Source organism: Nonomuraea sp. NPDC054003, from assembly GCF_055585125.1.
In genome coordinates this window covers 280728-335421 of sequence record NZ_JBVJKR010000010.1, presented here as the reverse complement: position 1 = coordinate 335421, position 54694 = coordinate 280728, and the positions used below count along the sequence as shown (strand labels likewise).

Below are 54694 nucleotides of genomic sequence, written 5' to 3'. Positions count from 1 at the left end.
ACTGCTCGGGCCCGAGCTGGTAGCCGAACAGCGTCGCGGGCGGGATGCCGGAGAGGCCGTGCGCGCCGCCGGTGTGCTCCTCCAGGATCGTCACCACGTCGGGCACCAGCAGCACCAGGAAGAACGAGGTCATGGCCAGCGACCAGGAGCCCAGCCGGAGCCCGGGGATGCCGGTGAGGATGCCGACGACCAGCGCCGCCAGCCCCGCCACGAGCAGGTGGACCAGCAGGTCGGTGGTCCCGGCCTTGGAGATGATCGCCGCCGTGTAGGCGCCGGCCGCGTACATGGCCACCTGACCGATGGCGAGCTGGCCCGCGTACCCGAGCGACAGGTTCAGGCCGCTGACGATGAGCGCCATGATGAGCGTCAGCTCCACCTGCCGGGTGAGCCCGTAGTCCGCGCCCAGGAACGGCAGCGCCAGCAGCAGAGCGCCCAGCAGCGCCGGGTACACCCACGACGGCACCGCCCGGAGGGCTGCCCACGCCTTCATCTCGTCACCACGCACTCACAGCGTGGACGCCCCATCCCGCAGGGCGGGGAGGAAACGCGGAACGGTCGGACACTTCTGTCTCCGGAATTCTGTCGGTGCTGATCGGTAGTTTGATCGGCGTGTCCCGCTACCGGCTCACGCCCTCGCCCGCCCAGGAGCAGGCGCTGCTGGAGCACTGCGGGCACGCCCGGTATGTGTGGAATCTCGCAGTCGAGCAGCACGCTCACTGGAAGCCGGGACGCAGATCCGCGCCGGGGTTCGCCGAGCAGTGCCGTCAGTTGACCGAGGCGCGGACGGAGTCCGCGTGGTTGCGGGCGGGGTCGATCATCGTCTAGCAGCAGGCGCTCAAGGACTTCGCGCAAGCCATGGCGGCCTTCTTCGGAGGAACCCATCGGCGCCCGGCGTGGCGCAGGCAGGGGCGGGGTGAGGGATTCCGGATCGTCGCCGTCAAAGCGGGTGACGTGCGCCGCCTGTCCCGGCACGTGGGCGAGGTGAAGGTCCCGAAGGTGGGCTGGATCCGTTTCCGCTGGTCCCGCGCCGTCCCCGAGGGGGTGAAGTCGTACCGCGTCACCCGCGACCGAGCCGGGCGCTGGCATGTCGCGTTCGCCGCGATACCCGAACCCGTCCCCGCGCCGGACCTGGGCGAGGTGGTCGGTGTCGACCGTGGCGTCGCGGTCTCGGCGGCCCTGTCCACCGGCGAGATGCTGCACGCCCCCGGGCTGCACGACACGGAGAAGGCGCGACTGCGGCGGCTGTTGCGCAAGCTCGCCAGGGCCACGCGCGGATCGAACCGGCGCGCCGAGGTCAAGGCCGCCGTCGCCCGGCTGAAGGCGCGCGAGAGCGACCGGCGCAAGGACTGGGTCGAGAAGATCAGTACTGACCTCGCCCAGCGGTTCGACGTGATCGCCGTCGAAGACCTGCAGATCCGCGCCATGACCCGGTCGGCACGTGGCACCGTCGAGGCGCCGGGCCGGAAGGTGCGTGCCAAGGCGGGGCTGAACCGGGGCATTCTCGCCGCCGGATGGGGCGGTCTCGTCCGACGCCTGGAGGACAAGGCGCCCGGGCGGGTGGTGAAGGTCAGCCCCGTGTACACGAGTCAGCGGTGCTCGGCGTGCGGGATCGTGGACCGGGTAGCGCGTGAGAGCCAAGCGCGTTACCGGTGCCGGTCGTGTGGATACGCCTGCAACGCTGATGTGAACGCGGCCAGGAACATCGCACACGCGGCAGGGCATGCCGTGTCTGCGCGGGAAGGGCCACGGGATGCCGGGCCGGAGCACCGCGAACCTCAACCTGTCCTCCTCTCCGTGTGAGACGCGTTGGAATCCCCTGCCTTCGCAGGGGAGGATGTCAAACCACCCGTTCCTGGACCTTGCCGAACAGACCCGTGGGCCGGATCATCAGCACCAGCAGGAGGATCGCGAAGACGCTCAGGTTGCTGAACTCCGAGCCGAGGTAGCGGGCCGCGTGCTCCTCCACCAGCCCGACGGTGAAGCCGCCGGCCAGCCCGCCGTAGAAGCTGCCGAAGCCGCCGATCGCCAGCGCCACGAAGCCCTTCAGGGCCAGCGCCGAGCCGAGCGTCGCGACGGCGAACGTCTTGGGGCCGATGAAGAAGCCCATCAGCCCGGCGAGCAGCCCGGTGACGGCGAACGCGGCGAAGGCCAGCGTGCGCACGTTGACCCCGCGCAGCACGGCCGCCTCGGCGTCCTGCGACATGGCCACCACGGCGAGGCCGTTGAGCCGCCTGCGGGTGTAGAGGTGGATGCCCACCACGAGCAGCACGGCCATGGCGATCAGGCCGAGCTCGAAGGTGTACACCCGGCCGCCGGCGAGCGTGATCGCCTCCTTGGAGCCGATGAACGGCACCTCCAGCGGCTGGGTGCCCCAGATGAGCTGGGCCAGGCCCGTCAGGACCGTGCCGAACCCGAGCGTGGTGATCAGCTGGGTCTGGTGGTCCGCGACGGGCCGGACGGCGACGCGCTCCAGGATGGCGGCGATGAGCATGACCACGGCCATCGTCAGGAGGATGACGGCCGGCGCCGGGAGCCCGAACGTGACGTGGCCGGCGTAGGCGACGAAGGCGCCGATCATCATCAGCTGGGCCTGCGCGAAGTTGAACGACCGCGAGGCCACGTAGACGATGTTGTAACCGATGGCCACGAGCGCGTACACGGCTCCCAGCGACAGCCCTGCGTAGACGAGCGTCACTTGGACGCGCCCATCTGGCCGTTGACGATCGGGGCGGGGTCCACGAACGTGTGGGTGCCGCGCGCCAGCTTCGGCTCGTGCGACTCCGCCGAGTACGGGTAGCTCGTGTAGACCGCGGTGCCCGCGTTGCCGTTGACCTCCGGCTTCTCCAGCGACTTGGCGATGGCCGCGGCGTCGGTGCTGCCGGCGTCCTTGGCCCCGGCGGCGATGAGCAGGACGCCGTCGTAGCCGAGGACGTTGACCATCGCGCCCTTGATGCCGCCGAGCTCCTTCATCTTTGCGACGGCCTTGTTCGTGGCCTCCGCCGCCGGGTCGTAGACCGTGGCCGCGTTCACCTCGATCTTGAGGTTCTTCACCTCGGCCGAGCCCAGCAGGCCCTCGGGGGGCTCCTGGGTGACCAGCGGGGTCGAGGCGACCGACGTCTCACCGAGCAGCGGGACGTCCCAGCCCAGCTTGGTGATGCCCTTGAGCACGTACCCGGTGGGGGCGCCGTAGGCGTTGAAGACGACCACGTCGGGGTCGGCGTCGCGGAGCGCGGAGATCTGGGCGGTCATGTCGAGCGCGGCGGAGTCGTACTCGACCTTGCCCACGACCTCGTAGCCGTTCTCCTTGAACACGGTCTCGGACAGTTCGCCGAAGTTCTTGGCGTACGGGGAGTTGCCGTGCAGGATGCCGATCTTCTTGTAGCCGTTGGACTCGAACACCGGCAGGTAGTCCTCGACCACCACGCGGGGGGAGGCGGCCAGGTTGAAGGCCAGCGGGTGCTGCTTGGGGTCGGCCGTGTCGTCGATGTTGGCCGAGTTCATGAACAGGATCTTGTTCTGGTTCAGGATCGGCGCGACCGCCGAGCTGACCTGGGTGCCGGCCGTCACGATGTAGGCGTCGGGCTTCTCCTTGGCGAGCTGCGCGCGCAGGCCGGACACCGCCTTGGTGGGGTTGGCGTTGTCCGGCGACTCGATGAGCTTGATCTGCCGCCCGTTGACGCCACCGGACTCGTTGACCGTCGCGACGCCGGCCTTGACCGAGTTCACGCCGGTGATGAGCTGGTCGGTGACGGGCCCGGCATCGCTGCCGGCGCTCACCATGATCACATAGGGGGCGTCGTCCGCGCCCGCTGTCCCGGCTTCCTCTGCGGCGGCGCCGCATGCCGGGAGCGCGAGCAGGGCGGCCGCCAGAACCGCCCACCTCGCCCGGTGGCCCTTCATTGAATCAATCCAATCTTATCTATGATTGAATCCTAGTAAGAGAAGGCTGGCACAAGGGCCTCTCCTTGGCAATGGGGCGACGGTGAAAAGGTCAGAGCGCCGCGCGCAGGTCGCGCCTCAGCACCTTGCCGCTGGCGTTGCGGGGCAGCTCCTCGACGAACTCGACCGTACGGGGGACCTTGAAGTTGGCCAGCCGCTCCCGCGCCCAGGAGATGATCTCCTCGCCGGTGGCCTCGGCGTCGCGCCGGCGCACCACGTACGCCCTGGCCACCTCGCCGAGCCGGGCGTCCGGCACGCCGACCACCGCCACCTCGGAGACCGCCGGGTGGCGCGCGAGCGCCTGCTCGACCTCGGCGGGCGAGACGTTGAACCCACCCACGAAGAAGAGGTCCTTGATCCGGTCGGTGATCTTGAGGTTGCCGTCGGCGTCGAGCGTGCCGACGTCGCCCGAGTGCAGCCAGCCCTCCGCGTCGATCGCCTCCGCCGTGGCGGCGGGGTCCTCCCAGTAGCCGGGGGTGACGTTGGCGCCGCGGATCAGCACCTCGCCCGGCTCGCCCGGCGGCAGGTCGCGGCCCTCGGCGTCCACGACCCGCAGCTCGACGCCCGGCAGCGCGCGCCCGTTGGTGCGGGCGATCACGTCGGCGGAGTCGCCCGCGCGGCACATCGTCGCGGTGCCGAAGCACTCGCTCATCCCGTACGCGGTGATGAAGTGCTCGAACGGCAGCTCGGAGCGGGCCCGCTCGACCAGCGCCACCGGCACGACGGCCGCACCGGTGGCGGCCACGCGCAGCGACCCGAGGTCGAAGGACTCCCGGCCGGGGCTCTCCAGCAGCGAGTAGTAGATGGTGGGCGGCCCGTTCATCACCGAGATCCGGGCGGACTCGATGATCCGCATGACCTCCACCGGGTCGAACACGGCGAGCGGCACGATCGTCAGCCCGTTCATCAGGCTCGTGATGATGCCCGCCTTGTTGCCGCCGGTGTGGAAGAACGGCAGCGACACCAGGTAGCGGTCGCCGGGCCGCAGCCCCCAGATCCGGCCGTACGCCGCGTACAGGTCCAGGCAGGTGCCGTGCGGGATCGTCACGCCCTTGGCCCGGCCGGTGGTGCCGGAGGTGAAGATGACCTCGCTCAGGTCGGCGGGGTCCACGGCCAGCGCCGTCTCCCTCGCGGTCTCCTGGCTCACCGCCGCGCCGCCCGCCAGGAAGTCGCCCCAGCTCCCGCCGTCGAGCATGTCGACCACGGCGAGCTCGCCGAGCGCGGGCTCGTCCCCGTCGCGCTCCCGCAGCGCCGCCGCGTAGTCGTAGCCGAGGAAGCCGTTGTCCAGGAAGACCGCCTTCGCCCGGACCCGGCCCAGGATCTCCCGGGCCTCGCGGCCGCGGTAGCGGGTGTTGAGCGGGACCACGGTGGCGCCGGCGCAGTGCAGGCCCAGCGAGGCGACGATCCAGCGGTGGGTGTTGGGCGCCCAGATGCCCACCCGGTCGCCCGGCCGGACGCCGAGCGCGATGGCGCCGCGCGTCACCTCCAGCGCGGCGGCCAGCAGCTCCCGGTACGTCAGCTCAGTCTCGCCGTCGATGACCGCCGGCCGGTCGCCGAACCGTTCGACCCCGGCCATCAGCATGCGCGGAACGGTCCGCTCCGTGTCCATCAAGGCCTCCTATTTCCCGGTGAACTTCGGCTCGCGCTTCTCCACGAAGGCGCTCAGGCCCTCGCGGAAGTCCTGGGCGCGGGAGGAGACCTCCAGCGCGAACGCCTCGGCCGGCAACTGCTCGCGGAGCGCGGCGTCGGCGGCCTGGTTGATCAGGGCCTTGGTGAGGCCGAGCGCCACCGTCGGCCCGGCCGCCAGCCGGGCGGCGAGCGCGCCCGCCGCCTCGTCCGCCCGGCCCGGCTCGACGACCTCGTGCACGACGCCCCACGCGCTCGCGGTGTCGGCGTCGAGGCGTTCGCCGAGCATGAGCAGGCGGCGGGCGCGCAGCGGGCCGACCGCGCGGGCGGTCAGCCAGGTGGCGCCGCTGTCCGGCGTCATGCCCCGGGTGATGAACGGCTGCCAGAAGGTCGCCGTGGTGTCGGCGACCACGAAGTCCGAGGCCAGGGCGAGCTGGAACCCGATCCCGACCGCGTACCCCGTGACGGCGCACACCACCGGCACCTGCAGCTCGCACAGCTGGGGGATCAGCCGGTGGGCCTGCGACGGCAGCCGCCGCTGGATCGCGCCCGGCCTGGGCCGGCCGCCGGAGCCCGCGTTGCGCGCCACGATGTCGAAGCCGCTGCAGAAGTCGCCGCCCTCGCCCGACAGGAGTACGGCGCGTACCCGTTCGTCGTTCTGGGCCAGCTCCAGGGCGTCGATGACGGCGCGCAGGGAGCGGTCGTTGAGCGCGTTGCGCCGGCGCGGGTCGGCCAGGCGCAGGGAGAGCACGCCTTCGGAAAGCCCTGTGACCAGGCCTTCCACAGCGGGATACTCGCTATACATGCAAGCATTATAAAGATGCACTCTTTGATCCCGTCACTCCTACGTGTAGATGTTACTATCTTTGTAATGATTGTGTTTCATGGAGAGGACGCGGATGAGCACGAGCGTTCCACGGGGGGACGGGCAGGCCACCGGGCCGGCCGGGCGATCGCTGACGGAGCTCCTCGACGAGCTGCCCGCGCTCGACGAGGCCACCGTCGTGCATTCGACCAGCAGCACCCTGACCCTGGCAGAGCTGCGCGCCGCCGTGTCCCGGGTGGCCGGCGAGCTGACAAAGGCGGGGGTCCGGCCGGGTCATCCGGTCGGGGCGCTGGTCGGGTCCGGCGCCTCCGGCGTGGTGGCGATGTTCGCGGCCTGGCGGGCCGGGGCCGTCTACATGCCGGTCAACCACCGCATGACGGGCCACGAGGTGGCGGCGCTCATCGACGACACCCCCGTGTGCCTGCTCCTGGGCACCACCGGGGACCTTGAGGGGCGGGACGCCGGCATCGGCGTCGTGGAGCTCGACGAGACCACCTGGAGCGCCCGCACCCGCAGGCCCGTGCCGGCGGACGCGACCACGTACGACGACGACATCGCCCTGGTGCTGCGCACGTCGGGGACGACCGGCAAGCCCAAGGCGGTCCTGCTGCGCCACGACGGCACGCTGGACGCGCTGGACGCGAGCCTGCGCAAGCTGCGCCGGCGGAGCTCGGGGCCGCGCGAGCCCCGGGCGGAGCTGCGGGCCAACCTGATCCCCCTGTCCCTGGCGCTGTGGGCGGGGATCTTCAACACGCTCTTCTCGTTCCGCGCCGGGTTCGGCGTGGTGCTGCTCGACCGGTTCACGCCGGAGGAGTTCGCCAGGGCGGTGCGCGAGCACGAGCTGACCTCGACGGTGCTCGCGCCCGCCATGATCACCATGCTCAGCGAGGCGGACGGGGTCGACACCCTGGAGCCGCTGCAGATCGTGCGCTCCATCACCGCGCCGCTCTCCCCCGCCGTCGCCCAGCGCTTCCACGACCGGTACGGCGTGCTCGTGCTCAACTCGTACGGGCAGACCGAGCTCGGCGGCGAGGTCGTCGGCTGGACGATCGAGGACATCCGCACCTACGGCACGGAGAAGCTCGGCGCGGTCGGCCGCCCCTACGACGACGTGGACGTCCGGATACTCGACGAGCACGACCAGGACCTGCCGGCGGGCGAGCCGGGCCACATCCACGTCCGCTCCCCCTACCGCATGCGCGGGTACGCGGTCGCGGGCGACGAGGACGCCGACCGGATGCTCGACGGGTTCCTGCGCACCGGCGACGTCGGCCGGCTCGACGCCGACGGGTTCCTGTGGATCGAGGGCAGGGTCAGCGACATGATCAACCGGGGCGGCCTCAAGGTCTTCCCCGACGAGGTGGAGGAGGTGCTGCGGCGCCACCCCTCGGTGCGCGACGCGGCCGTCGCGGGCGTGCCCGACCGCCGGCTCGGCGAGGTGCCCTGCGCGTGGATCGTGCCGGTCGACGGCGAGGTGGACGAAGGGCAGCTGACCGCGTGGTGCCGGGAGCACCTGGCGCCCTACAAGGTGCCGGTGTCCTTCGTCGCCGTCGACGCCATGCCGCGCAACGACGTGGGCAAGGTGCTGCGCCGCCAGTTGCGGACAAGCGCCCCGCCCAAGGAAGTTATGCTGTAGTCATAAAGATTGTAAGATTGACAGCGGTGTCGCGAGCGCCTGTCCGGCGCCTCGCCCGCTCCCGGAAACCATAGGAGAGAAGAGGCACGCGTGCGACAGCTACGACAGCCGCGTCTCGCCGAGATCGTCGCCGCGAAGCTGCGCGACGACATCCTCTCGGGCCGGCTCACCGAAGGAGACAGCCTGCCCAGGCAGGAGCATCTCTTCACGGAGTTCCGGGTCAGCCTGCCGGCCGTGCGCGAGGCGATGCGCATCCTGGAGACCGAAGGGCTGGTGTCGGTGCGCCGCGGCAACGTCGGCGGCGCCGTCGTCCACCTGCCCACTCCGCAGCGCATCGCCCGCACGATCAGCATGGTGCTGCAGACCCGCCGCACCACGATGTCCGACGTGAGCGGGGCGCTGCTGAGCCTGGAGCCGACCTGTGTCGCGCTCTGCGCCGCCCGCCCCGACCGGGCCGAGACCACCGTGCCCGAGCTCCGCAAGGTCATCGCGGAGCAGCAGGCGGCGTTCGACGACGCGGAGCAGTTCCCGCTGCTGGCCCGGCGCTTCCACGAGAAGATCGTCGAGACGTGCGGCAACGAGACGATGATCGTCATCATCGGCTCGCTGGAGCTCATCTGGACCGCCCACGAGTCCACGGTGTGGGGTGACGTCCCGGCGGGCGACGACACCGACTCCCCCATGGCGCGCAAGTCGCTCAGGGCGGCGCTGCGCGACCACGAGAAGATCGTCGACGCGATCGAGGCCGGCGACGGCGCCCGCGCCGTCAAGCTGGCCACCGCCCACCTGGACGCGACGCGGAGCTCCAGCCTGGGCGCCTCGCAGAACGACCTGGTCAACACCGACCTGCTCGACAACATCGACTACGGCACGCGCTGACCTCACACGGAAACGGCCGCCGGTCTCCCGGCGGCCGTTTCTCGTCCGTACGGGTCAGGCCGCGCCCACGGCCTCGGCCCTGAGCGTGTCGTCCACGAGCTTGTCGGCCGGGAGCAGGTCGGTGTAGGTGAGGATGCCCTCGACCTTCACGAACATCTCCTGCATCTCGGTCAGCGTGCCCTCGTTGATGGCCAGGCTGCTGTCGAAGGCGTAGAGACCGCCGCCGCTGATGGTGTTCTCCGGCACCTTCATGAAGTCGGCCAGCATCTTGACGATCTCGGCGTCCTTGCGCCAGTCACCCTCGAACCGCTTGGCCGCGCAGGCGTTGGCCTTCAGGAAGCTCACCCCGGTGGCCCGCTCGGTCTTCAGCAGCTTGGTGCCGAAGATGATGCCGGCCGTGGTGCTCGATCCGTACGCCTTCTTCGAGTCGACCAGGGCGTGCGCCACGTCCTGGTCGATGGCCTTCTGGGTCTCGGGCGCGAACAGCAGCGCGGCCTCCACGCCGCCGTTCTTGAGCGCGGGCACCATGTCGGAGCTGCCGAGGGTGACCAGCTCGACGTCGCCGAAGCTCAGCCCGCCGGCTTCGAGCGACTTGCCCAGCAGGTAGGAGGTGGCCGAGCCGACGGAGCCGAGCAGGGCCACCCGCTTGCCTTTGAGCTCCTCCACCGACTTGATCGACTTGGCGCCGAACAGGCCGCTCGGCGCGGCCTCGCCCTCCGGCGTGTTCACCGAGCCGAGCGAGGCGACCATCTTGAGCTCGGCGCCCTTCGCGACCTGGTTGAACATGCCGGCCGACGGCGAGCCGACGTAGGCGTCGAGCTTGTCGGTGGCGAGGAAGGCGATCGCGTCGGCCGGGTTCTTGATGGGCTCGAACTCGATGGTCAGGCCCTCGTCGCGGTAGCACCCGAGGGCGTCGGCGACGAAGGCCGGGCCCAGCGAGGTGCCGGAGATGTAGCCGACTTTGAGCGTGCGGGTGGTGTCACTGGCGGGCGTGCCGGTCTCCTCCTCGGCGCCGCAGGCGGTCAGCGCGCCGAGGGCGAGGATGGGGAGGGCGAGCGCGGCCATGACGCGCCTGCTCAACGAGAGCCGTGCGGTCACGGGTCGTTCCTTTCGATCGGCCGGTGGGGGGAAGTCACCGGTTCCAGGGGGTGAGCAGCCATTCGACGCCCCGGAGCACCAGGCCGACGATCACGCCGATCAGCGAGATCGAGACGATGCCCACGTACATGTGCTCGGGGACGCCGAGGTTCCACGAGTTCCACACGAGGAATCCCAGGCCGGCGTCGGCGGCGACGAACTCGGCGCCGACGATGACGATGACGGCGAGGCCGGAGGCGATGCGCATCCCGGTGAGGGTCTGCGGCAGCGCCGCCGGCAGCGTGATGTGCACGAGCGTGGACCAGCGCGAGGCGCCGCACGAGCGCCCCACGTCGTGGTAGCGGGGGGAGACGCTGCTGACCGCGTCGATCGTGTTGATGAGCACGACGAAGAAGCAGGTCAGCGCGACCAGGAGGATCTTGCTGGTCTCGCCGAGGCCGAAGATGAGCAGCAGCAGCGGCAGGATCGCCAGCTTCGGCACCGTGTAGAGCGCCGAGATCGTGGGTTCGAGCGCCACCCTGAGCAGCCGTACGGAGCCGATCACCATGCCGAGCGCGACCGCGCAGGACGTGCCGAGCAGGTAGCCGGAGACGATGCGGCTCAGGCTGGCCAGCACCGACTCCTGGTAGACGCCGCTGGCCAGGAGGTCGGCCCAGGAGGCCGCGATGTCGCTGGGCGGGGGGAAGTAGTTGCTCTCCAGCACCCCGGCCCCGGCCAGCAGCTGCCACAGGCTGATGAGCGCGACCGGCACGAGGATCGCCAGGCCGCGCTCCATGAGCGTGCGGCGGCGGGCGTAGCCGCGCGGGTCGAGCTCGGCCGGTCCTGGGGCGATCGTCCGCCAGGTGCCGGTGCTCTCGACGGCCTCCTGGTCGCGGGTGACGGGGCTCATGCGGGCTGGAGTTCCCTTCGCAGTCGGTGCCAGATCTCGTCGCGCAGGGCGGCGAAGTCGGGCGAGGCGCGGATCTCGTCAGGGTGCCGCGGCCGGTCGAAGGGCACGTCGATCACCGTGGCGATCCGGCCGGGCCGCGCGCTCATCACCGCGATCCGGTCGCCGAGCAGCAGCGCCTCGTCGATCGAGTGGGTGACGAAGACGACCGTGTTCTGGTTGGCCTGCCACAGGTCCAGCAGCTTCTCCTGGAGCAGCAGGCGGAGCTGGGCGTCGAGCGCGGCCAGCGGCTCGTCCATGAGCAGCGTCTCGGGTTCCACGGCGAGCGCCCTGGCGATCGCGACCCGCTGCTTCATGCCGCCGGAGACGGTGTCCGGGTACGCGTTCTCGAAGCCGGACAGGTCGAGCTGGGCGAGCCAGTGATCGGCGATCTCCTTGGCCCGCGCCCTCCGGACTCCGGTCTGGAGCAGCGGGAAGATGACGTTCTCCCTGATCGTCTTCCACGGGAAGACGGAGTAGTCCTGGAAGACCACGGCCGACAGGGATCGGGACGGGTCGTCGTGCCGCATGTCGATCGTGCCGCTGGACGGCCGCTCCAGCCCGGCCATGACCCTGAGCAGGGTGGTCTTGCCGCAGCCCGAGGGGCCGAGCAGGCACAGGAACTCGCCGTCGTGGACGTCCAGCACGATCTCGTCCAGCGCGCGGACGGAGCCGGCGCCGCTGGAGAAGACCTTGCCGAGCTTGCGCACGGCGATCTTCACGGGCTGTGTGGGCGGCATGCGAACGCCTTTCTGAGCGCTGCCATCAGCACTGATCTAATACTCAATCATTGATAAGATACGCAAAGCATGGGTCAGCGACAAGGCCGTTGCCCCGGTTAAGGCCAACCCGTAACCTTCCGTCGCGCCCACCCGGTCTGTGGCCCCTCACCCGCCCAGCACCTCGTCCGACACCCGCGACTCGACGGCGTACGCGTCCGCGAGCGTGCCGCGCACCCCCTCGCCCACGGCGCGCTTGATCCCCCGCACGGCGGCGGCCGGGTGGCCGGCGATCAGCTCGGCCAGGTCGAGGGCGCGGCCGAGCGCGGCGCCGTCCGGCACCACCTCGCCGACGAACCCCCACGCGCGCATCCGCTCCGCGCCGAAGCGCTCGCCCGTGAGCATCACCTGCATCGCCGCCGGGTAGCCGATCTGCCGGGGCAGCCGGGCCACCGACCCGCCGCTCGCGATGAACCCGTGCCGCACCTCCGGCAACGAGAACAGCGCCGACTCCCCGGCGATCCGGATGTCGGTCGCGCCCGCCAGCTCCATCCCGGCGCCGAAGCAGATGCCCTCGATCGCGGCCACGACCGGGACCTCCAGCACCACGTCACGCAGCAACGCGTGATGCACATCGGCCCACACCGCCGCGGCGGGCCCGCCGGCGTCCGGCGCGGAGGCCCCAGCGGCGGGCCCGCCACCGCGGATCGCCGCGGCGACGTCGGCGGAGAACGTCGCGAGGTCGGCGCCGGAGGAGAAGTCGCTGCCGCCGGTCACCACGACGGCCCCCGCGCCGGAGGCCGCCACCTCCCGCCAGGCGGCGGCCAGGTTGCGGAAGCCCGCCAGGTCCAGCGCGTTGCGGCGGACGGGACGGTCGAGCGTGACGAGACGGACGCGCGGCCGGGGCTCGGACACCACGATCATGAGCACTCTCCTCTTATGATTTACATCATTAAAATGATAGATTGCGGCAATGGTCGACACCAGCCGCGCCGAGGACGAGGTCCTCATCCGCTCCCTCATCGGGCTCGCCGCCCACCTCGCCGACGAGGGCGAGCCGGACGACTACCGCGCGCTCTACACCCCCGACGCCACCTGGAGCTTCGGCGGCAGCACCCAGCACGGCGCGGACGAGATCGTCGCCGCCACGCGGCAGCGCCGCGCCGAAGGCGTCAGCGGGCCCGGCACGAACACCCGCCACCTGGTGGTCCCGCTGCACGTGACCGTGACCGGCGATACCGCCACCGCGGTCTCGTACTTCCTGTTCTTCGGCGACACCACCGGAACCCCGGCGGCGCGGGTCTTCGGGGTCTACACCGACGAACTCGTCCGTACGCCGGAGGGCTGGCGCATCAGCAGCCGGACGAGCCGGGCGGGATGACCTTTCGTGCGTGATTCGGCAATGATGTCCTCTACTCGGGAGGGCCACTCACCATGACGACGACGATCGAGACGCTGCTGGCAGCCGCGGCCGGAGACGCCGCGGACGTCCCCGCGCTGATGTGCGAGGGAGAGTCGGTGACGTACGCCGAGCTGCACGCGCGCGTGCGCGAGGGCGCCGCCGCCTGGATCGCGCACGGCCTGCGCCCCGGCGACCGGATGGCCTGCTGGGCCGCGAACACGATCGACTGCACCGTCGCCATGCTCTCGGCCATCGTGGCCGGGGGCGTGCTCGTCCCGCTCAACCCGCGCTACACGAGCGCCGAGGTGGCCGCGATCCTGCCCCGGGTCTCCGCCCCCTTCCTGGTCGCGCCCGGCCTGCTCGCGGGGCGGCGGCTGGCGGCCGAGGCGCTCCCTATCGCGGGCGGCGCCCACGTGATCGCCCTCGGCCCCGACGTGCCCGAGGGCGCGGTGGGATGGGACGAGTTCCGCGCCGGCGCGGGTGCGGCGGCACGGGTCGAGCCGGGCGAGATCATCGCGATCCAGTTCACGTCGGGCACCACCGGGCGGCCCAAGGGCGCGGTGCTCCGGCAGGAGCCGTTCCTCACCACCGCCCGCACCTGGGCCGAGGTCGTCGGGCTCGGCCGGGGCGACGTCTACCCGGTGACCTATCCGCTCGCGCACATCGGCGGGTTCAAGACCGGTCTCATCTCGCCGTTCCAGGTGCGGGCGACCGCGGTGCTGATCCCCGTGGTGTCGGCGGAGTCGATCGCCGAGGTCGTCCGCACGCTGCCGGTCGCGGTGCTCAACGCGCCGCCCGCCGCGCAGCGGTACGTGGTCGCGGCCCGCCGGAACGGCGACATCCCCGGCGAGCCGGCCATCCGCGTGGCGGTCATCGGGTCCGCGATCGTGCCGCCCGCTCTCGTACGGGACCTCAAGCAGGAGCTGGGGGTCGGCGACGTGGTCATCGGCTACGGGCTGACCGAGGCGACCGGGGTGTGCACCATGACGCGCCCCGGCGACCCGCTCGACCTGGTGTGCGACACGATCGGCCGGCCCATCGACGGCGTCCGGGCGCGCGTCTGGGCGCCGGACGCGACGGGCAGCCCCGTGGTGGGCGAGATCGAGGTGACCGGCTCCAACGTCATGGCCGGCTATCTCGACGACCCCGCCGCCACGGCCGAGGTGATGCGCGACGGCTGGCTCCGTACGGGCGATCTGGGCTGGATCGGCGAGGACGGCTACGTGCGCATCGCCGGGCGGACCAGGGACATGGTCATCGTGGGCGGGTTCAACGTCTACCCGGCGGAGGTCGAGCACGTTCTCGCCGACCATCCGTCGGTGACGGACGCGGCGGTCGTCGGCGTGCCCGACGACCGCCTAGGCGAGGTGACGGCGGCCTTCGTGGTCGTCTCCGGAGAGCTGGACGAGAGCGAACTCCTCGCCTGGTGCCGCGAGCGGCTGGCGAACTTCAAGGTGCCCCGGCGCGTCTGGATCCTCGACGAGCTCCCGCGCGGCGCGGTCGGCAAGATCGCCAAACCGCGCCTCCAGGAGCTCGCCGTGGACCTGCTCCGCCGGCCGGACTGACCGCCGCCTAGCCCTTGACGGCCTTGGCGACCAGGGCGCTCAGCCGCTTCTCCTCGGCGGAAACGCCGATCTGGCCCAGCTCGAACTCCTTGGCCAGCGCCGTGAACCGCCAGGCGGGAAGGACCGCCGCCGCGCGGCACAGCCCCGCGACCGTGGTGAGGTCCACGCTGAGGACCTTCTTCTTGCCCGACGCCGGCGGCGGAGGCAGCTTGGCCGGGCCCGTGTCGTGGACCACGTCGACGGTCTTCTCCTTGAGCAGCGAGAACAGCTCACCGGCGAGATAGCGCTGGGTCTCGATCGTGACGCCGCCCCTCCGCTTCGCGAAGAACCCGGCGAGCAGCGGCACCAGGGCGTCCTTGCCGAAACCCACGTTCTGGACGGCGAACACGCAGTACGAGGCCGCGATGTTGTTGCGGTACCGTTCGACGCCGGCGTCACCCTTGACCTCGTCCAGAGCTTTCAGGTGCTCCAGCACCGCGTTCAGCGGCAGCCGGCCGAGATCGACCTCCTTCTGGCTCGGCTGCCCCGCGCCGGGAGGCGTGCTGGTCGCCAGGTGGCCGAAGGCGTAGAAGCACTCGACCATCGTCTCCTTGGACTCGTGGCCGGGGTTGATCCGGACGTACCACTCCTCCTTCTGCTCCGCCGGCGACGCCCCCCACGGCCCCGGAATCCTGCCGACGTACGACGTCCGCAGGAACGAGAAGCTGTCGCGCCAGTCGATCAGGACGAGCTTGGCGAAGAGGGTGTCGATCTTGCCGGTGGACGTCGCGCGCAGGAGCAGGGGGATCCCGTCCACATAGGTGGTCCCCTGGCGCTGGTCCTTCCGGTCGATCGGCCAGCAGAACTCGTCCACGAACTTCGCGTTCCGGGCGGCGCTGTCGATCAGCGCCAGCTCGTCACGGTGCCCGTGCCTGAGCATGTGGATCACGAGCTGTCCCTCGTCGTGCCGGGCGAGGTCGAGCTGGATGTCCTGCAGCAGCACCTCGGCCCGCGCGAACACGGATTCGAGGTTGCCCTTCTGGGACAGCAGGGTGAGATCGCCGGCGGCCACCTTGCCGGTGCCGAACGAGGCGTACTTCTGGTAGCTCTTGCACAGGAAGACCTCCAGCCTGCCGGCGGCGATGTCCTCCTTCAGGCTGCCGAGGATGACGTCGAGCCGGCCCCTGCCGCCGGTCGACCCGGGCGCGAGCTGGATGGTGGTGTCGATGATCAGCACGCACGGCGCCGCACCCTTCTTCTGCGCCGCCAGGGCCTCGCGCACCGAGACCACGAGCTCTTCCGGCGACGGCTTGGAGTAGGGCGCGCTCGGGTTCAGCGTCGCGACCAGGACGTCCTGGTGCGGCGTCAACGTGTCGCCCTCTCTGAGCCTTCTGAGCAGCTCGCCGGTCTCGAAGTAGTCGATCGGCTCGGTGGAGCGCGAGACCTGCTCGTGCCCCCGCCAGGACAGCGCGATCCACAGCGCCGTCCCGAGCGCTTCCATGCCGCTGGTCGTGAGGTAGCTGTACATGTGGACCTGCTCGCCCTCGACCAGCGGCGCGATGCTCGGCGCGCGTTCCAGCATGACCCGCCGCACGGCCCGCCGGTAGTCGTCCCCCGTGTAGTTCGCGGCCACGGCGACCACGATGCCGATCTCGTCCATCATGAGGTCGACCGCGCGCAGCGCCACTGTCGGGTTGTGCTGGTTCGCCACGACGATGTCGAGGAGCCGGCCCAGCGAGCGCAGCGCGTTGGCGGTCAGCGCGTCGGTGCGCTTCGGGCCGGCCTCGTCGGTGAGGCCCAGCACGAGGTGCTCGACCATGGCGCACACCGGCGCCAGCTCGGTCTTCTGCCGCGCGATCTCCTGCAGGCGGGCGAACGGGCTGCCGGTGATGAGCGCCACGAGGTCGGCCCAGGTGTTGACGGTGGAGTCGGCCGGGGGCTCCGGCTTCCCCGTGTCCATGAGCTCGTAGAGCTGGTAGGCCGACGGCGTCGCGCCGAGCTCCTGAAGGATCGACTTCCAGGCGATGTTCTGGTCCTTGAAGGCGGCGGTGCCGCTCAGCACGCTGATGCCCGTCCGCCCTTCGACCGGTTTGATCCTGAGCCCGGCCACCACCTTCGGGTCCACCATCATCGCCAGCTTCTCCAGCACGCGCGGGCTGTTGACGAGGATGTCCTCCGGGGCCGTCAGCACGGTGCCGAGCTTGGCCAGGAACTCCTTGAGGGTGTCGACGTAGTTGGTGCGCCAGTAACTGGCCGCGAGCTCGTTCTCGGCCGACAGGCCCCGCTCCTTGTCGCGCTGGGTCTTCGCCGCCCGGAAGCCGATCTGCTCGACGATGTGCTCCTGCGTCGTGCCCTTCACCGCCGCCGCGAGCTCGGCGCGGCGCTCCTGTGAGTACGTCGTCGGCTTGGCGTTGATGGAGTCGACGAGCTCCGCCGCCTTCCGGAGATGGCCCATGGACGAGGCGTCGCGCTCGTCGGCGACACGGTCAGCGAGCGCGGCCAGGTCGGCCGTGGTGAGGTCGAGCGCCTCCAGCGTCAGCGGGTCATGGCCGCCCGGGGTCGTCTCGGGGCGCTCGCCGGGCTGCTTCGGCGGCAGGACGTCGAGGTAGTGCGCCACGTCCTGGTGCTGCGGCGCCGGCTTCTCCACGGGCGTCCGCACCGTGGGGTGGGCCAGGCGGGTCGCCGCGGTCGCCTTCATGAAGGCGTGGGCGACCTCGCCCCTCAGCTGGGCCGCGATGAGCCGGGACTTCTCGCTGCGTTCGGCCGCCGAGCGCTCGGCCAGCGTCTCGGCGATGAGCTTCACGGATTCGAGCGCGGCGGGCGAGCCCAGCTGCGTCAGCGCCCTCGCCACCGCCTTGGCCGTGGTCGGGTCGGGCTTGGCGACGAACTCCTGCCAACCCGCGGGCAGCACAGGATCGTTCGACATTACCGACATGCTTCCTCCCCTTGTCCCATGCGCTGGGACGGACAGATGACGGTGGGCCCCCACCCGATGCTCGATGCCGGGCCGACCCGCGTCAATGCGATCGGCCACGGTTTTTGGAACGGGACAATGGCTGTCCACCCTCGTCCGGGGCCCGCTCTCAGCGGCGGCGGACGCGTTCGCGGAGGGCGGCGACCGCGTCGGTGAACGCGGGCTGGCGCATCGACCAGTCCTGGGCGATCTGCTCGACGCCCGCGGCCATCCGGGGGTCCGTCAGGGAACGGCTGAGCCGCATGGTGGCCTTGGCGCGGCGCACCGCGTCCGGGGAGCGGCCCGCCACCCGGGCCGCCATGCGGCGTGCCGTGTCCATCAGCTCGCCGTCCTCCACGCAGCGCCAGATCAGGCCGCGCCGCTCCGCCTCCTCGGCGGTCAGCCGGTCGCCGAAGAGCACCATCGCCGCCGTGCCCTGCCGGCCGACGCGCTGCTCCATCCGCCACAGGTGGCCGCCGCCTGGGTGGATGGCGAGGTCGAGGAAGCGCGGGTCGAACGTGGCGCTCCTGGCGGCCACCACCACGTCGCACGCCAGCGCGAAGCTCACCCCGGCCCCGATCATCGGCGCGTGCACCGCGGCCAGCACCGGGACCGGCAGCGCGGCCAGGGCGTCGAAGCCCTGGTAGACGGCCGTCGGGTCGTCCGCGGGCGCGCCGAGCGCGTCCATGTCGCCGCCCGAGGAGAAGACCGGTCCGTTGGCCCGCAGCACCACGGCCCGCACGTCCCTGCCGAGCCCGGCGCACGCCTCGGCGAGCTGCCCCACCAGCACCGGGTTCAGGCTGTTGCGCCGCCGGACGTCGTCCAGGGTGATCCACGCGACGTGGTCCTCCACCTCGACGAGCACGGCCTTCCTGTCGTCCGCCATCGCTTCCTCCTCGGGTTCGTTGCCGCGCGGGCGGCGGGGTTCTATAATGGCCCTATTCTGTAAATGATAAAAAAGATAGTCCTCGGAGTGGCATGGAGATCGAGCTCACCGCCGAGCAGCGGGCCTTCCGCGAGTCCTGCGGCAAGCTGGCCGCCCACCTGGCGTCCCGCTGGCACCGCGGGCGCGGACCCCACGACGTCGGCCCGTCCGCGCCCGACGAGGCGTCCTGGTCGCGCGTCGCCGAGGCCGGCTGGCTCGCCATGCGGCTGCGCGAGGAGAACGGCGGGGCGGAGGCCGGCGCCGTCGACATGATGATCCTGGCCGAACAGCTCGGCCACCACGCGGTCGCCTCTCCCGTCCTGGGCACGGTGATCGCGGCCGAGCAGCTCCAGTCCTGGGGCGCGCCGTCCGGGCTCCTGGAGGAGATCGCCGAAGGCACCCGCCGCCTCGCCCCCGCCCTCACCCCGGATCTGGCCGGCTTCGCCGACGCCGCGGGGTCGCTGGCGTGGGACGCCGCCGGGGCCGAGTTCACGGTGGTTCCGGCAACGGGGACCGCGTATGCGCTCGGGGAGCCCGTACCGTTCGCTGATCAGACGCGCGCCGTACGGCCGCTGGGTGAGCCCGTGCGGACCTTGCCCGAGCTGACGGCGCCGGACGGCGAGACGGCCGCGCGGACCTCCGCGTTCGCGCTCAGCCTGCTGGTGGCCGACCTGCTCGGCACCATGCAGGCCGCGCTCGACGCGGCGCTCGACCACGCGAGGACCCGCGTGCAGTTCGGCAGCCCCGTCGGCGCGTTCCAGGCCGTGCAGCAGCTCCTCGCCGACAGCCACGTGCTCACCGAGGCGTCGCGGAGCGCCTGCTGGTACGCGGCCTGGGCCGTCGACGCGCTCCCCGGCGAGGAGGCGCTGCGCGCCGCCCGGGTGGCCAAGGCGTACGCCTCCCGCTCGGCCGTGGAGGTGTGCGAGAACGTGATCCAGGTCTTCGGCGGCATCGGCATGACCTGGGAGGCCCCCGCGCACATCTGGCTGCGCCGCGCCCACGCCGCCCGCGCCGCGTTCGGCGACGAGCACCACCACGAAGCCGTCATCGCCGCCACCGAGTTCTCCGGGAGCTGACCGTGGACTACTCCGACGACCCCGAGGTGGCCGAGTTCCGCGCCGGCCTGCGCGCCTGGCTCCGCGACCACCTGGACGAGCACCGCGACGCCACCGGCTACGAGTCGGCCGAATCCGTCGAGCGGACCCTGCGCTGGCACCGCGCCCTGGCCGCCGCCGGCTACGTGGGCCTGTCCCTGCCCGCCGCCTACGGCGGGCACGGGCTGCCCGACCTGTACGAGGCGGTGCTCAACGACGAGCTGGCCACGGCCGGCGCGCCCCCGCCCCCGCCGATCGGCCACATCGCGCACGCCGTCGCCGACTTCGCGAGCGAGGACCTCAAGACCCGGGTCCTGCCCGGCCTGCTCGGCTGCACCGAGGTCTGGTGCCAGGGCTTCAGCGAGCCCGGCGCCGGATCCGACCTGGCCTCGCTGACCACCACCGCCGCCCCGGACGGCGACCGGTTCGTGGTCGACGGCCAGAAGATCTGGACCAGCGGCGCCATGTGGTCACGCTGGTGCCTGCTGCTCGCCCGTACCGAACGCGACCAGCCCCGCCACCGCGGCCTGTCCATGCTGGTCGTGGACATGGAGTCGCCCGGCGTCGACCGTCGCGAGATCGTCCTGGCCAGCGGCAGCCGCGAGTTCGCCGAGGTGTTCTTCGACGGCGTCGAGGTGCCCGCGGCCAACCTGGTCGGCGAGCGCGGCCAGGGCTGGCGGATCGCCATGCACATGCTCTCGTACGAGCGAGGCCCGGCCGACATGGGCTGGGTCGGACGGCTCGGCCGGGTGCTGGCCGCCGCCCGCGACGACGTCCGCTCGGGCCGCCTCCCCGCCGACGAGCCGCTGCGCCGCCGCCTCGCCGCGGCGTCGGTGGACCTGCGGGTGCTGCAGTGGCACGTGGCCCGCTCCCTGGCCGACCGCGACCCCGGCGGGTCGGCGGGATCGGTGGACAAACTGCTGACCACCCGGATCGAACAGAACCTGCACCACGTGGTCGGCGACCTCGCGGGCACGTCGTTCGTCCTCGGCGACCCCGCCCCGTACGGCGACTACCTGTGGTCCCGCGCCCAGTCGATCTACGGCGGCACCCAGCAGATCCAGCGCCAGATCGTCGCCCAGCGCGTCCTGGGGCTCCCCCGGGGCTGAACCCGGCGCTCAAGGCAGGGCAGGCACGGTGGGCGGGGAGTCGGTCCAGCCGACCTCGGTCAGCGTCTGGTCGAACGACTCCTCGAGGGACGGCTTGCCGTTGTTCGTGGACTTCTGGCTCTGCGCCAACAGCACCATCCTGCCGGTGTCGACGATCAGCCTCCGCTCGGCCGCGGTCCTCATCTCGCCCGTCCCGTACGCCTCGTTGATCACGACGACGGCGCCGGACCTTCCCAGGCTGTCCTTCGCGGTGCCCTCCGCACGGACGTTCGGAGACTTCAGCAGAGCCTGGTAGGCCCCGGCGCGGACCTCCCTCGGAGCAGGGAACTGGTGCAGGAGCTGCGGCAGGACCGTGGTCAGCCAGTTCGCGACGGACGTCCCAGAGACCCCGCCGACGCGGGCCGCCCTCGTGAGCCAGTCCGTCAACCGTTCCGGGTCGGCGGGCAGGCGCTGAACCTCGTCGTACGTCAGCCACTGCCCCGCGACCCAGAACTGGCCGCGATCCGGCAGGAGGAGACCCACATGGCCCTTGGAGTGCTTGCCGGACAGCTTCACGATTTTGCCGTCGATCGTCTTGCCCCATTGTGTGGGCGAGCCGTCACGCTGCCACGCCTTCTTGTCCGCCGGGCTTTCCGGCCGCGTCGCCAGTTCCCGGTATCCGTTCCAGGCCTTGCCGGCGGGGGTCGCCCACTCCTCCGAGACGCTCGTCTCCAGGAGCGCATAGGAGTGCGACTTGGTGCCGAACCGCCAGGGGTGGGTGGAGGTCGTCACCGACCTGGTGTGCCAGTAGGCGCCCTCGGGAGGAGCGGCCGCGACGGCCGCGGGCGCGCTCAGGACGGTGGCGGCCAGGGCCAGGGCGGCGGTGAAGGTCATCGATCTGCTGCGGGGAAACGCGGTCATGACCATCCATACGCCTGAGCCGCCCGAACGGTTGCCCGCGAGATCGTACGAGCCCGGCGGGCAACGGTCCCGGGCACCGGGGCGTATTAGAAGGCGTGAAATCGAACGGACAGACGTGAACGGAGCAGAACATGACTTCGGCTCCTTTGTGGCCGCCCGCGCCACCAGCCTCTTACGGGTCGCCTATCTCGCCTGCGGCGACCAGACGGAGGCCGAGGACCTGTTGCAGACGGCGCTGGAGCGCACCTACAGGAACTGGCACCGGGTCCGCCACGACAGTCCCGAGCCCTACGTGCGCCGCGTCATCATCAACGCGGCCATCAGCCGGGCCCGCCGCCGGGCGATCCTCAACATCATCCCCATGCACAGCCCGCCGGAGACGTCGGCCCGCGAGAAGGACTCCGACCTCGTCCACGTGCTCATGAACGCGCTGCGTGCCCTCCCTCCCCGGCAGCGCGCGGTGATCGTCCTGCGCTACTGGGAGGACCTCAGCGAGACGCAGACCGCCGAGGTGCTCGGATGCGCCGTCGGCACGGTCAAGAGTCAGGCGTCGAAGGCCCTGGCCAAGCTCCGTACGGCGCTCGGCGGGGACATCATGGAAGGAGCGCGCGACAATGCCCAGGCTTGAGGACGAGATCCGCCGGCTCATGGAAGGCGAGACCGCGCGGTTGCAGGCCGCTCCCGACCTGCTCGACCGGGTGATGCGCCTGCGCCGGGCACGGCGGGCCAGGGTCAAGACCGCGGTGGTGACCGCGTCCGTGCTCGCGTCCGTGGCCGTCGTCGCCGCTCCCGCCGTCTACCTGGCCACCGCCGCCCAGCGGGCCACGCCCGGCACGCAGGCCACGACCTCCGCGACGCTGGAAGAGCCCGCCATCGACGACACCCCAGCCGCGCGGACCGAGCCGAAGACCCTCGGGGACCTGGGCGACGGTTTGGAGTTCGGGCACGTCAAGCTCGGTTACCTGCCCGAAGGGCTGCGCTGGTCCACACGGTCGATCGACTACGGCGACGTGTACTCCACCTCGTACAACTACAAGGGCGATGCCGAGGGTTTCTATCAGGTTCAACTCCTCGTGTACGAGGAGGAGGCCGTCCGGGAGGTCACCGAACGGATCCAGCGCTATCGCGACGAGAAGGACGGCGAGGACGTGATGATCGGCGACCGGAGCGGCTATCTGGTCGTGCAGCACGTCGGCGAGGACGGCATGGCGGGCACCCCGACCCTCTTCCTCAAGATGGGCGACCGGCAGTGGGCCGAGATCAACTTCAGCCCCGTGTACGCCGAGGAGTTCTCCGGCGCCGAGGCCGTCAACACCGAGTTGAGGAAGATCGCGCAAGGACTCACCTCCACCATGTGACGCCCAGGGGACCGGCGGTCCTGATCGCGTTCGCACAGCATCGCCGAGCCATGGATCCCGTTCGAGGACGGCGGGAGGACATTGACTGGACAGGACATGGAAGCCCCAGCCGTGTCTGCCATGATCCGGTGATGGATGTCGACGAATACTGGGGGCTGGTCGAGCGTTCGGGGCGCGAGACCCGTACCAAGGAGGATCGGGCAGGGTGGCTCGTCGAGCGGCTCTCGGAGTTATCGGTGGAGGAGATCCTCGACTACGACGCCTGGCACACCCGGGCGGAGAACCGCGCCTGCACCTGGGACGTGTACGTGGTGTGCTCGTCCATCACCGGGTTCGGGTCGTACAACGGGTTCGAGTACTTCGTCCAGTGGCTGATCAGTTTCGGGCGGGACGCGTACGAGGAACTCGTCGAGTGTCCTGACAAGATCGTCGAGTTGCCGCACGTCCAGCGGCTCCGGTGGTTGACGCGGACGTACAGTCACGAGCGGACGAGCTGGTCGCGGGACGGAGGGTTCCGGCTGGACCGGCAGACGTGCACGAGGCTGCAGAAATGGCCGGACGAGGAGTGGCCGGAGTTCGAGCTTCTGGGGTACGTGGCGCATCAGGCGTACGACGAGGCCGGCGGCTCCGACAACAGCTACATGGAAGGGTTCCGGGATCGCGGGGTCGAGCCGAGGTTCCCCTTCTGCGGCTACGAGGAGGAACCCGAGGGCGAGGCGTGGGACTTCGAGGACCCGGCCGAGTTCGTCCGGCGGCTGCCGAGGACCGCGTATCAGTACCACGGCGGCTGACGGAGAACGCCCACGGCGATCCAGCCACGTGCCCGCCGACAGCGGCTCCTCAGGTGATGGGGACGTCACGCATCGGCTCGAAGGCGAACAGCTCGACGTCCACCGTCCGCACGTCCGGCGGTGGCGAGGTCATCAGGGCGAACGTCCTGACCCGCCCGCCCTGCGGCAGCTTGCCGAGTTGGCTGCACAGGCAGTGGTGAACGGGCGGACCGGACGTGCGCAGCACGTGATAGCGGTTGTCGTCGGCGTCGGCGAGCGAGAGCCAGAAGAACTCGAAGGCCGCGATGTCGGTGGTGCCGGTGGACCTCCGGGCGTCCTCGTCCATGGCGGCGTCCTGCATCGTGATCTCGCGCGAGCTCTCGTTGCGGAAGTCGAACGTGGCGATCAGAGTGGTGGGGCTCAGCCGGCGCAGTTCCACCAGGTCCGCGGTGACGCCCTCCATGCCCCGCAGCCCGGCGGCGGTCGCCCCGCTGGTGGCCGGCACGGACGGGCCCTCCTCCGGCTTCGGGACGGACGGGGTGGCCTGCGCGGTGGGGGCCGATCGCGGATAGCTCACCTCGACCCGGCGGTTGGCGGCGCGTGCCGCCTCCGAGCCGCCCTGCTCCTTCGGCTCGCGCTCGCCCTTGCCCTCGACCTCGAAGGTCAGGTCGCCGTCGGCTCCCGAGGCGCGGAGCGCCCGCTCCACCGCTTCGGCGCGGCGGCGCGAAAGCCCCAGGTTGTACGTGTCGTCGCCGACGTCGTCGGTGTGCCCGACGATCCGCACGGTCCCGGCGGCCTGGCTGCGGATCCGTTCGGCGGTGCCGCGCAGCGTGGCCCGCGCCTCGGAGGTCAGGCTCGCCTTGTCGAAGGCGAACAGCACGTCGGTGTCGAGCGCGATCTCCACTCTGTCGGAGGTCTCGGAGACCTTCTCGGCGGCGCCGCTGAGGTGGGTGGCCAGACCTCGGGTGTTCGGGAAGGCCGCGGCGATGGCGGCGGGGCCGGGCTCGTCCGGCGCGGCGGCCTGTCCGCGCGGGCCGATCGGCAACGGGGCCGTGACACCGGCGGCGAGCAGGCCCACCGCGACGCTGGTGGTCTCCGCGGGCACCCGGTAGACGATCCAGGCCTGGGCGGGCTCGGAGGTCACCGTCACCTTCCCGGACAGCTGGGTGCAGAGGCAGGCCGCGCCCATCTCCTCCTTGTCGCGCTTCATCGCCAGATACACCGACAACCGTGGCTCGTCGAGGAGGAAGAATCCCGCCGAGGACGCGGTGTAGTTGTAGGCCACGGTGCCGGCGATCGCCGGGGGACCGAACTGGCCCAGATCGACCTCGCCGCGCTCGGCGCTGATCCGCAGCCGTGCGGTGACCGTGTCGGGGGTCGTCCGTTCCAGCGAGACCACGTCGATCCGGCCCGTACCGGACCCGTCCCTCTCGCCGCCGACCCGCAGCGTCGCCAGCGCGGCTGGCCCTTCGGGGGCGGTCGGGGACGCGGCCGGCGCCGACGGCTCAGGTGCGCTGGCGGGCGGCTGCGCGGCGCACCCGGCCAGCAGCGCGACGACCGCCAGCGCGCTCGCCGTGATCGTGGTCCTACGGCCCGCGCGCCATAACGGCATGGTCATCCCCTCGTCCGCCCGACCGTTGATAGGACTTCGAACAACGGCATCCCGTCCGAGTCAGGATTTAAGCAGACTCGTCCGCGATGCGGGCGGATCAGCGCTCACTCGGCGTGCCAGAGGGCCGCGAGCTGCCGGGTGGCCAGGCGGGACGGTATCGCGCGCAGCAGCGCGTCGCGGAGCCACGCGGTGACGCCCGTCCGCGAGGTCATCCGTGACTGCCGGAACGCGCCCCGCATGACGCGGTTGGCGCTGGGCCGGCGCTCGGCGTCGTAGCGCAGCAGCCGCTCGGCGGCGTCCGCCGGCTCGGCGCCGGTGAGGTGGCGGGTGAGCGCGGCGGCGTCCTGGAACGCCTGGCTTGCGCCCTGGCCGAGATCGGGTGGCATGCCGTGCGCGGCGTCGCCGAGCAGCGCTACCCTGCCGGACACGTACGAGGGCAGAGGTTCGGCCAGGCCGGCGATCGGGTCGACGTGGATGTCCGAGGGCGGCGTGTCCTCGATCAGCCTGGTGACCAGCGGGTGCCAGTCGGCCATCAGGGACAGCATCTGCCCGCGCGCCTCCTCAGGGCCGGGCGGCGCGCCGCGCAGAGCGGTGTCGGTGAACCAGTAGAGCCGGTCCTCGCCGACGGGGAACAGGCCGAACATCGCCCCGCTGCGGCGGTCGACCAGCTGGCAGGCGAGCAGGTCCGGCGTGAGGTCGCCGGGGCGGGGCAGCATGCCGCGCAGGTCCAGCCGGCCGGTGCGGCGCAGACCGGGGTGGCGGGGGAACAGCTGGGCGCGCAGCTCGCCGGCGATGCCGTCGGCCGCGACCACGGCGTCCGCTTCGGCGACGGCGCGGCCCCCGCTGATCACGGCCACCTCGGAGTCGCCGATCTCCAGACGGTCGACCGGGGTCGCGGTGCGCACCAGGTGGGCGGGCAGCGGGGCGCGCAGCGCCTGGTGGAGCTCCGCCCGCTCGACGATGACGACCGCGCCGATCTCCTGCTGTGCCTGGATCACGTCGGTGACGAGCAGCGGCCGGCCGCGCCAGTCACGCAGCCCTCCGGCGAAGGCTTCCGTGTGCCGCCCGCGGACGTCCTCGGCCAGCCCCAGCGCGTCGAGTGCGCGCAGCCCGTTGGGCATGATCGCGATCCCGGTGCCCTTCTCGCGCAGGGCGGCGCCCCGTTCGAGGAGTGTCACCTCGTGTCCCGCACGGTGCAGCCCCACCGCGACCGCCACCCCGCCCAGCCCCGCGCCGACCACCGCGATCCTCACGCGTCCTCCATTCACTACGATCGTACTAGTACGACTATTGGTAACATGGCCGCATGCCGCCCGCCAATCCGGCCCGTCGCCGGGCCCTGACCGATGCCGCCATCGAGTTGCTCGCGTCGTCGGGGGTGCACGGGCTGACCCATCGCGCGGTGGAGAAGGCGGCGGATCTCCCGCCGGGCACGGCCTCCAACTACTTCCGCAGCCGGGAGGCGCTGCTGGTGGCCGCGGCCGAACGCGTCGCCGAGCTGCATCACGCCGACACCGGCCGGGCCGTCGGGCGGCCCGCTCCCCTGGTCGACCTCCTGACCGAATCGCTGTTCGCCGCGGCGACCACCCTGCGCACCCGCTACCTGGCGATCTTCGAGCTCCAGCTGGAGGCCGCCCGGCGACCGGCCCTGGCCCATGCGCTCACCGGCCTTCACGACACGGCCTCACAGATCACCGCCGGGCAGCACGACCGGCTCGGCCTCACCATCCCGCGCGAGAAGATCCCCGCGATGATCGCCCTTTACGGGGGCGCCCTGTTCACCCTCGTCACCGCGCCGCCCGAGAACGTCAACAGAGATCTGGTACGCGACCTGGTGCGGGTCATCGTGGACGGCTGCGCCTGAGCCATTCAGCAGGATCTGGCGTGGAACCCCGGGCGTTTACGCCTGGGAGGAAACGACAGCGCGGGAGGGCCCTCAGGCCCGAGCGGTGCCGTGACGGCTGGCTTCGCGTGAGCGGCTCAGCCCGGTCGCTTCTGATTCTCGATGTACTCCTTGATGATCGACAGGGGTGCGCCTCCGCAGGAGGCGGCGAAGTAGCTGGGCGACCAGAAGTGGCCGCCCCAGAGATAGCGGCGGACATGAGCGCTGTACTCCTTCCGCAGCAGCCGGGCCGAGACGCCTTTGAGAGAGTTGACCAAGGTGGAGAGCGCGACCTTGGGCGGGTAGTGAACCAGCAAGTGGACATGGTCATGCTCGCCGTTGAACTCGACCAGTTCGGCGCCGAAGCTGTCGCATACCTCGATCATGATTTCTTCACAGCGGCGCAGAAGTTCGTCGGTGAACACTCCACGCCGATATATGGGTGTAAAGACCAAATGGGCATGCAGGGCGTAGACGACGGTGCGCCCACGCCGGATATCGGGATTGGGTTCCCATCGCGGTGACATAGACCAAATGTTAGTGTGTTCGATATGAAGCTGGTGGTGCAGGTGCGACTCCTGCCGACGCCCGAGCAGGCGGCGGCGCTGGAGGCGACCCTGCGCGCGGTCAACGCAGCCGCCTGCCAGGTCTCTACGCTGGCCTACGATCAGCGGGTCTTCCGCAACTACGACCTGCGCAAGCACGCCTACACGAGCATCAAAGACCACTACGGGCTGGCCGCCCAGGCCGCTCAGCACGTCATCAAAAAGGTCGCCGACGCCTACGCCGTCCTGCACGCCAACCTGCGGGCCGGGAACCTGGGCAAGCCGGGCTCAGCGCGACGCCTCAAAGCCGAATCCAAGCCGATCGCCTTCCGGCCCGACGCCGCTCAGCCCTTCGATGACCGATGTTTGTCCTGGCAGATCGACGCGCGGACGGTGTCGATCTGGACGGTTGCCGGGAGGCTGAAAGACCTGACGTTCACTGCCTCCGCCGAGCAACTCAAGACCCTGTCGGCCTACCGGAAGGGCGAGTCCGACCTGGTCTGCCGGGACGGCGTGTGGTTCCTGATCGCGACCTGCGACCTTCCCGACCGGCCGGTGAGTCTGCCGGACGGCTTTCTGGGCGTGGACCTGGGCATCGCCAACATCGCCACCACCAGCACCGGCACCCGGCATTGCGGCAAGAGACTGAACGCGGTCCGCCACCGGCGGCGCGAGCTGCGACGCCGGTTGCAGGCCAAGGGCACCAAATCGGCCAAGCGGCTGCTGAAAAAGCGGCGCCGGGCCGAGGCGCGGTTCGCCGCCAACACCAATCATGTCATCGCCAAGCAGATCGTGACCGAGGCAGAACGCACCGGACAAGGGATCGCCCTGGAAGACCTCCAGGGCATCCGCGAGCGGGTACGGCTTCGCAAGCCCCAGCGGGTCACGCTGCATGCGTGGAGCTTCCACCAACTCGGGAGCTTCATCTCCTACAAGGCGGCCCGGGCCGGGGTCGCCGTCATCCACGTCGACCCGTCCTACACCAGCCGGCAGTGCTCGGCCTGCGGGCACGTGGACAAGAACAACCGGCGCGACCAGGAAACCTTCTCATGTACGTCGTGCGGCTTCGCTGAGCATGCCGACGTCAACGCAGCCCGGAACATCGCCTCACGCGGTGAGACGGGCTGGGCAGTGAGTCACGCTGCCTGACGCGGACCGGACCGTCGAAGCCATCGACGGCGAGGAACTGCAAGCTCGGTCGTTCACGGCCGAGAAGCTGACGACATGGGTGTTCTCGCCCTCACGGGACATCTCGCCGATCGCGTGCTTCACCGGGGCCGGGTCGCGCAGCACGTGGACGAACTCCGCCATCCGGCTGTCGAACGGGCCCACGGCCAGGATGAAGAGGACGATCACCGCGAACACCACGCCAGGGAACAGACCTCCCTCCGTCTCCATGGTGGACGTCTCGAGCTCGCCACGCACCAGGCGGACGAAGAAGAGCACCGTCGGCAGCGCGAACACGGTCAGGGCGATCAGTCCGCCGGCGGTCCACACCAGGGCGTGGTAGAACAGCCTGCCGGGCGGCAGGATGTCCACTCCCGTCGGCTGGGCGGCGCGGGTCAGCTGCGGGGCAGGTCGCGCCAGGGCTTGCCGCGGTACGGGTCGAAGTCCTTGGGGAGGCCGAGCACGCGTTCGGCGATGACGTTCTTGTTGACCTCGGTGGTGCCGCCCTCGATGGTGTTGGCGCGGCTGCGGAGCATCCCCCGGGTCTCGGCGGGCATCGAGGCCCAGTACTCGGCGGGGGACGACGCCGTGCCGGGCCAGGCGATGGCGTCCTCGCCGGACAGGGTGGCGGCCGTCTCCTGGATGCGCTGGTTGAGGTCGGTGCCGTGGACCTTGCCGATCGAGCTCTCCGGGCCGGGGGGCAGGTTGCCGGCCTGACGGGCACGGACGCGGCGGTTGGTCCAGGTGCGGACCTGTTCCTCGCACCACAGCTCCACGATGCGGGCGCGGACCAGCGGGTCGTCCCAGCCGCCCGGGAGACCGGACTCGGTGCGGCGGCGGGCCAGGCGGACGAGGTGCGAGGCGCTGACGCCGCCGATGCGGTCGACGCCGACGGAGCCGCCGCCCGACACCATCTGACGCTCGCCGGCGAGCGTGGCCTGGGCGACCCGCCAGCCGTTGCCGGGGTCGCCGAGCCGGTGCGCGTCGGGGACGCGGGCGCCGTCGAAGAACACCTCGAAGAACTCGGCCTCGCCGCCGATGTGCGGCAGCGGCCGCACCTCGACGCCGGGCTGGCGCATGGCCAGGAGGAAGTAGGTGATGCCCTGGTGCTTGGGGGCGTCGGGGTCGGTACGGGCGAGCAGCACCGCGTAGTCGGCCTGGTCGGCCCAGGTGGTCCACACCTTCTGGCCGTGCACGACCCAGGTGTCGCCGTCGAGCTCGGCCCTGGTGGAGAGGGAGGCGAGGTCACTGCCGGAGCCTGGCTCGCTGAAGAGCTGGCACCAGATCTCCTCGGCCCTGGTGATCGGCTTGAGGAAGCGCCGCCTTTGTTCCTCCGTGCCGTGGGCGAACAGGGCGGGGGCCGCCAGGTTGAGGCCGAGCGGGTTGAGCCGGGGCAGGTGGTAGGGGCGCAGCGCCTCGTCGGCGGCCACGGCGGCCCTGCGCGACCAGCCGAGGCCGCCGTAGTCGACCTCCCAGGTGGCCGCGACCAGTCCGGACGCGCCGAGCTCGGGGTACCACGCGCGGTACTCCTCGCGGGTCCGGACGGTGCGCACGGCGCGCGGGCCGCCCTGCTCGCCGGCCTCGCGCCAGGCGGTGGGCAGGTGGGCCGCGATCCAGGCACGGGCGGCCTCCACGGCCTCGCCTGGGGTGACGTCCGGGCCGGTGGGCAGTGCGGTCATGGGTGGATCTCCCCGTCAGCGTGAGGGCTCGCGCCCTGAGAGCGAATGGCGTCAAAAGGCCCTGCCTCAGCGCGGCCAGGCTCTGAGCGAGCCTGCGTGCGGGCGGCCTCCAGGCTGGCGGCCTCCACGCTGGCGGCGGTGCGGCCGAGTTCCTGGGCGCGCCAGAGGGCCTGCTTGAGCGCGCGGGCGTGCGCGGGGTCGGCGGCGGCCACGGTCTCGGCGACCCGCTGGGCCGCGTCGCGCAGGGCGTCGGGCTCGACGACCTCGCCGACCAGGCCGAGCTGGTACGCGCGCGCCGCGTCGAGCCGCTCGTGGACGCCGATCAGCGCGAGCCGGGCGGCGGCCGTGGCGGAGATCCGGCGCACCAGGCCGATCGCCTCCCAGGCGCTGACCTGGCCGACGCTGACGTGCGGGTCGAGGAAGGTGGCGGAAGCGGAGGCCAGGACGATGTCGGCGTCGACCACGAAGTGCAGCCCGCCGCCCGCGCAGACGCCGTTGACCGCGGCCACCACGGGGGTGCGGACGCCGAGATGCCAGCCGGTCAGCTCCAGCTCCCCGGCACGGGTGCGGCGGCTCGACTCGCGCAGGCTGGCGGGATCGCGGGCGAGCGCGGCCATGTCGAGCCCCGTCTGGAAGGCACGGCCGCGGCCGGTGACGACGATGCAGCGTACGTCGTCGTCGGCGTCCAGCTCGCGCCAGGCGAGCGGCAGCTCGGCCATCATCACGGCGTCCATGGCGTTGCCCGCCCGCGGCCGGTCGAACTCCAGCCAGCCGACCGGGCCGCGGCGCTCGACCGCCAGCGTCTCGTACGCCATCCGACCCCCTGTTCCCTCTGCCATAGTTATATATAAGATAGCAAAGAAAAGGCGAGAGAAGGCGGACAGGTTACATGGCTCCGACGGAAGAGAAGACCCGCCCCCGGATCACGGACGAGGGGGTGGAGGCGCTGCGGGCACGCATCGGCATCCCCCAGCCCAACCCCGTCCCGCCCCACTACCTGCGTCCGGGCACCGACGCGTTCCGGATCGTGGCCCGCGCGTACGGCGACGACAACCCGCTGTGGTGCGACCCCGACCACGCCGCCCGCTCCCGCTGGGGGCAGCCCATCGCCCCGTTCCCGCTGGTCGGCGGCGACAGCCTGATCGGCGAGGACGTGCTCACCGAGGCCGACCTGGCCCGGCAGGACGAGGTCAGGGGCGACCCGCTGCGCGGCGTGCACGCCTTCTACTCGGCCTGCGAGCGCGAGTGGTGGAACCCGCTCTACGAAGGCCGGGCCGTGCACCGGCGCAACGCGCTCGTGGGCGTGCTCGACAAGCCCAGCGAGTTCAGCGGCCGGGCCGTGCACGAGTGGAACGCCAACGTCTTCGCCACCGCCGACGGCACCCCGCTGGCCGGCCAGTACCGGCTGATGATCCGTACCGAACGTGACGAGGCGCGCAAGCGCAAGAAGTACGACGACGTCGCGATCGAGCCGTGGACCGAGGAGAAGATCGCCGAGATCGACGCCCAGTACGCCGCCGAGCGGGCGCGCGGCGCGGAGCCGCGCTGGTTCGAGGACGTCGAGGAGGGCGAGGAGATCGCCCCGCTCGTCAAGGGCCCGCTGACGGTGACGGACATGGTCTGCTGGCACACCGGCATGGGGATGGGCGTGTACGGGGTCGCGCCGCTGCGGCTGGGCCACCGCAACCGGCAGCGCATCCCGCGCTTCTACCACCGCGACGACCTGGGCGTGTGGGACGCGATGCAGCGGGTCCACTGGGACCCCGAGTTCGCCCGCCGCTCCGGCAACCCGACCACCTTCGACTACGGGCGGATGCGCGAGACGTGGATGATCCACGCCTGCACCGACTGGATGGGCGACGACGCCTGGCTGTGGCGGATCCGGGTGGAGTTCCGCAAGTTCAACTACGTCGGCGACGCCCAGTGGATCACCGGCAAGGTGGTGCGCAAGCACCTCATGGAAGACGGCAACGGCGTCCACCCGGCCGTGGACCTGGAGCTGGCCGCCACCAACCAGCGCGGCGAGGTCACCGCGCCGGCCACCGCCACCATCCTGCTGCCGAGCCGCGAGCACGGCCCCGTCGCCCTGCCCGAGCCGATGGGCGGCGCGACCACGCTCGACGGCACCCTGCAGGCCGCGATCCGGCACTTCTCCCGGACATGACCAGGCCGCTCGACGGCGTGCTGGTCGTCTCGATGGAGCAGGCCGTGTCCGCCCCGTACGCCACCCGCCAGCTCGCCGACCTGGGCGCGCGGGTGATCAAGGTGGAGCGGCCCGACGGCGGCGACTTCGCCCGCGCCTTCGACACCCACGCCAACGGCACCGGGGCGCACTTCGCCTGGGCCAACAGGAACAAGGAGTCGCTGGCCCTGGACGTCAAGACGCCCGGGGGCCGGCGGGTCGTCGGTGAGCTGCTGGCCAGGGCCGACGTGTTCACGCACAACCTGGTGCCGGGGGCGGCCGCCCGGCTGGGGCTGGACGGCGCGTCGCTGCGCGCCGTCCACCCGCGGCTGGTGGTGTGTGAGATCTCCGGGTACGGCACCGGCGGGCCCTATGACGGGCGCAAGGCGTACGACCTGCTGGTACAGGCGGAGTCCGGGCTGACGGCGATCACCGGCAGCCCGGAGGAGCCGGTCAAGCCGGGCATCTCGGTGGCCGACATCGCGGCGGGCATGTTCGCCTTCTCCAGCGTGCTGGCGGCGCTGCTGCGGCGTTCCGCCACCGGCGAGGGGTGCGTGCTGGAGGTGTCCATGCTGGACGCGATGGCCGACTGGATGGGGTACCCGCTGGTGGTGCGCAGGCACGGCACGCAGCCCGCGCTCGCCCCGGGGATGAGCCATCCGGCCATCGCGCCGTACGACGCCTACCGGGCGGCCGACGGGCGGCTGGTCACGGTGAGCGTGCAGAACGACCGCGAGTGGGCCAAGCTGGCCGCGTCGGTGCTGGGGCGGCCGGAGCTGGCCGACGACCCCCGGTACGCGACCAACCAGGCGCGCGTCGCGCACCGCGGCGTCATCGACGGGCTGGTGGCGGACGCCATCGGGGCCATGGACGCCGACCGCGCCGTGGCCGCCCTGCACGCGGCCGGGATCGGCTGCGGGCTCGTCAACGACCTGGCCGCCGTCGTCGACCACCCCCAGCTCGTGGCCCGCGACCGCTGGCTGACCGTGCCCGCCCCCGCCGGCCCGGTCTCCGCCCCGCTCCCCCCTCCGGTGACCGCCGCCTGGCAACCCCCCGCCGGCCCGGTCCCGGGTCTGGGCGAGCACACCGAGGCGGTGCTGCGGGAGCTGGGGTACGACGCGGCGGCCATCGCGAAGCTGCGCGCCGAGGGCGCCGTCCGGACGAGTGAGGAGAGGCCGTGACCGTTACCTCCGAAGAGGACCTTGAGGAGTTCCGCGAGAGCGTGCGGGGCGCGCTGTCGCAGGTCAGCACCTCGGCCCGGGTCAGGGCGGCGATGCTGACCGGTAGCGGGCACGACGAGGCCACCTGGCGTGCCCTGGTGCAGCTCGACCTGCCCGGTCTGATGCTGCCTGAGCGGTGTGGCGGCAGCGGGCTCGGTGCGGCGGAGTTCGCCGTGGCCGCCGAGGAGTGCGGCGCCTGGCTGGCCTGCTCGCCGCTGTTCGGCACGTCGGTGCTGGCCGTGCCGCTGCTGCTCGCGCTCGGCGACGACGCCGCGCTCGACGCGTACGGGCCGCGCATCGCGAGCGGCGACGTGACCGCCACCGTCGCGCTGGCCGAGGCCGGCGCCCGCTGGGACGTCGAGGCGATCCGCACCACCGCCCGCCGCGACGGCGACGGCTGGCGGCTCGACGGCGCCAAGACCCACGTCGTCGACGGCGCCACGGCGGACCTGCTGCTGGTCGTCGCGAACACACCCGACGGACCAGCCGTGTTCGCGGTCGAGCGCGCCACGGCTCCAGCGGGGGGCCCGGACGGGCGCGACGCGCATCCGGGGGTGGGCGTGGAGTCGCTGGTCACGCTGGATCTGACCAGGAAGATGGCGCGGGTGAAGTTCGACGGCACGCCGGCCGTGCTCGTCGGACCGGTCGGGTGCGCGGGTGAGCTGGCCGGGGCCGCCGACGTGTCGCGGGCGTTGCTGGCGGCCGAGCAGACCGGGGTCGCGCAGCGGTGCCTGGACATGACGGTGGAGTACGCGAAGACGCGCATCCAGTTCGCCCGCCCGATCGGCTCGTTCCAGGTCATCAAGGAGCGGCTCGCCGACGCGCTGATCAAGGTCGAGTCCGCGCGCTCCGCCGTCTACACGGCGACCCGCTCGGAGGGCCCGGCGCTCGCAAGGGACTCGCGGGTGGCCGCGCTCATGGCGGGCAAGGCCGCGTCCTGGGTCACCGCCCAGACGATCCAGCTGCACGGCGGCGTCGGCTTCACCTGGGAGCATGACGCCCACCTCTACTTCAAGCGGGCGCGTACGAGCGCTCACCTGCTCGGGGAGGCCGGCGAGCACGTGACCGCGCTCGCCGGGATGCTCGAGCGCGAGGTCGTCTGACACGAGAGGGACACGAGCATGACGTACGAGACCATCAAGGTGGAACGGCACGGCCGCGTCGGATGGCTGATCAACGCCCGCCCCGGCGTGCTGAACGCGATGAACAACGCGATGCGCGACGAGCTGGCCGAGGCCTGGCTGGAGCTGGACCGGGACCCGTCGGTCCGGGTGATCGTGCACACCGGCGAGGGCCGCGCCTTCCAGACGGGGGCGGACCTCGCAGAGATAGCCGGTGACGGTGTGGGCATGCAGCGCTACCAGGACAGCCTGATGAACTTCGACCTGCACTTCACCTCCTGGCACCAGAACGTCTCCAAGCCGGTCATCGCCGCCGTGAACGGCATCTGCGCCGGCGGCGGGCTGCACTTCGTGGCCGACGCCGACATCGTGATCGCCGCGTCCGACGCCACGTTCTTCGACCCGCACGTGAGCGTCGGCCAGGTGACCGCCATCGAGATGATCGGGCTGGCCAAGAAGATCCCGTTCGAGGCGGTGATGCGGATGGCGCTGGTCGGGTCGCACGAGCGGATGTCCGCCCAGCGCGCCCTAGAACTGGGCCTGGTCAGCCAGGTCGTGGACCCGCCGGAGCAGCTGCGCGAGGCCGCGCAGGAGCTGGCCGAGAAGGTTGCCCGCAACTCCCCCGCCGCGATGGCCGCCACCAAGAAGGCCCTGTGGGCGGCGCTGGAGCTGGGGCTGACGGACGCCTGCAAGGTGGGCACCCAGCACCTCGTGAGCGTGTGGGGGCATCATGACCAGAGCGAGGGCCCCCTCGCCTTCGTCGAGAAGCGCGAACCCCGCTGGGCTGAGTGAAGCACGAGCACAATCGACCCGCTGGGCTGAAAGAGAGAAGAGGATGGGTATGGAGATGAACCTGCTCGAAGGCCGCGCGGCCGTGGTCACCGGCTCGGCGCAGGGCATCGGCCTAGCGATCGCGACGGTCCTGGCCCGCAACGGCGCGTCCGTGGTGGTCAGCGACGTCAACGCGGAGGGTGCCAAGCAGGCGGCCGCCGACCTGGAGGCCCAGGGCCTGAAGGCGGTCGCGGTGCCGTGCGACGTGACCGACGAGGCGGCCGTCGAGGCGCTGGCCGACGCGTGCAAGAACGCCTTCGGGTCGCTGGACGTCATGGTCAACAACGCCGGCATCACCCGTGACGCCACGATGCCGAAGATGACGCTGGAGGACTTCAAGAAGGTGGTGGACGTCCACCTGACCGGGGCCTGGCTGGGCACCCGGGCCGCGGCGCGGATCATGCGGGAGCAGCGGCGCGGCGCCATCATCAACATCTCCTCCATTTCCGGAAAAGCCGGAAACTTCGGGCAGACGAACTACAGCTCCGCCAAGGCCGGCATGATCGGCCTCACCAAGGCCTCCGCCCGCGAGCTCGCCCGCCACCAGATCCGGGTCAACGCCATCCAGCCCGGCCCGATCCGTACGGCCATGACCGCCGGCATGCCGCCCGAGGCGCTGCAGAAGATGCTCGACAACATCCCGCTGGGCCGCATCGGCGAGCCGGAGGACATCGCCAACGCCGCGCTCTTCCTGGCCTCCGACCTCTCGTCGTTCATCACCGGCATCACGGTGGAGGTCGCCGGCGGGAGGCACATGTGATGCGCGTCTTCGAGAGCCTCGCCGAGTTCACCGCGCAGGCCGGGCGGACGCTCGGCACCAGTGACTGGCTGGAGATCGGGCAGGAGCGGGTCGGCACGTTCGCCGACGCCACCGGCGACCACCAGTGGATCCACGTCGATCCGGTACGAGCCGCCGAGGGGCCCTTCGGCACCACGATCGCGCACGGCTACCTGTCGCTGTCGCTGCTGCCGGTCCTGGTCGGCACGATCTACCGGATCGAGGGCCTGCGGATGTCGGTCAACTACGGGCTGAACAAGGTGCGCTTCCCCAGCCCGGTGCCGGTCGGCTCGCGGGTGCGGGTCACCACCGAGCTGCGGGAGGCCAAGGAGTCCAACGGCGGCGTCATGGCCGTGCTGGGCTCGACGATGGAGATCGAGGGCGGGACGAAACCTGCCTGCGTGGCCGAGACGATCTCGCTCTACTACCCGCAGGGCTGAAAAGGGGCCGCCCCCTCCGGAGCGCAGTAACCGGAGGGGGCGGGCGTCGGCTACCAGCTCTTGAGCGTCGGCAGCACGCGGTCGGCGAACCGCTTGAGGTCCTCGTACGCCTCCTCGGGCGGCGTGCCGCCCGCCGGGCCGGAGTGCACGATGTCGGTCAGCGGCAGGCCCTTGACCAGGCCTTCCAGCGTCCCGATCACGGTGTCGGCGTCGCCGATGATCTCGTAGTCGCGGTAGGCCTCGGGGGTCGGCGCGAGGCCGTACCGCAGGTCGGGGTCGCCCATCTCGTCGCGGATGCGCCGGTAGAAGTCCCAGCGCTCGAAGATGAGGTCCTTGCGGCGCTCCCAGACGGCGTCGGGGTTCTCGTCGGTGACGGTGATCGCCCACGGGTTCGACACCCGCACCTGGTCGCGCTCGACGCCGGCCTCGGCCAGGCCCTCGAAGTAGGCCTGGTGGAACTCGGGGTCCACGGAGGCGCCGTGCAGGTTGGCGCCCATCCTGCCGGCGCGGCGGGCGGCGGGCGGCGCGGTGGCGGCCACCCAGAGCGGCGGGTGCGGCTGCTGCAGCGGCGCGGGGGCGACGGTGACGTCCTTGAGGTCGTAGTAGCGGCCGCTGTAGCTGAAGGGCCGCTGGGTCCAGGCCAGCTTGAGCACCTCCAGGCCCTCCTGCATGCGGGACGGCCTGGTCTTGGGCGAGTAGCCGAGCGCGTGGTACTCGGCGGCGCTGTGCCCGGAGCCGACCGTCACGTCCAGCCGGCCCTCGGACACGTGGTCGAGGACCGCCGTCTCCTGCGCCAGCATGGCCGCGTGGTGCAGCGGGAGGATGTAGACGTACGAGCCGATCCTGATGGTCCTGGTGCGCTCCGCCAGCATGGTGAGGAAGATCGGCACGGACGGCGCGTACCCGTCCGGCTGGAAGAAGTGCTCCTGCACCATGACGTAGTCGAAGCCCATGGCCTCGGCCTCGCACATGAGGTGGAGGCAGTCCTCCCAGTGGTCGCGCCACGGCCGCCCGTGCGGGTTGCGCATGTCCATGGTGAATCCGACGTGCACGGTCTCTCCTCAGATCCGGTAGCGGCGCTCGGCGTTGGCGGCGAACACCCGGTCGCGCTCGGCGGCGGTCAGGTCGCCGGTGGCGCCCAGGTAGGCCTCGGCGACCCGGTCGTAGCCGCCGAAGAGCGAGTCGACGGGGAAGTTGCTGCCGAAGAAGGAGCGGTCGACGCCGAAGACCTCCAGGCAGGCCTGGATCCACGGGCGCAGGGTCCCGGCGTCGAGCGTGTGCAGGCTCATGGGCAGGCCGGAGATCTTGCAGTCGACGTTGGCGAGCGAGGCGAGCCGGGTCAGGCCGTCGCGCCAGGCGGTGAACTGGTCGGGGTCGCCGCCGTCGGGCCAGCCCGCGTGCTCCAGCACGACGGCCAGGCCGGGGAAGTCGCGCAGCAGCGACAGCCAGCCGTCGACCTCGCCGGGGTGGATGACGACGTCGAAGACGTGGCCGCCGGCGTCGAGCAGCTCGGCCAGCCGCCGGGTGACCGGGTCGGCCGGGTCGAACCCGTACAGCACCCTGATGCCCCTGAACAGCGGGCTCTTGGCCTGCTCGGCGAGGTCGGCGGCGACGGTCTCGGCGTCCGCGCCTGGCTCGACGGCGCCGATGACGGCGCCGACCAGGCCGTGTTCGGTGGCGACCCGGTCGAGCCAGCGGGCCTCGTCCAGGTGGGTGCCGGGGGCCGTGACGGCCGAGACGTGCACGGCCTTGACCACGTCGAGGCCGGAGCCCGCGGCGTCGGCCAGGTAGTGCTCGGGCAGGTAGTCGCGCCGCAGGCCGGCCATGTCGCCGATGCCGAAGTCGTCGGAGTCCTCGGGCGGGTCGAGGGCGGGATACCACTTGTGCTCGGTCAGATGCCACAGGTGCATGTGGCTGTCAACGAAGCGCACCGGGGGCCACCTCACTTGAATCATTACAACAATAGCTAAGATACCGTCTCAGCTGGGCCCCTGTCCACGACGTCAGCCGGGCAGCCCGTACTCCTCCAGCAGCCGGCGGCCGATGATCATGCGCTGGATGTCCGCCGTGCCCTCGCCGATGAGCAGCATCGGGGCCTCCCGGTAGAGGCGCTCGATCTCGTACTCGGTGGAGTAGGCGTAGCCGCCGTGGATGCGGAAGGACTCCTCCACGACGTCCCGGCAGTATTCGGAGGCGAGATACTTCGCCATCCCCGCCTCCAGGTCGTTGCGCTGCCCGGCGTCCTTCTTGCGCGCGGCCATGACCATCATCTGGTGCGCGGCCTCGACCTTGGTGGCCATGTCGGCGAGCCTGAACTGCACCGCCTGGTGCTCGGCGATCCGCTTGCCGAACGTCCGGCGCTCCTGCGCGTAGCGGACCGCCAGTTCGAAGGCGCGCAGCGCGACCCCGCAGCCGCGGGCGGCGACGTTCACCCGGCCGACCTCGACGCCGTCCATCATCTGGTAGAAGCCGCGCCCGGGGGTCCCGCCCAGCACCTGCGAGGCGGGGGCGCGGTAGCCGTCGAAGACCATCTCGGTGGTGTCGACGCCCTTGTAACCCATCTTCGAGATCTTGCCGGGGATGGTCAGCCCCGGCTCGACCTCGCCGTATCCCGGCTCCTTCTCGACCAGGAACGTGGTCATGTTCCGATAGACCGAGTCCGCGCCCTCGTCCGTCTTCACCAGCACCGCGACCAGGTTGGCCGTGCCGCCGTTGGTGAGCCACATCTTCTGACCGTCGATCACGTACCCGTCGCCGTCGCGCGCGGCCCTCGTCGTGATCGCCGAGACGTCCGACCCGCAGCCGGGCTCCGACATCGAGAACGCGCCGCGCACCTCGCCGGTGGCCATCCGCGGCAGGTAGTGCCGCCGCTGCTCCTCGGTGCCGTGCTTCATGATCATGTACGCGACGATGAAGTGGGTGTTGACGATGCCCGACACGCTCATCCAGCCCCGGGCGATCTCCTCCACGGCCAGGGCGTAGGTCAGCAGCGACTCGCCCAGCCCCCCGTACTCCTCGGGGATGGTCAGCCCGAACAGCCCCATCTCGCGCATGCCTTCGACGATCTCCTGCGGGTACGCGTCCTCGCGCTCGAGACGCTGGGCCACGGGCAGGATCTCCTTGTCCGCGAACTCCCTGACCGTGCGGAGAATCTCCCGCTGCACGTCGGTGAGTCCGTCGGTCTGCGCGAGCCGTCCCATGCGTACCTCCTCGTCGATTTGTACGGCCATATTTATGACACATGCCCGGTACGCGTCACAAGGGCGGGTTGACAGCCACGCGGCGGGCCGGTTTTGATTTGGCCGTATATTTCCGCACGAGAGCAGGAGACAGCCGGTGGCGATCGTGGACGGCCCGTACTTCGAGGACCTGCGCGCCGGGATGCGGTTCGACGGCGCCCCGGCCATCACGCTCACCGAAGGGCTGGCGGCGGCCCACCAGGCGATCGTCGGCTGCCGGCTGCCGCTGGCGCTCGACCACGGCCTGTCGCGCCGGGTCGCCGGCGCGGCCCTCGCCGCGCCCCACCTGGTCTGGGACGTCGCCATCGGCCAGTCCACGGTCGCCACCCACACCGTGGTGGCCAACCTGTTCTACCGAGGCGTGGTGTTCCGGCGGGCGCCCGCGATCGGCGACACGCTCACGACGGTGACCGAGGTGGCCGGGCTGCGGCAGAACTCGCGACGCCCCGGCCGCGCGCCGACCGGGCTGGCCGCCCTCCGGATCAGCACCACCGACCAGGAGGGCCGCCCGGTCCTCGACTTCTGGCGGTGCGCGATGCTGCCGCTGCGCGACGGCGACCTCGACACCGGCCACGCCGAGGACCTGTCGGCCGTCGGCGCCGCGCCGGGGCACGACGAGCTGGCCGCGGTGACGGCCGGCTGGGACCTGTCCGCCCACCCCCAGGGCGGGGCGTTGAGCGCCGGCGACGTGTTCGAGGTGGCGGGCGGCGACGTGGTCTCGTCGGCCCCCGAGCTGGCCCGGCTCACGCTCAACGTCGCCAAGGTGCACCACGACGCGGCGGCGGGCGAGCGCCTCGTCTACGGCGGGCACACCATCGGGATCGCGCTCCACCAGGCCGTGCGGGCGCTGCCCTCGCTGGTCACCGTCGTCGGCTGGCACGGCTGCGACCACCTCGGCCCGGTACGCGAGAACGACACGCTCACCAGCACCGTCGAGGTCGAACGGCTGGACCGGCTGCCGTCCGGCACGCTGGCGCACCTGCGCTCGCGGGTCCGCGCCAACCGCTCCACCGACGTCCTCGACTGGCGTTTCGCGGCGGTGCTCGCGTGATCGGAAAGCCGGCGCGGGCCGGTAGGCTGCCGCGGGGTCGACGGGAGGTCGGGCGGTGACTCCTCCGCTCCCTGAAGGGAGCGGCTTCTCGCTAAGCCGCTTCCGCAGCCTCACGAAGGGCAAGCCCTGCCCTCAAGATGTTGACCGCCGCGTTCACGTCGGCGTGCGCGGCATGCCCGCACGCCGTACAGGCGAACCCGGCCTGGGTGACGCGGTTCTCCTTCACGCAGTGCCCGCAACGCGAGCACGTGCGGGAGGTGCCGGCGGGGTTCACCGCGATCAGCTCTCGACCGGCGCTCTCAGCCTTGTGCGACAGGATCGTCAGGAACACCCCCCAACCCGCATCCATGATGCTCCGGTTCAGGCCCGACTTCTGCGCGACGTTCCGGCCGGGAGCCTCGATCGTGCCGGACGCGCTGCGAGTCATGTTCGCGATCCGCAGGTCCTCGTGCACGATCACGTCGTAGGCGCCGACCAGGACGAGCGCGGCCTTGTGGGCGTGGTCGAGGCGCTGGCGGCCGACTTTGGCGTACAGCGTGGCGATGCGGGCCACCGCCTTGCGCCGCCGCCGCGAGCCCCGTTTCTTGCGGGCCAGGTCGCGCTGCGCGTCCGCGAGACGGCCGGCGGTGGCGGCCAGGTGACGCGGGTTCGCCACCTGGCCACCGTCGGAGGTGGTGAGGAGCGAGGCGACACCCATGTCGATCCCGGCCATCGCGCCCGTGGCGGGCAGAGGTTCGGCGGGTACGTCGTCGCACGACAGGACCAGATACCAGCGGGAGCCCTCGCGCTTGACGCTGATGGTCTTGACCCGGCCTTTCACGGGCCGGTGCTGGTGGACACGGACGTGCCCGACGCCCTGCAAGCGGACGTAGGTGGCGGTGGGATGTCCGGGCTGGGAGTCCCACCGGCAGCCGTCGCCGTCCTTCGGCCACTCGACGGTGTCGAACCAGCCGCGCCCTTTGAAACGAGGGAAGCCCGGGGTGCGTCCAGCCTTGACCCGGCGGAAGAACGCGCCGAACGCCTTGTCGAGCCGTCGCAGGGTGGCCTGCTGGGAGGAGAACGACCAGCGGCCCTGCCCGCCGGTGTCATCGCCCCGGATGTGTTTCAGCTCGGCCGACTGGTCGCCGTACCGGACGCTCACGCCCGCCCTGGCGTAGGCGGTGCGGCGGTGCTCCAGGGCGGCGTTGTAGAGCTGCCGGTGGTCCTCCAGACACGCGGTGAGAGCAATCTCCTGGTGGCGGGTGGGGCGCAGCAGGAACTTGAACGACCTGCGCACACCCCACCTCCTGTCACGTTCGGTAACGACAACACCACGGTATCGGCTGCCGCCGACAAAACCCGGAAGGACATCCGTGATGCGCGGACCTGACAGGTCAGGGCACGCTCTGGCCTTGGCGGCCCTCCGGCTTCCGTTTCCCCCGCCGCGTCAAGGCGACGGTCCCCTCGGGAGGATCTGATGGCGAGCACCGGGCGCAGGGAGAGCAGCTACAGCGCGCTCGCCCGCGAGGTCCGCGGCGACATCCTGTCGGGCCGCTACGCGGACGGGCGGCGGCTCCCCACCGAGGCCGAGCTCGCCGAACGTCACGGGGTGAGCAGGCAGACGGTACGACGCGCGTTCCAGGACCTGGTCGCCGAGGGCCTGGTCTACAGGGTCCCGGGGCGCGGCACATTCGCCAGTCCGCGCGAAGGCACCTACCTGCGCCAGTTCGGCTCTGTCGAGGACCTCATGGCCCTGTCGGTGGACACGCGGATGGACATCACCGTGCCGCTGCACCGGCGCGTGGACGTGGCGGCGGCCGGCCGGCTCCGGCTGGCCAGCGACGCCGTGAGCAGCCTGGCGTTCCGGCGGCTGCACGACGCGGTGCCGTTCTGCCTCACCACCGTGTTCCTGCCGCCGCACGTGGGCGGACTGCTACGGGACGTGCCGGAGCTCGCGGCCGAGGGGGCCACCAGCGCGTTCACCGTCATCGGGCTGCTCGACACCCGGCTCGGCGCGCCCATCGCGGAGGCCGACCAGAGCATCACCGTCGCCGCCGCCGACCCGGCCACGGCCCGCCACCTCGGCTGCGCCCCCGGCCACCCACTCCTGCGGATCGACCGCCTTTACCACGACACCGAGGGCACCCCGGTCGAGCTGGCGATCAGCCACTTCCTGCCTGAGCACTACTCCTACCGCACCCACCTACGCCGCAGCATCACCTGACCACCGGAGCGTCGAGGCTGTCGGGGTCCTACCCCACCCACCCACGCCACAGCATCACCTGACCACCCGAGTGTCACAGACGCCAAGTGACAGGGATGTCGGGTCCCACCCCACCCACCTGCCCGCAGCGTCCAGAGACGCCAAGTGACGGGGGAGTCGGGGTCCTACCCCACCTACCTGCGCCGCAGCGTCACAGGTGCCAGGTGATGGGGGTGTCGGGCTGGTAGCGGCAGGTGGAGCCGGTGGAGACCGTGGCACGGAGGTGGGCGGCCAGCTCGGGGTGGGCGCGGTCGAGCTTGCGCAGCACGTCGCGGATGCGGGCCGTGACCGTCTTGCGGGCGCGTTCGGCCTCGTCGCCCAGGCGGCGGGAGCGCCCGCCGAGGCCGGCCGCGCGGCGCAGTTCCTCCAGCAGGGCGGCGCGCTCGCCGTCGAGCTCGGCGGCCCGCCGGTCGTCGCCCAGCTCGGTCGCGCGGTCGATCTCCTCGTCCAGCAGGGTCAGGTGGTGCCGGTAACGGGCCTTGGCCTCCTCGTCGAGGACGTCGTCGCCGCCCATCCGCCGTGCGGCCACCACCAGCTCGCCGCCCTCCGGATCGAGCAACCGTACGGCCGGCATGTCGGCCCCAGGGTTGCCCAGCAGCGTGTGCAGGTCACGCAGCCCTTTCGCGTCAGGCACGTGCACCGCCCGCCCAGCGAACACCAGCGACCAGACGGCCCCCTCCCTGCTGAACCTCGGACCGCCACCTCCTGAGTCCACACCCGCCGCACCGTAGGCACCGTCGAAACCGACAGCCGCATCACCCGGCCCGGCCCCTGCCACAGATCGGGCACCCACCGAAGGACCCCCGCCCGAACCGGCATCCCCAGCCGGACTCGCCCGCGAACGGGCACTCCTCAACGAGTGCACGCCCAGCGCCGAACCAACGCTCCCATCCAGACTCGCGCCCGTCACTTCACCGGCATCCCCGGACGGACTCGCGCCCGCCCCACGGGCATCCTCTGACCGGCCAGCGCCCGTCACTACACCCGCATCCCCCGACCGGCCCGTGCCGTCGGATTCGTCGCCGCTCGGCGGCACGGGGGTGGTGTCCGGGAGGAGGTCATGGACGCGGGCCGTCAGGTGGCGCATGCCCAGGGTCGTAGCCTCCTTACCGGCGTGTTCCAGGAGGGCGCGGGCCGCGGGGAGGTCGCCCGGGGCGGCGCGGGACAGGAGGGCGTCGGCCAGGTGGACGCGGGCCAGCACCGACCACGGGCGGGCGCGCATGCGGTCGGCCGACCGGTGGGCGGCGGTGAAGCCGGCGATCGCCTCGTCCCAGCGCTCGTCGGCCGCGTCGATGAGCGCCAGCCACAGGTCGAACGGCCCGCTGACGTCCCAGCCCATGAGCGAGACCGCCCACCGCCCGCGGTGCGGCTCCAGCGCGGCGCGGGCCCGCGCGCACAGGTCGGGGTCGTGGGCCGCGGCCGCCGTCTCCGCCAGGAAGCGCAGCCACAGCGGCTGGGCGATGCGGTTGCGCGGCTCGCCCTCGGCCAGCCGGCGCAGCGCCGTGTCGAGGTCGCCGGTGTGGAGCGCGGTCAGGCCTTCCAGCAGGCCGGGGCAGAGGTGGCCGCTGCCCCGGAGCAGCCGGACGACCTCCTCCTGCTCGCCGAACCGGCCCTGCAACGACAGGATCGACCACTGGTGGTGGAGGAGCATGTCGATGTAGTGGGGGTGTTTCCTGGCGTCGCTGTCGCGCACCTCGGCCAGCAGCTTCTCCGCCTCGGCCAGGCGGCCGCCGAGCGCGGCGACGATGCTGGCGTCGACGGCGGTGTTGAGGTCGACGCTGGGCAGCTCGCTGCGCCGCCCCAGAGCCTGGTATTCGTGGAACCGGTCGAGGTAGCGCGGGTCGCCCTGCTCGATCATGGCGACCCAGCGCAGCGCGGAGGCGAAGTGTTCGAGCTCGGGGTCGCCGGTGCGCCGGGCCAGGCCGATCAGCTCCTCCACCAGCCGCATCCGCTCTCCGGCGGTGTCGGGCCCCTTGAGGATGTCGTGGTGTGCCCAGAGGCTGAAGACCAGCGCGTCGTCGTCACCGCCGGCGCGCGCCCGGGCCGCGAGGTGGAAGACGAGGTCGAGCGCGAGCCGGTCGTCGGGCGCGGCGCCGCCGACGAGCGCGGCGTGCGCCTCGCGGAGGTGCGGCAGCGCGTCGGACAGCCCGAACTTGCGCAGCCAGGTGAGCGCGACGCGGGTGAGCAGCTCGCGGTCGTCCAGCTCGCGGGCGGTGGCCCAGGCCTCGCCGAACAGCCGCCGCGCGGTCTCGCGCTCGCCGACGTGGGACAGCTCGAAGCCGAGGCTGAGCGCGGCCTTGGCGCGGGTGCGGGGGGAGGTGGCGCGGCTCAGCTGGTGAGCACGGCGCAGGTGGCCGAGATGCTCCTCGGCCGCGATGCGGCGGCCGGCGTCGCGGGCGGCGGCGAGCTGGAGCTCGACCACCCGCTCGGGGTCGACCCGGTCACCGGCCAGGTGGGCGTGGCGGGCCAGGTGGCCCGGCAGCATCCGGGCGGCCAGGCCGGGGTCGCGGTCGACGGCGTCGACGACGGCGCCGTGCAGGGCGCCCGGGTCGTCGAGCGAGTCGTACAGGGTCTCGCGGACGAGGTCGTGGGCGAAGGCGAAGACCCCGCCGCCTTCGGCGGTCACCAGCTTGGCGACGACCGCCAGCTCCAGGAGCCGGTCGACGTGCGCGGTCGGCTGCCGGGCGGCGGCGGCCAGCAGCTGCCGGGGGAAGCGCCTGCCGAGCACGGCGGCGATCGGCAGCAGCCGCGAGACGGGCTCGGGCAGCAGGGAGAGCCGCCGCAGCAGGGCGTCGCGCACGCCCGGAGGGACGGCGCCGGCCGAGCCGCCGCTGTGCCACAGGCGGGCGGTCTGCTCGACAAAAAACGGGTTGCCGCCCGTGCGGACGTGGACCTCGGAGACCAGGTCGGGCGGCGGGTCGGCGCCGACGGTGCGGGTCATGAGCGCGGCCACGCCGGCCGCGTCGAGACCGGTGAGGGTGATGGTGGTGGCCTTGAGCGCGAGCGGTGACAGCAGCTCGCGCAGCGGGTGGTCGGCGGCCTCGACCTCGGTGTCGCGGTAGGTGCCGATCAGCAGCAGCCGCTCGAACCAGGTCTGCTGGGCCGCGAACGCGAGCAGCCGCAGCGAGGCGGGGTCGGCGAAGTGGAGGTCGTCGAGGACGACGACCACCGGCTGCCGCTGCGCCAGCACCACCAGGGCGTCGGTGACGGCGTCGTAGACCTGGAAGCCGTCGGGCGCCGTCTCCCCCGCCGCCGCCTCGCCGAGCAGCACGGCCAGCACGTCGCCGGCGGACTGCCTGGCCTCCGCCCACCGCTCGGGCCCGGCGGCGCGGCGCAGGGCGCGCAGCGCCTGCACCCACGGCCAGTAGCCCGGCGCGCTGCCGGCCTCCCAGCAGGAGCCCGCCGCGACCAGCGCTCCCCTGCCGCGGGCCTGCGCCGCCGCACTGCTGACGAGCGTGGTCTTGCCGATGCCGGCCTCGCCGGTGACCAGCACCAGCCCCCCGTGGCTGTCGATCGCCCGGCCGATCTCGGCACGCAGCAGCCCGGCGGGGTGGTCCCTGCCGATGAGATCGCGTGCCGTCCCGTTCATGACACTGGCAACGTAGCCTGCCGCACCGACAGAATCCGGTCATGGGCAGGGCCGCCCCGGTCGATCCGGCGGCGGCCCGCGTGTCCTCAGTGCCGTGCGGTCAGTGCTTGAACGCGTCCTTGACGTGCCTGGCGGCGTCCTTGGCCTTCTCACCGGCCTGCTTGACCTTGCTCTTGCTCTGGTCGGCGCGGCCCTCCGCCTCAAGACGCTCGTCGTCCGTGGCGCGGCCCATGCCTTCCTTGGCACGGCCCTTCATCTCTTCGGCCTTGTTGGAAATCTTGTCGTCGGCGCCCATGGCCGGCCCCCATCCTTCTCGATGAAAGAACTCCGGGCTTCCTCTATCCGAGGCCGCCACCGGGAAACGTCAAGGCGGAAGCCCGGCCCTCTGACGAGGACCGGGCTCCGATGGGGAAGGGGTCACTTGAGTATCGGGTACCGCTGGACGATGGCCGTCTTGCCGAGGCCGAGGGTTTCGCCCGCGTTGGCCATGGCCAGGCCGGCCAGGACGACCGTGTAGACGAGGTGCTCGTCCATGAACGGGTTGGTGGTCAGGGGCAGCGCCGCCGCCCACATCATCACCATCATCAGGCCGCCGGCGACCGCCGCGACGCGGGTGCCGATGCCGAGCATGAGCGCGAGGCCGATGCCGAGGAGTCCGAGCATGAACAGCCAGTCGACCCAGGCGTGGCCGGCGAGTGCGGTGAAGAAGCCGCCGAGCGCGTTCTCCTCGGTGCCCTTGAGGAAGCCGGTGGTCGGGCTGCCGCCCGCCAGCCAGGCCTTCTCGGCCGTGGTGGCGAAGCCCAGGCCGAAGGTCTTGTCGAGGAAGGCCCACAGGAAGGTCCAGCCCAGTGCGATCCGGGCGATGGCCCACACGTAGTCGACGGGGCGGCGGGTGTGCGCCTCGGGAATCTGCACCGGGATCCTGCGTGCCGTGGGGCGGTCGTACGTGGTGGCCATGGCTCCTGTCCTTTCAGGGGTGCCTGCTGCTGGTTACAGTTCACCGCACCGGCGATCACGCAGGCAGAGCCGTACGACCCCGGCTCGATGGGACCTTCGGCACCCGTCCGTACGCCGTCCGTCCCTACCTTCTCCCGGCGACCGCGTGGTGTCCTGGCCGGAAGAGGGTAGGCGAGCAGACGTGGGATCCATCACCATCCAGCGCGTGTACGAAGACCGGCCGGCCGAGGGCGCCGTGTTCCTGGTGGACCGGGTGTGGCCGCGCGGCGTGCGCAAGGACGACCTGCGGCTCGACGGCTGGCTGCGGGACGCCGCGCCGTCGAAGGAGCTGCGCCAGTGGTTCGGCCACCGGCCCGAGCGGTTCGCCGAGTTCGCCGTACGCTACCGGGCCGAGCTGGACGCCGGCCGCGAGTCGCTGCGCCCACTGCTCGACGCCGCCGCCGAAGGGCCGGTGACCCTGCTCTACTCGGCCAAGGACACCGAGCACAACCAGGCCGTGGTGCTCCGCGACTATCTGCTGGAGCACCCCGGCTGAAGGCGTCAGAAAGCGCCGTCGAGGGTGACGGAGCTCTCGTCGAACCTGAGCTCGCCGCCCTCCTCCCGGACGACGAAGCGGTAGGTCCCGGTGCACCTCGGCCGCAGCACCCCGTCGACGGTGACCATGAGCGTCAGGTAGGCGGCGACCGTCGAGGTGGCGCCCGCGACGGAGGCGACGCGGACATTGGTGATCACGTGCCGCCGGGTGTCCGTCTGCCGGCCGATCGTCCCGCCGAAGTGCGCGCGGATCGCGTCGTGGCCCTCGTGGGGGCCGTAGAGCGTGCCGTCGGCGGCCTGGACGCTGTAGCGCGCCCCCGGCCAGTAGCAGGCCAGGACCGCGTCCGGGTCCTTCGTGTCGAGACCCCAGGCGAAGTCACCGAGGAGGGTGTTGAGTGCGGCCCAGTCGGGCATGGCTCCTCCCTCTCAGTCGCCGAGCGGTCTGAGCGTGATCGCGAGCTCGGGGCACCCTTCGGCCGCCAGGCCCGCCTCCTCAGCCTCCGGACCGCTCACGACGTCGGCCAGCGGCTTCGCCTTCGAGTCGTCGGGCCTCATCCCGAACAGCCCGGGCGCCGTGGCGACGCACATCCCGTGCGCCTGGCACTGGTCCAGGTCCACTTCTATCTTGTAGGCGCTCATCAGCGTCCCTTCCTGCCGAACCTCATGGGGAACTCCGCACGGCGGGTGTCGCCGCGGTCTCGCCGCCGTCGGCGACGAAGTCGGCGCCCGTGCAGAAAGCCGACTCGTCCGAGGCGAGGAACACGACCAACGGCGCGACCTCGTCCACCGACCCCTTCTTCCGCCGCAGGCTGCCGCCCGGGCCGGCGAAGCCGGCGGTCATGGGGGTCTCGACGAGGCCGGGCACGATCGTGTTCACGCGCACCCCGTACGGGGCGAGCTCGACGGCGGCGGCCTTGGTCATCCCGCGCACCGCCCACTTGCCTGCCGTGTAGCCGATGATGCCGGGGAAGCCGGTCACCCCGGCCGTGCTCGACACGTTGACGATGGAGCCGCCGCCGCCTTCGCGCATGAGGGGGACGACCGCCTTCATGCCCAGGAACGTGCCGAACGCGTTCACCTCCAGCACCCGCTGGAAGGATGCCGCGTCCGTCTCCATGAGGGCGGTCCTGTGCACGATGCCGGCGTTGTTGACCAGCACGTCGAGGCGCCCGTAGCGCCGGCGGCAGTGGTCGGTCGCGGCCGCCCACGCGGACTCGTCCACGACGTCGAGCGCCACGGACGAGGCGTGCGGCCCGCAGTCCCCGGCGACCGCCCGCGCCGCCTCGGCGGCCACGTCGGTCACCACGACCCGCGCGCCTTCGGCGGCCAGAGCCCGGCAGTAGGCCGCGCCGAGGCCCGCCGCGCCGCCCGACACGAGCGCCACCTTGCCGTCGAGCCTGCTCATGCGGCCAGGTGCACGTAGAGGTCGCGTGGGCCGCGGGTGCGCAGGCCGACGTCGACCGGCTCGGCGTCGTCGGCCAGCCGCATGCCGGGGAACGAGTCGAGGAGCAGGTTGAGCCCGACCTCCATCTCCGTCTTGGCGAGCATCGCGCCGAGGCAGAAGTGGCGGCCCGTGCCGAAGGAGAGGTGGCCCGCCGCTCCGCTGAAGGCCCGGGCCGGGTCGAGGTCGGGGCGGCCGATGACGAACTCCTCGGACCTCTCGAAGCGCGACTCGTCCCGGTTGGCCGAGGCCGCGATGAGCAGCATCGTCGACCCGGCGGGCACCTGGACGCCCTCCAGCTCGACGTCCTCCTCGCACATGCGGGTGGTGATCTGGCTGGGCGGGGAGAAGCGCAGCGTCTCGGCGATCGCCGCGTCCACCAGGTCGCGGTTGTCGCGCACCCGGGCCCACTCGCCGCCGACCAGCAGGTTCTTGCACAGGCTCCCGAACGCCTTGTCGGTCGTCTCGCCACCGGCGGTCAGCAGGAGGCTGATGTACGCGCGCACCTCGTCGTCGGTCATGCGGTAGTCGTCCACCTGGGACTGGACGAGCATCGATATCAGGTCGTCGCCGGGGTGCTCGCGACGGTACGCGATCAGCGGGGCCATGTAGCCGGCCAGGTCCGCCCTGGCCTGGAGGCCCTGACGGTGCACCTCCTCGTCGCCGGAGAGGTTGCTGACGAACGCCATGATCTTGCCGTACCACCCCGCGAACAGCTCGTGGTCGGACTCCGGCAGCCCGAGCATGTCGGCGATCACCGCGATCGGGTACCGATGCGCGAACCCGGCCACGAGGTCGACGCGCGAGCCGTCCGCGCTGTCGCGCATCTCGTCGGCCAGCCGCTGGGCGCGGCGCGGGACGATCTGCTCCAGGATCTTGGCGGCGGTGCGGTGGATGAGGGCGTGCACGCGGTCGAGGCCCTGGCCGCGGAAGTGCGGGGTGAGCAGGGCGCGGTTCTTCGCGTGCAGGAGCCCGTCCATCGACAGGACCGTCCGGCCGTGGATGGCCTCAAGGGTCCCGGTGTAGGCGCGGGTCGAGAAGCGCGCGTCCTTGTAGACCGAGGAGACGCCGCGGTACGTGCTCACCAGGAACGATCCGAGCCGCGCGTCCTGGAGGACGGGGGCGTCGGCGCGGAGTTCCCGATAGAAGGCGTGGGGATCCGCCGCGACCTCCGGATCGAGGATAGATGAGCGTGTCATGCCTGCCCCTCCGCACTGCTTACGACCAGAGCCCGGACGCCTGGGCTCCAACTATGATTATGGTAGGAATTGTTATCCTTGATATGGGCGTAAAGTCAAGACAGCACCCGAGGAGAGCAGATGCCAGGACCCGTCGTCATCGCCGGTGGTGGTCTCGCGGCGCTTCGCACCGCGGAGAACCTGCGGCGGTTCGGGCATGCCGGGCCGATCACGATCGTGGGTGACGAGCCCTGGCTGCCCTACGACCGGCCGCCCCTGTCGAAGGCGGCGCTCGTCGGCGACTCGGCGGAGCCGGCGCCGCTGCGGTCCGGCGAGGTCCTGGCCGACCAGGGCATCGAGGTGATCCGCGGCGTCCGCGCGACCCGGCTGGACGGAGAGAACAAACGGCTCGTCCTCTCCGACGGCGCCCGCCTGCCGTTCGAGCACCTGGTGATCGCGACGGGCGTACGGGCGCGGGCGCTGCCCGCCATCCACCCCGCGCTGCCCGTGCTGACCCTGCGCACCTGGGAGGACTCCCGCAAGGTACGGGACGCCGTCCTCGCCGCGGCGCACGTCACCGTGGTGGGCGCCGGCTTCCTCGGCCTGGAGATCGCCTCGGCGGCCAGGAGCCTCGGGCGGTCCGTGACCGTCGTCGAGGCCGGGTCCGCACCGCTCTGGGCGCTGGGGCCCGCCGTGGCGGAACGCGTCACCGCGCTGCACCGCCGGCACGGCGTCGGCCTCCGTCTCGGGCGTCGCATCACAGGCGCCGAGCCGGAGGCCGGCCGCTTCACGGTCACGCTCGACGACGGCGACGTCCTGCCGACGGACGTCGTGGTCGGCGCGATCGGCGGCGTACCCAACGTCGAGTGGCTCGCCGGTTCGGGGCTGGACGCGGCTACCGGGGTGCCGTGCGACGAGACCGGGGCCACGCCCGTCGAAGGAATCCACGCCGTCGGCGACGTGGCGAGCATCGCCGGCCACGGGCGCACCGAACACTGGAACCACGCGGTCGCGACGGCGGTGGTCGTCGGCCACAACATCGCCCGGCCGGACGCACCGCCTCGGCGCCTCTCCGACGTCCCGTACTTCTGGAGCGATCAGCACGGCTCCAAGCTGCAGTGCCTGGGCACCCCTGCCCCCTCGGACGACCTGCGCGTCCTGCGCGACGACGAGCACGGCTTCCTCGCGGTCTACACCAGGGACGGGATCGTGACCGGCGTCGCCGCGCTGGACATGCCCCTGGCTCTCAACCGGTGCCGGCCGCACGTGAACACGGCCTTCGACGCGACGGCCATCGGCGCGATCGTCGCGTGAGAGCGGCCGGGCCGGCATGCCGGCCCGGCGGCCCTCATGACGAGACGAGGTCACCCACCGGCACCCGCAGGCCGTCGGTCCCGAACCAGACGCAGGCCGGCCACGGCACCTCGACGGTGACCGGCTTGCCCCTGTCGAGACCCGCCGCGACGGCCGCGTCCGCGCGCGCGTTGAGCCGGACGTCGCCCAGGCTGACGCTGACGTCGTAGCTGCGGCCGACGTACACGGAGTCGGCCACGGTGGCCTGGAAACGCAGGCACGACCGGGACGTGGGGGCGGGCACGATCACGGCGTCGGACTGGCGGAACCGCACCTGGCACCCCGCCCCGAGCTCGTCCGGCAGCGACGCCGGCTCCACGGGCTCGTCGGGCGCCGCCTTGAGCCGCCACCGGCCGTCCTCGCGGACCAGGTCCAGGACGTTCGTGATGCCGACGAAGTTGGCGACGTAGGACGTCTCGGGACGTTCGAAGACGTCCTGGGGTGTGCCGATCTGCTCGATCCGGCCCTTGTTCATGACGGCGACCCGGTCGCCGAGGGCCATCGCCTCGGACTGGTCATGGGTCACGTACAGGCCCGCGAAGCCCAGGCGCTGGTGCAGTTCGTGCAGCTCGTTGCGGACGCGGACCCGCAGGAGGGCGTCCAGGTTGCTGAGGGGCTCGTCCATGAGCACCAGGCGGGGCCGTGACACGAGGCCGCGCGCCAGCGCCACCCGCTGCTGCTGGCCGCCGGACAGCTGGTGCGGGTAGCGGTCGAGCAGGGGTCCGCAGTCGACCAGGTCGGCCGCCTGCTCGACCCACTTCTCCTCCTTGAGCGCCTTCGTCAGCTTGCGCACCTTGAGCGGGTAGCTGATGTTCTGACGCACCGTCCTGTGCGGCCACAGCGCGTACGACTGGAAGACCATGCCCAGCTCGCGCTTCTCCGGGGCGACGTCGACGCCCCGGCCGGAGTCGAACACCACGGTGTCCCCGAAGCGGATCACGCCCTCGTCGGCGCTCTCCAGGCCCGCCACGCAGCGCAGCGCCGTGGTCTTCCCGCAACCGCTCTGCCCGAGGAGCACGACCAGCTCGCCCTCCTGGATGTCGAGGTTCAGCCCGTCGATCGCGGTGAAACGGCCCGCTCCGGACCCGAAGGTCTTCGTCAGGTTCTCGATACCGAACATCACAAACTCTCCAATGCTTTGGAGCCCCCGAGCCGTACCGCGAGGATGACGCCCGCGGCCGTCACCAGGCACATCACCAGCCCCATGGCGGCGACCAGAGGGTAGGAAACGTTGAGCCACAGGTCGTACAGGGTCGTGCCCATGACCTGGGTCCGGGTCGACCGCACCAGCAGCGACGCGGCGAACTCGTGGGTGAGCAGGACGAAGATGAGCGCGGCCGCGCCGCCGAGCGAGCCGCGGATCATCGGGATGACGACCTGGAGGTGCGTGCGCACCGGCCCGGCCCCGCTGACCCGGGCGGCCTCCTGGTAGCTGTCGCCGAGCGACATGCGGGCCGCGAGCTGCATGCGGGTGGCGAACGGCAGCATCAGCGTCACGTAGACCACCACGAGGACCCACGGCGTGCCGTACAGGACGAACGGCGGCGCGGTGTAGGTGAACAGGAACCCGGCGCCGAACACCACCGCGGGCACCCCCAGCGGCAGCGAGACCAGGATGTCGACGATCGCGCGGACGCGGGCGTCGAGCGAGCGGCGGTGCAGGATGTCCGCCAGCACGTACCCGATCGGCAGCGACACGAGCACGGAGATGCCCGAGGCGACGAGGCTCGTCTGGACGGCGCTGACCGCCGTCGGCGTGTCCCACAGCTCGCGGAAGTTCTTGAGGCTCCACGTGCTCACGTCGATCTGGCCGGTCCAGAACGGCGACAGGGAGGCGGCGATCAGCGCCAGCAGCGGCAGCAGCGCCACGACGGCGGAGAACAGCCCGATGACGACGACCGCGGCCGGGCTGCGCCGCGCGGAGTAGCGGGAGGTCTTCCCCCCGTCGGT

General features: G+C 71.7%; 53 protein-coding genes and 1 pseudogene (2 of these 54 only partly in view). 23 read left to right on the top strand and 31 right to left on the bottom strand.

Annotated elements, in window-relative coordinates:
• On the bottom strand, positions 1 to 490 hold the beginning of the coding sequence (locus ACZ6YG_RS27210; protein ID WP_466019554.1) for a branched-chain amino acid ABC transporter ATP-binding protein/permease. 1319 nt of this gene lie to the left of the window's left edge; the window shows 490 of its 1809 coding nt (coding positions 1–490); it begins with the start codon at positions 488 to 490; its stop codon lies beyond the left edge, outside the window.
• Positions 491 to 585: 95 nt separating this feature from the next.
• Here ACZ6YG_RS27210 and ACZ6YG_RS27205 point away from each other — a divergent pair, with 95 nt between their 5' ends.
• A complete protein-coding gene (locus ACZ6YG_RS27205) occupies positions 586 to 825 on the top strand; it encodes a helix-turn-helix domain-containing protein (RefSeq protein WP_466019553.1) in 240 nt (79 codons plus the stop codon).
• Between the two features lie 12 nt (positions 826 to 837).
• Positions 838 to 1800 (top strand): annotated as a pseudogene (locus ACZ6YG_RS27200) (RNA-guided endonuclease InsQ/TnpB family protein); the annotation flags it as partial.
• A 37-nt stretch (positions 1801 to 1837) separates the two neighbouring features.
• Here ACZ6YG_RS27200 and ACZ6YG_RS27195 read toward each other — a convergent pair.
• From ACZ6YG_RS27195 to ACZ6YG_RS27180, 4 genes are all read right to left on the bottom strand, one after another.
• Entirely contained in the window at positions 1838 to 2695 is an 858-nt protein-coding gene (locus ACZ6YG_RS27195) for a branched-chain amino acid ABC transporter permease (RefSeq protein ID WP_397196096.1), read from the bottom strand.
• Positions 2692 to 3900 (bottom strand): ABC transporter substrate-binding protein, encoded by a 1209-nt coding sequence (locus ACZ6YG_RS27190; protein WP_148035404.1) that lies wholly within the window; start codon positions 3898 to 3900, stop codon positions 2692 to 2694. Before ACZ6YG_RS27190 ends, ACZ6YG_RS27195 begins: the two co-directional genes overlap by 4 nt.
• A gap of 91 nt (positions 3901 to 3991) precedes the next feature.
• A complete protein-coding gene (locus ACZ6YG_RS27185; RefSeq protein ID WP_466019552.1) occupies positions 3992 to 5548 on the bottom strand; it encodes a FadD3 family acyl-CoA ligase in 1557 nt (518 codons plus the stop codon).
• A gap of 9 nt (positions 5549 to 5557) precedes the next feature.
• Positions 5558 to 6370: an enoyl-CoA hydratase-related protein gene (locus ACZ6YG_RS27180; RefSeq protein ID WP_148035406.1), complete on the bottom strand. Its 813-nt coding sequence runs from the start codon at positions 6368 to 6370 to the stop codon at positions 5558 to 5560.
• Between the two features lie 94 nt (positions 6371 to 6464).
• Between ACZ6YG_RS27180 and ACZ6YG_RS27175 the strand changes: the two genes are divergently transcribed.
• Together ACZ6YG_RS27175 and ACZ6YG_RS27170 are read left to right on the top strand one after the other, a co-directional pair.
• Positions 6465 to 8027: a class I adenylate-forming enzyme family protein gene (locus ACZ6YG_RS27175; RefSeq protein WP_466019551.1), complete on the top strand. Its 1563-nt coding sequence runs from the start codon at positions 6465 to 6467 to the stop codon at positions 8025 to 8027.
• Between the two features lie 90 nt (positions 8028 to 8117).
• The gene (locus tag ACZ6YG_RS27170) at positions 8118 to 8906 is read left to right on the top strand and encodes a FadR/GntR family transcriptional regulator (RefSeq protein ID WP_148035408.1); all 789 of its coding nucleotides are present in this window, start codon (positions 8118 to 8120) and stop codon (positions 8904 to 8906) included.
• A gap of 54 nt (positions 8907 to 8960) precedes the next feature.
• Here the strand turns inward: ACZ6YG_RS27170 and ACZ6YG_RS27165 are convergent, their stop codons facing one another.
• The 4 genes from ACZ6YG_RS27165 to ACZ6YG_RS27150 form a co-directional block, all read right to left on the bottom strand.
• The gene (locus ACZ6YG_RS27165) at positions 8961 to 10004 is read right to left on the bottom strand and encodes an ABC transporter substrate-binding protein (RefSeq protein ID WP_219542914.1); all 1044 of its coding nucleotides are present in this window, start codon (positions 10002 to 10004) and stop codon (positions 8961 to 8963) included.
• Between the two features lie 34 nt (positions 10005 to 10038).
• Complete coding sequence (locus ACZ6YG_RS27160; protein ID WP_148035410.1) at positions 10039 to 10893, bottom strand: ABC transporter permease; 855 nt, start codon at positions 10891 to 10893, stop codon at positions 10039 to 10041.
• A complete protein-coding gene (locus ACZ6YG_RS27155; RefSeq protein ID WP_148035411.1) occupies positions 10890 to 11669 on the bottom strand; it encodes an ABC transporter ATP-binding protein in 780 nt (259 codons plus the stop codon). The genes ACZ6YG_RS27160 and ACZ6YG_RS27155 overlap by 4 nt, the downstream gene beginning before the upstream one ends.
• 147 nt (positions 11670 to 11816) lie before the next feature.
• Positions 11817 to 12572: an enoyl-CoA hydratase/isomerase family protein gene (locus tag ACZ6YG_RS27150; RefSeq protein ID WP_466019550.1), complete on the bottom strand. Its 756-nt coding sequence runs from the start codon at positions 12570 to 12572 to the stop codon at positions 11817 to 11819.
• A gap of 49 nt (positions 12573 to 12621) precedes the next feature.
• On the opposite strand from ACZ6YG_RS27150, the gene ACZ6YG_RS27145 reads away from it, so the two are divergent.
• Positions 12622 to 13029: a nuclear transport factor 2 family protein gene (locus ACZ6YG_RS27145; RefSeq protein WP_466019549.1), complete on the top strand. Its 408-nt coding sequence runs from the start codon at positions 12622 to 12624 to the stop codon at positions 13027 to 13029.
• A 53-nt stretch (positions 13030 to 13082) separates the two neighbouring features.
• Positions 13083 to 14615, top strand: a complete 1533-nt coding sequence (locus tag ACZ6YG_RS27140; RefSeq protein ID WP_148035414.1) for an AMP-binding protein — start codon at positions 13083 to 13085, stop codon at positions 14613 to 14615.
• Positions 14616 to 14622: 7 nt separating this feature from the next.
• Here the strand turns inward: ACZ6YG_RS27140 and ACZ6YG_RS27135 are convergent, their stop codons facing one another.
• Entirely contained in the window at positions 14623 to 17520 is a 2898-nt protein-coding gene (locus tag ACZ6YG_RS27135; RefSeq protein WP_466019548.1) for a hypothetical protein, read from the bottom strand.
• Positions 17521 to 17677: 157 nt separating this feature from the next.
• Positions 17678 to 18433, bottom strand: coding sequence for an enoyl-CoA hydratase-related protein (locus ACZ6YG_RS27130; RefSeq protein ID WP_466019547.1), 756 nt, complete (start codon positions 18431 to 18433; stop codon positions 17678 to 17680).
• Between the two features lie 92 nt (positions 18434 to 18525).
• On the opposite strand from ACZ6YG_RS27130, the gene ACZ6YG_RS27125 reads away from it, so the two are divergent.
• Positions 18526 to 19548 carry an acyl-CoA dehydrogenase family protein gene (locus ACZ6YG_RS27125; protein ID WP_466019546.1) on the top strand — a complete coding sequence of 341 codons (1023 nt, stop codon included), beginning with the start codon at positions 18526 to 18528 and terminating at the stop codon, positions 19546 to 19548.
• A gap of 2 nt (positions 19549 to 19550) precedes the next feature.
• Complete coding sequence (locus ACZ6YG_RS27120) at positions 19551 to 20675, top strand: acyl-CoA dehydrogenase family protein (protein WP_466019545.1); 1125 nt, start codon at positions 19551 to 19553, stop codon at positions 20673 to 20675.
• Positions 20676 to 20684: 9 nt separating this feature from the next.
• Here the strand turns inward: ACZ6YG_RS27120 and ACZ6YG_RS27115 are convergent, their stop codons facing one another.
• Complete coding sequence (locus ACZ6YG_RS27115; RefSeq protein WP_466019544.1) at positions 20685 to 21575, bottom strand: hypothetical protein; 891 nt, start codon at positions 21573 to 21575, stop codon at positions 20685 to 20687.
• A gap of 115 nt (positions 21576 to 21690) precedes the next feature.
• On the opposite strand from ACZ6YG_RS27115, the gene ACZ6YG_RS27110 reads away from it, so the two are divergent.
• The 3 genes from ACZ6YG_RS27110 (at position 21691) to ACZ6YG_RS27100 (ending at position 23724) form a co-directional block, all read left to right on the top strand.
• Positions 21691 to 22203 carry a SigE family RNA polymerase sigma factor gene (locus tag ACZ6YG_RS27110; protein WP_466019543.1) on the top strand — a complete coding sequence of 171 codons (513 nt, stop codon included), beginning with the start codon at positions 21691 to 21693 and terminating at the stop codon, positions 22201 to 22203.
• The gene (locus ACZ6YG_RS27105; RefSeq protein ID WP_466019542.1) at positions 22190 to 22933 is read left to right on the top strand and encodes a hypothetical protein; all 744 of its coding nucleotides are present in this window, start codon (positions 22190 to 22192) and stop codon (positions 22931 to 22933) included. The genes ACZ6YG_RS27110 and ACZ6YG_RS27105 overlap by 14 nt, the downstream gene beginning before the upstream one ends.
• Positions 22934 to 23064: 131 nt before the next feature.
• The gene (locus ACZ6YG_RS27100) at positions 23065 to 23724 is read left to right on the top strand and encodes a DUF4240 domain-containing protein (RefSeq protein ID WP_187281498.1); all 660 of its coding nucleotides are present in this window, start codon (positions 23065 to 23067) and stop codon (positions 23722 to 23724) included.
• A gap of 49 nt (positions 23725 to 23773) precedes the next feature.
• On the opposite strand, the gene ACZ6YG_RS27095 is transcribed toward ACZ6YG_RS27100, so the two are convergent.
• A complete protein-coding gene (locus ACZ6YG_RS27095; protein ID WP_466019541.1) occupies positions 23774 to 25321 on the bottom strand; it encodes an OmpA family protein in 1548 nt (515 codons plus the stop codon).
• 98 nt (positions 25322 to 25419) lie between these two features.
• On the bottom strand, positions 25420 to 26568 hold the full coding sequence (locus ACZ6YG_RS27090) for an FAD-dependent monooxygenase (RefSeq protein ID WP_466019540.1): 1149 nt from the start codon (positions 26566 to 26568) through the stop codon (positions 25420 to 25422).
• 53 nt (positions 26569 to 26621) lie between these two features.
• Here ACZ6YG_RS27090 and ACZ6YG_RS27085 point away from each other — a divergent pair, with 53 nt between their 5' ends.
• On the top strand, positions 26622 to 27179 hold the full coding sequence (locus ACZ6YG_RS27085) for a TetR/AcrR family transcriptional regulator (protein WP_466019539.1): 558 nt from the start codon (positions 26622 to 26624) through the stop codon (positions 27177 to 27179).
• A 116-nt stretch (positions 27180 to 27295) separates the two neighbouring features.
• Here the strand turns inward: ACZ6YG_RS27085 and tnpA are convergent, their stop codons facing one another.
• Complete coding sequence (gene tnpA / locus ACZ6YG_RS27080) at positions 27296 to 27724, bottom strand: IS200/IS605 family transposase (RefSeq protein ID WP_466019538.1); 429 nt, start codon at positions 27722 to 27724, stop codon at positions 27296 to 27298.
• A 24-nt stretch (positions 27725 to 27748) separates the two neighbouring features.
• On the opposite strand from tnpA, the gene ACZ6YG_RS27075 reads away from it, so the two are divergent.
• Positions 27749 to 28891 carry an RNA-guided endonuclease InsQ/TnpB family protein gene (locus tag ACZ6YG_RS27075; protein WP_466019537.1) on the top strand — a complete coding sequence of 381 codons (1143 nt, stop codon included), beginning with the start codon at positions 27749 to 27751 and terminating at the stop codon, positions 28889 to 28891.
• On the opposite strand, the gene ACZ6YG_RS27070 is transcribed toward ACZ6YG_RS27075, so the two are convergent.
• The 3 genes from ACZ6YG_RS27070 to ACZ6YG_RS27060 are packed head-to-tail and all read right to left on the bottom strand — an operon-like array spanning position 28850 to position 31403.
• The gene (locus ACZ6YG_RS27070; protein WP_466019536.1) at positions 28850 to 29281 is read right to left on the bottom strand and encodes a hypothetical protein; all 432 of its coding nucleotides are present in this window, start codon (positions 29279 to 29281) and stop codon (positions 28850 to 28852) included. The two genes, ACZ6YG_RS27075 and ACZ6YG_RS27070, sit on opposite strands and share 42 nt — an antisense overlap.
• Positions 29282 to 29304: 23 nt before the next feature.
• A complete protein-coding gene (locus tag ACZ6YG_RS27065) occupies positions 29305 to 30588 on the bottom strand; it encodes an acyl-CoA dehydrogenase family protein (RefSeq protein ID WP_148035427.1) in 1284 nt (427 codons plus the stop codon).
• A complete protein-coding gene (locus tag ACZ6YG_RS27060) occupies positions 30585 to 31403 on the bottom strand; it encodes an enoyl-CoA hydratase/isomerase family protein (RefSeq protein ID WP_466019535.1) in 819 nt (272 codons plus the stop codon). Before ACZ6YG_RS27060 ends, ACZ6YG_RS27065 begins: the two co-directional genes overlap by 4 nt.
• 74 nt (positions 31404 to 31477) lie before the next feature.
• Here ACZ6YG_RS27060 and ACZ6YG_RS27055 point away from each other — a divergent pair, with 74 nt between their 5' ends.
• Genes ACZ6YG_RS27055 through ACZ6YG_RS27030 form a run of 6 tightly spaced genes read left to right on the top strand, consistent with a single transcriptional unit; the run spans position 31478 to position 37160 of the window.
• Positions 31478 to 32752 carry a hotdog family protein gene (locus ACZ6YG_RS27055; protein ID WP_219542899.1) on the top strand — a complete coding sequence of 425 codons (1275 nt, stop codon included), beginning with the start codon at positions 31478 to 31480 and terminating at the stop codon, positions 32750 to 32752.
• Positions 32749 to 33951 (top strand): CaiB/BaiF CoA transferase family protein, encoded by a 1203-nt coding sequence (locus ACZ6YG_RS27050; RefSeq protein ID WP_466019534.1) that lies wholly within the window; start codon positions 32749 to 32751, stop codon positions 33949 to 33951. Before ACZ6YG_RS27055 ends, ACZ6YG_RS27050 begins: the two co-directional genes overlap by 4 nt.
• Positions 33948 to 35093, top strand: a complete 1146-nt coding sequence (locus ACZ6YG_RS27045; protein ID WP_466019533.1) for an acyl-CoA dehydrogenase family protein — start codon at positions 33948 to 33950, stop codon at positions 35091 to 35093. The genes ACZ6YG_RS27050 and ACZ6YG_RS27045 overlap by 4 nt, the downstream gene beginning before the upstream one ends.
• 18 nt (positions 35094 to 35111) lie before the next feature.
• Positions 35112 to 35903, top strand: coding sequence for an enoyl-CoA hydratase/isomerase family protein (locus ACZ6YG_RS27040; protein WP_466019532.1), 792 nt, complete (start codon positions 35112 to 35114; stop codon positions 35901 to 35903).
• A gap of 43 nt (positions 35904 to 35946) precedes the next feature.
• On the top strand, positions 35947 to 36702 hold the full coding sequence (fabG, locus tag ACZ6YG_RS27035; protein ID WP_246639052.1) for a 3-oxoacyl-ACP reductase FabG: 756 nt from the start codon (positions 35947 to 35949) through the stop codon (positions 36700 to 36702).
• A complete protein-coding gene (locus ACZ6YG_RS27030) occupies positions 36702 to 37160 on the top strand; it encodes a MaoC family dehydratase (RefSeq protein WP_148035433.1) in 459 nt (152 codons plus the stop codon). Before fabG ends, ACZ6YG_RS27030 begins: the two co-directional genes overlap by 1 nt.
• 50 nt (positions 37161 to 37210) lie before the next feature.
• Here ACZ6YG_RS27030 and ACZ6YG_RS27025 read toward each other — a convergent pair whose 3' ends face one another.
• The 3 genes from ACZ6YG_RS27025 to ACZ6YG_RS27015 form a co-directional block, all read right to left on the bottom strand.
• Positions 37211 to 38212, bottom strand: a complete 1002-nt coding sequence (locus tag ACZ6YG_RS27025; RefSeq protein ID WP_148035434.1) for an LLM class flavin-dependent oxidoreductase — start codon at positions 38210 to 38212, stop codon at positions 37211 to 37213.
• Between the two features lie 9 nt (positions 38213 to 38221).
• A complete protein-coding gene (locus tag ACZ6YG_RS27020) occupies positions 38222 to 39091 on the bottom strand; it encodes an amidohydrolase family protein (RefSeq protein WP_364229390.1) in 870 nt (289 codons plus the stop codon).
• Between the two features lie 72 nt (positions 39092 to 39163).
• On the bottom strand, positions 39164 to 40360 hold the full coding sequence (locus ACZ6YG_RS27015; protein WP_148035436.1) for an acyl-CoA dehydrogenase family protein: 1197 nt from the start codon (positions 40358 to 40360) through the stop codon (positions 39164 to 39166).
• A 136-nt stretch (positions 40361 to 40496) separates the two neighbouring features.
• On the opposite strand from ACZ6YG_RS27015, the gene ACZ6YG_RS27010 reads away from it, so the two are divergent.
• Entirely contained in the window at positions 40497 to 41450 is a 954-nt protein-coding gene (locus ACZ6YG_RS27010) for a MaoC family dehydratase (RefSeq protein ID WP_466019531.1), read from the top strand.
• Positions 41451 to 41541: 91 nt separating this feature from the next.
• On the opposite strand, the gene ACZ6YG_RS27005 is transcribed toward ACZ6YG_RS27010, so the two are convergent.
• A complete protein-coding gene (locus ACZ6YG_RS27005; protein ID WP_466019530.1) occupies positions 41542 to 42726 on the bottom strand; it encodes an RNA-guided endonuclease InsQ/TnpB family protein in 1185 nt (394 codons plus the stop codon).
• 180 nt (positions 42727 to 42906) lie between these two features.
• Here ACZ6YG_RS27005 and ACZ6YG_RS27000 point away from each other — a divergent pair, with 180 nt between their 5' ends.
• Positions 42907 to 43653 carry a GntR family transcriptional regulator gene (locus tag ACZ6YG_RS27000; protein ID WP_271276810.1) on the top strand — a complete coding sequence of 249 codons (747 nt, stop codon included), beginning with the start codon at positions 42907 to 42909 and terminating at the stop codon, positions 43651 to 43653.
• 190 nt (positions 43654 to 43843) lie between these two features.
• Here ACZ6YG_RS27000 and ACZ6YG_RS26995 read toward each other — a convergent pair whose 3' ends face one another.
• From ACZ6YG_RS26995 to ACZ6YG_RS26985, 3 genes are all read right to left on the bottom strand, one after another.
• Positions 43844 to 47281 (bottom strand): ATP-binding protein, encoded by a 3438-nt coding sequence (locus ACZ6YG_RS26995; protein ID WP_466019529.1) that lies wholly within the window; start codon positions 47279 to 47281, stop codon positions 43844 to 43846.
• A gap of 100 nt (positions 47282 to 47381) precedes the next feature.
• A complete protein-coding gene (locus ACZ6YG_RS26990) occupies positions 47382 to 47576 on the bottom strand; it encodes a CsbD family protein (protein ID WP_148035439.1) in 195 nt (64 codons plus the stop codon).
• Positions 47577 to 47698: 122 nt separating this feature from the next.
• Positions 47699 to 48238 carry a DoxX family membrane protein gene (locus ACZ6YG_RS26985; protein ID WP_219542892.1) on the bottom strand — a complete coding sequence of 180 codons (540 nt, stop codon included), beginning with the start codon at positions 48236 to 48238 and terminating at the stop codon, positions 47699 to 47701.
• 181 nt (positions 48239 to 48419) lie between these two features.
• Between ACZ6YG_RS26985 and ACZ6YG_RS26980 the strand changes: the two genes are divergently transcribed.
• Complete coding sequence (locus ACZ6YG_RS26980; RefSeq protein ID WP_261808945.1) at positions 48420 to 48773, top strand: DUF488 domain-containing protein; 354 nt, start codon at positions 48420 to 48422, stop codon at positions 48771 to 48773.
• Positions 48774 to 48778: 5 nt separating this feature from the next.
• On the opposite strand, the gene ACZ6YG_RS26975 is transcribed toward ACZ6YG_RS26980, so the two are convergent.
• From ACZ6YG_RS26975 to ACZ6YG_RS26960, 4 genes are read right to left on the bottom strand one after another with little or no spacing between them, the layout of a single operon-like run.
• Positions 48779 to 49186, bottom strand: a complete 408-nt coding sequence (locus ACZ6YG_RS26975; protein WP_219542890.1) for a nuclear transport factor 2 family protein — start codon at positions 49184 to 49186, stop codon at positions 48779 to 48781.
• Positions 49187 to 49198: 12 nt separating this feature from the next.
• Positions 49199 to 49411, bottom strand: a complete 213-nt coding sequence (locus tag ACZ6YG_RS26970) for a ferredoxin (RefSeq protein ID WP_466019528.1) — start codon at positions 49409 to 49411, stop codon at positions 49199 to 49201.
• A 22-nt stretch (positions 49412 to 49433) separates the two neighbouring features.
• Complete coding sequence (locus ACZ6YG_RS26965) at positions 49434 to 50177, bottom strand: SDR family NAD(P)-dependent oxidoreductase (RefSeq protein WP_466019527.1); 744 nt, start codon at positions 50175 to 50177, stop codon at positions 49434 to 49436.
• Entirely contained in the window at positions 50174 to 51412 is a 1239-nt protein-coding gene (locus ACZ6YG_RS26960) for a cytochrome P450 (RefSeq protein WP_364229378.1), read from the bottom strand. Before ACZ6YG_RS26960 ends, ACZ6YG_RS26965 begins: the two co-directional genes overlap by 4 nt.
• A 120-nt stretch (positions 51413 to 51532) precedes the next feature.
• Between ACZ6YG_RS26960 and ACZ6YG_RS26955 the strand changes: the two genes are divergently transcribed.
• Entirely contained in the window at positions 51533 to 52705 is a 1173-nt protein-coding gene (locus ACZ6YG_RS26955; RefSeq protein WP_466019526.1) for an NAD(P)/FAD-dependent oxidoreductase, read from the top strand.
• A 34-nt stretch (positions 52706 to 52739) separates the two neighbouring features.
• Here the strand turns inward: ACZ6YG_RS26955 and ACZ6YG_RS26950 are convergent, their stop codons facing one another.
• Together ACZ6YG_RS26950 and ACZ6YG_RS26945 are read right to left on the bottom strand one after the other, a co-directional pair.
• Positions 52740 to 53864, bottom strand: a complete 1125-nt coding sequence (locus ACZ6YG_RS26950) for an ABC transporter ATP-binding protein (protein WP_148035447.1) — start codon at positions 53862 to 53864, stop codon at positions 52740 to 52742.
• On the bottom strand, positions 53864 to 54694 hold the 3' end of the coding sequence (locus ACZ6YG_RS26945) for an ABC transporter permease (protein ID WP_466019525.1). The gene runs 909 nt beyond the window's last position; 831 of the gene's 1740 nt are visible here — the last part of the coding sequence; its start codon lies beyond the right edge, outside the window; it ends in the stop codon at positions 53864 to 53866. Before ACZ6YG_RS26945 ends, ACZ6YG_RS26950 begins: the two co-directional genes overlap by 1 nt.

What these genes read in the sequence shown, in the direction of transcription:
- ACZ6YG_RS27075 (WP_466019537.1), top strand. Translation starts at nt 27,749, where the DNA reads ATGAAGCTGGTGGTGCAGGTGCGACTCCTGCCGACGCCCGAGCAGGCG.
- ACZ6YG_RS27030 (WP_148035433.1), top strand. Translation starts at nt 36,702, where the DNA reads ATGCGCGTCTTCGAGAGCCTCGCCGAGTTCACCGCGCAGGCCGGGCGG.
- ACZ6YG_RS27135 (WP_466019548.1), bottom strand. Translation starts at nt 17,520, where the DNA reads ATGTCGAACGATCCTGTGCTGCCCGCGGGTTGGCAGGAGTTCGTCGCC.
- ACZ6YG_RS26960 (WP_364229378.1), bottom strand. Translation starts at nt 51,412, where the DNA reads ATGACACGCTCATCTATCCTCGATCCGGAGGTCGCGGCGGATCCCCAC.
- ACZ6YG_RS26965 (WP_466019527.1), bottom strand. Translation starts at nt 50,177, where the DNA reads ATGAGCAGGCTCGACGGCAAGGTGGCGCTCGTGTCGGGCGGCGCGGCG.
- ACZ6YG_RS27000 (WP_271276810.1), top strand. Translation starts at nt 42,907, where the DNA reads ATGGCGAGCACCGGGCGCAGGGAGAGCAGCTACAGCGCGCTCGCCCGC.
- ACZ6YG_RS27185 (WP_466019552.1), bottom strand. Translation starts at nt 5,548, where the DNA reads ATGGACACGGAGCGGACCGTTCCGCGCATGCTGATGGCCGGGGTCGAA.
- ACZ6YG_RS27125 (WP_466019546.1), top strand. Translation starts at nt 18,526, where the DNA reads ATGGAGATCGAGCTCACCGCCGAGCAGCGGGCCTTCCGCGAGTCCTGC.
- ACZ6YG_RS27115 (WP_466019544.1), bottom strand. Translation starts at nt 21,575, where the DNA reads ATGACCGCGTTTCCCCGCAGCAGATCGATGACCTTCACCGCCGCCCTG.
- ACZ6YG_RS27100 (WP_187281498.1), top strand. Translation starts at nt 23,065, where the DNA reads ATGGATGTCGACGAATACTGGGGGCTGGTCGAGCGTTCGGGGCGCGAG.
- ACZ6YG_RS27180 (WP_148035406.1), bottom strand. Translation starts at nt 6,370, where the DNA reads ATGTATAGCGAGTATCCCGCTGTGGAAGGCCTGGTCACAGGGCTTTCC.
- ACZ6YG_RS27055 (WP_219542899.1), top strand. Translation starts at nt 31,478, where the DNA reads ATGGCTCCGACGGAAGAGAAGACCCGCCCCCGGATCACGGACGAGGGG.
- ACZ6YG_RS26970 (WP_466019528.1), bottom strand. Translation starts at nt 49,411, where the DNA reads ATGAGCGCCTACAAGATAGAAGTGGACCTGGACCAGTGCCAGGCGCAC.
- ACZ6YG_RS27175 (WP_466019551.1), top strand. Translation starts at nt 6,465, where the DNA reads ATGAGCACGAGCGTTCCACGGGGGGACGGGCAGGCCACCGGGCCGGCC.
- ACZ6YG_RS26985 (WP_219542892.1), bottom strand. Translation starts at nt 48,238, where the DNA reads ATGGCCACCACGTACGACCGCCCCACGGCACGCAGGATCCCGGTGCAG.
- ACZ6YG_RS27145 (WP_466019549.1), top strand. Translation starts at nt 12,622, where the DNA reads ATGGTCGACACCAGCCGCGCCGAGGACGAGGTCCTCATCCGCTCCCTC.
- ACZ6YG_RS26995 (WP_466019529.1), bottom strand. Translation starts at nt 47,281, where the DNA reads ATGAACGGGACGGCACGCGATCTCATCGGCAGGGACCACCCCGCCGGG.
- ACZ6YG_RS27040 (WP_466019532.1), top strand. Translation starts at nt 35,112, where the DNA reads ATGACGTACGAGACCATCAAGGTGGAACGGCACGGCCGCGTCGGATGG.
- ACZ6YG_RS27190 (WP_148035404.1), bottom strand. Translation starts at nt 3,900, where the DNA reads ATGAAGGGCCACCGGGCGAGGTGGGCGGTTCTGGCGGCCGCCCTGCTC.
- ACZ6YG_RS27130 (WP_466019547.1), bottom strand. Translation starts at nt 18,433, where the DNA reads ATGGCGGACGACAGGAAGGCCGTGCTCGTCGAGGTGGAGGACCACGTC.
- ACZ6YG_RS27095 (WP_466019541.1), bottom strand. Translation starts at nt 25,321, where the DNA reads ATGACCATGCCGTTATGGCGCGCGGGCCGTAGGACCACGATCACGGCG.
- ACZ6YG_RS26950 (WP_148035447.1), bottom strand. Translation starts at nt 53,864, where the DNA reads ATGTTCGGTATCGAGAACCTGACGAAGACCTTCGGGTCCGGAGCGGGC.
- ACZ6YG_RS26975 (WP_219542890.1), bottom strand. Translation starts at nt 49,186, where the DNA reads ATGCCCGACTGGGCCGCACTCAACACCCTCCTCGGTGACTTCGCCTGG.
- ACZ6YG_RS27160 (WP_148035410.1), bottom strand. Translation starts at nt 10,893, where the DNA reads ATGAGCCCCGTCACCCGCGACCAGGAGGCCGTCGAGAGCACCGGCACC.
- ACZ6YG_RS27060 (WP_466019535.1), bottom strand. Translation starts at nt 31,403, where the DNA reads ATGGCGTACGAGACGCTGGCGGTCGAGCGCCGCGGCCCGGTCGGCTGG.
- ACZ6YG_RS27015 (WP_148035436.1), bottom strand. Translation starts at nt 40,360, where the DNA reads ATGGGACGGCTCGCGCAGACCGACGGACTCACCGACGTGCAGCGGGAG.
- ACZ6YG_RS26955 (WP_466019526.1), top strand. Translation starts at nt 51,533, where the DNA reads ATGCCAGGACCCGTCGTCATCGCCGGTGGTGGTCTCGCGGCGCTTCGC.
- tnpA (WP_466019538.1), bottom strand. Translation starts at nt 27,724, where the DNA reads ATGTCACCGCGATGGGAACCCAATCCCGATATCCGGCGTGGGCGCACC.
- ACZ6YG_RS26990 (WP_148035439.1), bottom strand. Translation starts at nt 47,576, where the DNA reads ATGGGCGCCGACGACAAGATTTCCAACAAGGCCGAAGAGATGAAGGGC.
- ACZ6YG_RS27150 (WP_466019550.1), bottom strand. Translation starts at nt 12,572, where the DNA reads ATGATCGTGGTGTCCGAGCCCCGGCCGCGCGTCCGTCTCGTCACGCTC.
- ACZ6YG_RS27105 (WP_466019542.1), top strand. Translation starts at nt 22,190, where the DNA reads ATGCCCAGGCTTGAGGACGAGATCCGCCGGCTCATGGAAGGCGAGACC.
- ACZ6YG_RS27050 (WP_466019534.1), top strand. Translation starts at nt 32,749, where the DNA reads ATGACCAGGCCGCTCGACGGCGTGCTGGTCGTCTCGATGGAGCAGGCC.
- ACZ6YG_RS27065 (WP_148035427.1), bottom strand. Translation starts at nt 30,588, where the DNA reads ATGACCGCACTGCCCACCGGCCCGGACGTCACCCCAGGCGAGGCCGTG.
- fabG (WP_246639052.1), top strand. Translation starts at nt 35,947, where the DNA reads ATGGGTATGGAGATGAACCTGCTCGAAGGCCGCGCGGCCGTGGTCACC.
- ACZ6YG_RS27085 (WP_466019539.1), top strand. Translation starts at nt 26,622, where the DNA reads ATGCCGCCCGCCAATCCGGCCCGTCGCCGGGCCCTGACCGATGCCGCC.
- ACZ6YG_RS27140 (WP_148035414.1), top strand. Translation starts at nt 13,083, where the DNA reads ATGACGACGACGATCGAGACGCTGCTGGCAGCCGCGGCCGGAGACGCC.
- ACZ6YG_RS27155 (WP_148035411.1), bottom strand. Translation starts at nt 11,669, where the DNA reads ATGCCGCCCACACAGCCCGTGAAGATCGCCGTGCGCAAGCTCGGCAAG.